This window comes from Paenibacillus jepli, assembly GCF_047238105.1.
Lineage (GTDB): Bacteria > Bacillota > Bacilli > Paenibacillales > Paenibacillaceae > Paenibacillus_D.
In genome coordinates this window covers 2,758,104-2,815,774 of the sequence record NZ_JBDFMD010000001.1, presented here as the reverse complement: position 1 = coordinate 2,815,774, position 57,671 = coordinate 2,758,104, and the positions used below count along the sequence as shown (strand labels likewise).

General features: G+C 56.7%; 53 protein-coding genes and 2 pseudogenes (2 of these 55 cut by a window edge). 36 read left to right on the top strand and 19 right to left on the bottom strand.

Going from position 1 to position 57,671, the window contains the following annotated elements:
- On the top strand, positions 1-669 hold the 3' portion of the coding sequence (locus ABC336_RS12505; RefSeq protein ID WP_413238962.1) for an FAD-binding protein. It extends 600 nt beyond the left edge of the window; only the last 669 of its 1,269 coding nucleotides appear in the window; the start codon falls outside the window, past its left edge; the stop codon is at positions 667-669.
- Between the two features lie 129 nt (positions 670-798).
- On the opposite strand, the gene ABC336_RS12500 is transcribed toward ABC336_RS12505, so the two are convergent.
- Entirely contained in the window at positions 799-1,815 is a 1,017-nt protein-coding gene (locus tag ABC336_RS12500; RefSeq protein ID WP_413238961.1) for an NAD(P)H-dependent amine dehydrogenase family protein, read from the bottom strand.
- A gap of 93 nt (positions 1,816-1,908) precedes the next feature.
- Positions 1,909-2,826, bottom strand: coding sequence for a LysR family transcriptional regulator (locus ABC336_RS12495; protein ID WP_413238960.1), 918 nt, complete (start codon positions 2,824-2,826; stop codon positions 1,909-1,911).
- Between the two features lie 174 nt (positions 2,827-3,000).
- Here ABC336_RS12495 and ABC336_RS12490 point away from each other — a divergent pair, with 174 nt between their 5' ends.
- The 7 genes from ABC336_RS12490 to ABC336_RS12460 all read left to right on the top strand — a co-directional run bounded on the left by ABC336_RS12490 (position 3,001) and on the right by ABC336_RS12460 (position 10,801).
- Positions 3,001-4,359, top strand: coding sequence for an ATP-binding protein (locus ABC336_RS12490; RefSeq protein WP_413238959.1), 1,359 nt, complete (start codon positions 3,001-3,003; stop codon positions 4,357-4,359).
- Positions 4,360-4,570: 211 nt separating this feature from the next.
- A complete protein-coding gene (locus ABC336_RS12485; protein WP_413238958.1) occupies positions 4,571-5,473 on the top strand; it encodes a response regulator in 903 nt (300 codons plus the stop codon).
- A gap of 421 nt (positions 5,474-5,894) precedes the next feature.
- The gene (locus tag ABC336_RS12480) at positions 5,895-6,953 is read left to right on the top strand and encodes a TAXI family TRAP transporter solute-binding subunit (protein WP_413238957.1); all 1,059 of its coding nucleotides are present in this window, start codon (positions 5,895-5,897) and stop codon (positions 6,951-6,953) included.
- On the top strand, positions 6,937-7,491 hold the full coding sequence (locus ABC336_RS12475) for a DUF1850 domain-containing protein (RefSeq protein ID WP_413238956.1): 555 nt from the start codon (positions 6,937-6,939) through the stop codon (positions 7,489-7,491). Before ABC336_RS12480 ends, ABC336_RS12475 begins: the two co-directional genes overlap by 17 nt.
- Positions 7,492-7,494: 3 nt before the next feature.
- Positions 7,495-8,223: a TRAP transporter large permease subunit gene (locus ABC336_RS12470; protein ID WP_413238955.1), complete on the top strand. Its 729-nt coding sequence runs from the start codon at positions 7,495-7,497 to the stop codon at positions 8,221-8,223.
- Positions 8,220-9,755, top strand: coding sequence for a TRAP transporter permease (locus tag ABC336_RS12465; RefSeq protein WP_413238954.1), 1,536 nt, complete (start codon positions 8,220-8,222; stop codon positions 9,753-9,755). The genes ABC336_RS12470 and ABC336_RS12465 overlap by 4 nt, the downstream gene beginning before the upstream one ends.
- A 185-nt stretch (positions 9,756-9,940) precedes the next feature.
- Positions 9,941-10,801: a hypothetical protein gene (locus ABC336_RS12460; protein WP_413238953.1), complete on the top strand. Its 861-nt coding sequence runs from the start codon at positions 9,941-9,943 to the stop codon at positions 10,799-10,801.
- Positions 10,802-10,842: 41 nt separating this feature from the next.
- On the opposite strand, the gene ABC336_RS12455 is transcribed toward ABC336_RS12460, so the two are convergent.
- From ABC336_RS12455 to ABC336_RS12425, 7 genes are all read right to left on the bottom strand, one after another.
- Positions 10,843-11,256 (bottom strand): type II toxin-antitoxin system death-on-curing family toxin, encoded by a 414-nt coding sequence (locus ABC336_RS12455; RefSeq protein ID WP_413238952.1) that lies wholly within the window; start codon positions 11,254-11,256, stop codon positions 10,843-10,845.
- Positions 11,253-11,516 carry an AbrB/MazE/SpoVT family DNA-binding domain-containing protein gene (locus ABC336_RS12450; RefSeq protein WP_413238951.1) on the bottom strand — a complete coding sequence of 88 codons (264 nt, stop codon included), beginning with the start codon at positions 11,514-11,516 and terminating at the stop codon, positions 11,253-11,255. The genes ABC336_RS12455 and ABC336_RS12450 overlap by 4 nt, the downstream gene beginning before the upstream one ends.
- 99 nt (positions 11,517-11,615) lie before the next feature.
- Positions 11,616-12,407, bottom strand: a complete 792-nt coding sequence (locus tag ABC336_RS12445) for a response regulator transcription factor (RefSeq protein WP_413238950.1) — start codon at positions 12,405-12,407, stop codon at positions 11,616-11,618.
- Positions 12,388-14,229: a sensor histidine kinase gene (locus tag ABC336_RS12440; RefSeq protein ID WP_413238949.1), complete on the bottom strand. Its 1,842-nt coding sequence runs from the start codon at positions 14,227-14,229 to the stop codon at positions 12,388-12,390. Before ABC336_RS12440 ends, ABC336_RS12445 begins: the two co-directional genes overlap by 20 nt.
- 86 nt (positions 14,230-14,315) lie before the next feature.
- Entirely contained in the window at positions 14,316-15,143 is an 828-nt protein-coding gene (locus tag ABC336_RS12435; protein ID WP_413238948.1) for a carbohydrate ABC transporter permease, read from the bottom strand.
- Complete coding sequence (locus ABC336_RS12430; RefSeq protein ID WP_413238947.1) at positions 15,143-16,027, bottom strand: carbohydrate ABC transporter permease; 885 nt, start codon at positions 16,025-16,027, stop codon at positions 15,143-15,145. Before ABC336_RS12430 ends, ABC336_RS12435 begins: the two co-directional genes overlap by 1 nt.
- A 91-nt stretch (positions 16,028-16,118) precedes the next feature.
- Positions 16,119-17,522: an ABC transporter substrate-binding protein gene (locus ABC336_RS12425; protein WP_413238946.1), complete on the bottom strand. Its 1,404-nt coding sequence runs from the start codon at positions 17,520-17,522 to the stop codon at positions 16,119-16,121.
- Positions 17,523-17,926: 404 nt separating this feature from the next.
- Between ABC336_RS12425 and ABC336_RS12420 the strand changes: the two genes are divergently transcribed.
- Entirely contained in the window at positions 17,927-18,460 is a 534-nt protein-coding gene (locus tag ABC336_RS12420) for a hypothetical protein (protein ID WP_413238945.1), read from the top strand.
- 6 nt (positions 18,461-18,466) lie between these two features.
- Here the strand turns inward: ABC336_RS12420 and ABC336_RS12415 are convergent, their stop codons facing one another.
- Positions 18,467-18,880, bottom strand: a complete 414-nt coding sequence (locus tag ABC336_RS12415) for a hypothetical protein (protein ID WP_413242500.1) — start codon at positions 18,878-18,880, stop codon at positions 18,467-18,469.
- The gene (locus ABC336_RS12410; RefSeq protein WP_413238944.1) at positions 18,861-19,331 is read right to left on the bottom strand and encodes a MerR family transcriptional regulator; all 471 of its coding nucleotides are present in this window, start codon (positions 19,329-19,331) and stop codon (positions 18,861-18,863) included. Before ABC336_RS12410 ends, ABC336_RS12415 begins: the two co-directional genes overlap by 20 nt.
- A gap of 170 nt (positions 19,332-19,501) precedes the next feature.
- Here ABC336_RS12410 and ABC336_RS12405 point away from each other — a divergent pair, with 170 nt between their 5' ends.
- From ABC336_RS12405 to ABC336_RS12395, 3 genes are all read left to right on the top strand, one after another.
- On the top strand, positions 19,502-19,732 hold the full coding sequence (locus ABC336_RS12405; RefSeq protein WP_413238943.1) for a DNA-binding protein: 231 nt from the start codon (positions 19,502-19,504) through the stop codon (positions 19,730-19,732).
- A gap of 178 nt (positions 19,733-19,910) precedes the next feature.
- The gene (locus tag ABC336_RS12400; protein ID WP_413238942.1) at positions 19,911-20,111 is read left to right on the top strand and encodes a cold-shock protein; all 201 of its coding nucleotides are present in this window, start codon (positions 19,911-19,913) and stop codon (positions 20,109-20,111) included.
- A gap of 68 nt (positions 20,112-20,179) precedes the next feature.
- A complete protein-coding gene (locus ABC336_RS12395) occupies positions 20,180-20,389 on the top strand; it encodes a cold-shock protein (protein WP_413238941.1) in 210 nt (69 codons plus the stop codon).
- A gap of 113 nt (positions 20,390-20,502) precedes the next feature.
- On the opposite strand, the gene ABC336_RS12390 is transcribed toward ABC336_RS12395, so the two are convergent.
- Complete coding sequence (locus ABC336_RS12390) at positions 20,503-22,392, bottom strand: PAS domain S-box protein (RefSeq protein ID WP_413238940.1); 1,890 nt, start codon at positions 22,390-22,392, stop codon at positions 20,503-20,505.
- Positions 22,393-22,624: 232 nt separating this feature from the next.
- Between ABC336_RS12390 and ABC336_RS12385 the strand changes: the two genes are divergently transcribed.
- The 10 genes from ABC336_RS12385 (at position 22,625) to ABC336_RS12340 (ending at position 38,347) form a co-directional block, all read left to right on the top strand.
- Positions 22,625-24,226 carry a response regulator transcription factor gene (locus ABC336_RS12385; RefSeq protein ID WP_413238939.1) on the top strand — a complete coding sequence of 534 codons (1,602 nt, stop codon included), beginning with the start codon at positions 22,625-22,627 and terminating at the stop codon, positions 24,224-24,226.
- Complete coding sequence (locus ABC336_RS12380; RefSeq protein ID WP_413238938.1) at positions 24,226-25,992, top strand: cache domain-containing sensor histidine kinase; 1,767 nt, start codon at positions 24,226-24,228, stop codon at positions 25,990-25,992. Before ABC336_RS12385 ends, ABC336_RS12380 begins: the two co-directional genes overlap by 1 nt.
- Positions 25,993-26,181: 189 nt before the next feature.
- Positions 26,182-27,576, top strand: coding sequence for an ABC transporter substrate-binding protein (locus ABC336_RS12375; RefSeq protein WP_413238937.1), 1,395 nt, complete (start codon positions 26,182-26,184; stop codon positions 27,574-27,576).
- Positions 27,577-27,607: 31 nt separating this feature from the next.
- Positions 27,608-28,495: a carbohydrate ABC transporter permease gene (locus tag ABC336_RS12370; RefSeq protein WP_413238936.1), complete on the top strand. Its 888-nt coding sequence runs from the start codon at positions 27,608-27,610 to the stop codon at positions 28,493-28,495.
- Between the two features lie 2 nt (positions 28,496-28,497).
- On the top strand, positions 28,498-29,322 hold the full coding sequence (locus ABC336_RS12365) for a carbohydrate ABC transporter permease (RefSeq protein ID WP_413242499.1): 825 nt from the start codon (positions 28,498-28,500) through the stop codon (positions 29,320-29,322).
- A 31-nt stretch (positions 29,323-29,353) separates the two neighbouring features.
- Positions 29,354-31,198 carry a glycoside hydrolase family 127 protein gene (locus ABC336_RS12360; RefSeq protein ID WP_413238935.1) on the top strand — a complete coding sequence of 615 codons (1,845 nt, stop codon included), beginning with the start codon at positions 29,354-29,356 and terminating at the stop codon, positions 31,196-31,198.
- 57 nt (positions 31,199-31,255) lie between these two features.
- The gene (locus tag ABC336_RS12355; protein WP_413238934.1) at positions 31,256-32,185 is read left to right on the top strand and encodes a glycoside hydrolase family 43 protein; all 930 of its coding nucleotides are present in this window, start codon (positions 31,256-31,258) and stop codon (positions 32,183-32,185) included.
- A 195-nt stretch (positions 32,186-32,380) separates the two neighbouring features.
- Entirely contained in the window at positions 32,381-34,393 is a 2,013-nt protein-coding gene (locus tag ABC336_RS12350; RefSeq protein ID WP_413238933.1) for a sensor histidine kinase, read from the top strand.
- A gap of 105 nt (positions 34,394-34,498) precedes the next feature.
- Positions 34,499-35,197 carry a response regulator transcription factor gene (locus tag ABC336_RS12345; protein ID WP_413238932.1) on the top strand — a complete coding sequence of 233 codons (699 nt, stop codon included), beginning with the start codon at positions 34,499-34,501 and terminating at the stop codon, positions 35,195-35,197.
- Positions 35,198-35,215: 18 nt separating this feature from the next.
- Entirely contained in the window at positions 35,216-38,347 is a 3,132-nt protein-coding gene (locus ABC336_RS12340; protein ID WP_413238931.1) for an RCC1 domain-containing protein, read from the top strand.
- Between the two features lie 313 nt (positions 38,348-38,660).
- On the opposite strand, the gene ABC336_RS12335 is transcribed toward ABC336_RS12340, so the two are convergent.
- Together ABC336_RS12335 and ABC336_RS12330 are read right to left on the bottom strand one after the other, a co-directional pair.
- Positions 38,661-39,029: a PH domain-containing protein gene (locus tag ABC336_RS12335; RefSeq protein ID WP_413242498.1), complete on the bottom strand. Its 369-nt coding sequence runs from the start codon at positions 39,027-39,029 to the stop codon at positions 38,661-38,663.
- A 239-nt stretch (positions 39,030-39,268) separates the two neighbouring features.
- Positions 39,269-40,707, bottom strand: a pseudogene (locus tag ABC336_RS12330) (RNA-guided endonuclease InsQ/TnpB family protein).
- A 148-nt stretch (positions 40,708-40,855) separates the two neighbouring features.
- Here ABC336_RS12330 and ABC336_RS12325 point away from each other — a divergent pair.
- Positions 40,856-42,136: pseudogene (locus tag ABC336_RS12325) on the top strand (polyprenyl synthetase family protein); the annotation flags it as partial.
- 182 nt (positions 42,137-42,318) lie between these two features.
- Here ABC336_RS12325 and ABC336_RS12320 read toward each other — a convergent pair.
- Entirely contained in the window at positions 42,319-43,608 is a 1,290-nt protein-coding gene (locus ABC336_RS12320) for a class II aldolase/adducin family protein (RefSeq protein WP_413238930.1), read from the bottom strand.
- A gap of 182 nt (positions 43,609-43,790) precedes the next feature.
- On the bottom strand, positions 43,791-44,123 hold the full coding sequence (locus ABC336_RS12315; protein ID WP_413238929.1) for a winged helix-turn-helix transcriptional regulator: 333 nt from the start codon (positions 44,121-44,123) through the stop codon (positions 43,791-43,793).
- 187 nt (positions 44,124-44,310) lie between these two features.
- On the opposite strand from ABC336_RS12315, the gene ABC336_RS12310 reads away from it, so the two are divergent.
- The 3 genes from ABC336_RS12310 to ABC336_RS12300 are packed head-to-tail and all read left to right on the top strand — an operon-like array spanning position 44,311 to position 46,310.
- Positions 44,311-45,249: an aldo/keto reductase family protein gene (locus ABC336_RS12310; RefSeq protein WP_413238928.1), complete on the top strand. Its 939-nt coding sequence runs from the start codon at positions 44,311-44,313 to the stop codon at positions 45,247-45,249.
- Positions 45,250-45,277: 28 nt separating this feature from the next.
- On the top strand, positions 45,278-46,123 hold the full coding sequence (locus ABC336_RS12305; protein WP_413238927.1) for an NAD-dependent epimerase/dehydratase family protein: 846 nt from the start codon (positions 45,278-45,280) through the stop codon (positions 46,121-46,123).
- Positions 46,124-46,172: 49 nt separating this feature from the next.
- Positions 46,173-46,310, top strand: coding sequence for a hypothetical protein (locus ABC336_RS12300; RefSeq protein ID WP_413238926.1), 138 nt, complete (start codon positions 46,173-46,175; stop codon positions 46,308-46,310).
- 86 nt (positions 46,311-46,396) lie between these two features.
- Here ABC336_RS12300 and ABC336_RS12295 read toward each other — a convergent pair whose 3' ends face one another.
- On the bottom strand, positions 46,397-47,059 hold the full coding sequence (locus ABC336_RS12295) for a copper amine oxidase N-terminal domain-containing protein (protein ID WP_413238925.1): 663 nt from the start codon (positions 47,057-47,059) through the stop codon (positions 46,397-46,399).
- A 156-nt stretch (positions 47,060-47,215) separates the two neighbouring features.
- On the opposite strand from ABC336_RS12295, the gene ABC336_RS12290 reads away from it, so the two are divergent.
- The gene (locus tag ABC336_RS12290) at positions 47,216-47,614 is read left to right on the top strand and encodes a (deoxy)nucleoside triphosphate pyrophosphohydrolase (RefSeq protein WP_413238924.1); all 399 of its coding nucleotides are present in this window, start codon (positions 47,216-47,218) and stop codon (positions 47,612-47,614) included.
- Positions 47,611-48,150, top strand: a complete 540-nt coding sequence (locus ABC336_RS12285; protein ID WP_413238923.1) for a GNAT family N-acetyltransferase — start codon at positions 47,611-47,613, stop codon at positions 48,148-48,150. Before ABC336_RS12290 ends, ABC336_RS12285 begins: the two co-directional genes overlap by 4 nt.
- 242 nt (positions 48,151-48,392) lie before the next feature.
- On the opposite strand, the gene ABC336_RS12280 is transcribed toward ABC336_RS12285, so the two are convergent.
- Both ABC336_RS12280 and ABC336_RS12275 read right to left on the bottom strand, forming a co-directional pair.
- Positions 48,393-48,794 (bottom strand): CHRD domain-containing protein, encoded by a 402-nt coding sequence (locus ABC336_RS12280; RefSeq protein ID WP_413242497.1) that lies wholly within the window; start codon positions 48,792-48,794, stop codon positions 48,393-48,395.
- A gap of 68 nt (positions 48,795-48,862) precedes the next feature.
- Positions 48,863-50,461 (bottom strand): PucR family transcriptional regulator, encoded by a 1,599-nt coding sequence (locus ABC336_RS12275; protein WP_413238922.1) that lies wholly within the window; start codon positions 50,459-50,461, stop codon positions 48,863-48,865.
- A 268-nt stretch (positions 50,462-50,729) separates the two neighbouring features.
- Here ABC336_RS12275 and ABC336_RS12270 point away from each other — a divergent pair, with 268 nt between their 5' ends.
- From ABC336_RS12270 to ABC336_RS12235, 8 genes are all read left to right on the top strand, one after another.
- The gene (locus ABC336_RS12270; RefSeq protein ID WP_413238921.1) at positions 50,730-51,503 is read left to right on the top strand and encodes an ABC transporter ATP-binding protein; all 774 of its coding nucleotides are present in this window, start codon (positions 50,730-50,732) and stop codon (positions 51,501-51,503) included.
- Between the two features lie 2 nt (positions 51,504-51,505).
- On the top strand, positions 51,506-52,348 hold the full coding sequence (locus ABC336_RS12265) for an ABC transporter permease (protein ID WP_413238920.1): 843 nt from the start codon (positions 51,506-51,508) through the stop codon (positions 52,346-52,348).
- A gap of 55 nt (positions 52,349-52,403) precedes the next feature.
- On the top strand, positions 52,404-53,549 hold the full coding sequence (locus ABC336_RS12260; protein WP_413238919.1) for an ABC transporter substrate-binding protein: 1,146 nt from the start codon (positions 52,404-52,406) through the stop codon (positions 53,547-53,549).
- A 45-nt stretch (positions 53,550-53,594) separates the two neighbouring features.
- Positions 53,595-54,608, top strand: coding sequence for an aromatic ring-hydroxylating dioxygenase subunit alpha (locus ABC336_RS12255; protein ID WP_413238918.1), 1,014 nt, complete (start codon positions 53,595-53,597; stop codon positions 54,606-54,608).
- Positions 54,609-54,800: 192 nt separating this feature from the next.
- The gene (locus tag ABC336_RS12250; RefSeq protein WP_413238917.1) at positions 54,801-55,223 is read left to right on the top strand and encodes a cupin domain-containing protein; all 423 of its coding nucleotides are present in this window, start codon (positions 54,801-54,803) and stop codon (positions 55,221-55,223) included.
- Between the two features lie 6 nt (positions 55,224-55,229).
- Entirely contained in the window at positions 55,230-56,039 is an 810-nt protein-coding gene (locus tag ABC336_RS12245) for a creatininase family protein (protein ID WP_413238916.1), read from the top strand.
- Positions 56,040-56,253: 214 nt separating this feature from the next.
- On the top strand, positions 56,254-57,021 hold the full coding sequence (locus ABC336_RS12240) for a cysteine hydrolase family protein (RefSeq protein ID WP_413242496.1): 768 nt from the start codon (positions 56,254-56,256) through the stop codon (positions 57,019-57,021).
- A gap of 18 nt (positions 57,022-57,039) precedes the next feature.
- Positions 57,040-57,671 carry the start of an NtaA/DmoA family FMN-dependent monooxygenase gene (locus ABC336_RS12235; RefSeq protein ID WP_413238915.1) on the top strand. It continues 679 nt past the right edge of the window, so the window shows 632 of its 1,311 coding nt (coding positions 1-632); the start codon lies at positions 57,040-57,042; its stop codon lies off the right edge, out of view.

Genomic DNA, 57,671 nt, shown 5'->3' with positions numbered 1-57,671 from the left:
GTAGCTTCAGGATATAGTGTCAGCCTGTTCTCGGACTGGACGGATACGACGTTCAATCAAGTCTGGTTGAAGCAAACGGTGCCAGCAGGTTCAACGTCCGTGCCTGGGGTCGGACAGTTCCACGGGGCCAAGCTCTCGGAGGTCAACCTGCATCCCGTTCCCGGCCAGGAGGCCGAGCATTGCAGCGAGCAGTGCGGGATAGCGGGACCGTGGCACGAGCGGATGCCGCATTTCAAGATGGCCTTCACGCCGAGTGCGGGTGAGGAGCTGCAGAGCGAATATATCGTGCCTCGGGAGCATGCGCTGTCCGCTCTCGAGGCGATCGCGAGCCTTCGCGAGAACATCGCGCCGCTGCTATTTACCTCGGAGCTGCGGACCATTGCGGCCGACCGGCTGTGGTTGAGCCCGTGCTATGAACAGGACGCCGTTGGTTTCCACTTTACCTGGAAGCCGGATTGGGAGTCCGTACGCCAGCTGCTGCCGGAGATGGAGGCCCGTCTGGAGCCGTTCCGCGCCCGCCCGCACTGGGGCAAGCTGTTCACGATGAGCCCGGAGAAGCTGCAGCTGTACTACCCCAGACTTCCGGAATTTAGAGATCTGGCCCGCCGCTGCGATCAAGCGGGCAAGTTTCGCAATGCGTATCTGGACACGTACATATTCAATGTATAGCTGCTCACGTTGACCGCCACCGTCTCCAGCGGCTAGGGATGGCGACGGGGAGCGTCGAGCTCAGAAGACCGCCCAAGCCGGATGTCCCAGACGTCCTGGCTTGGGCGGTTTTGCGATTCCGCGCAGCGGTTATTTGCTATTCCGTATGATAGGAAGATCGGCCATCGTCAGGAGACCGTCGGCAGCGAACGAATGCACGGTCTTCACCGTATTGACGGCAATATTGGCGGTTGCCGTGTCGCCGAAGATGCCGTTCGGAATGACGAGCGAGAGCGGCGGCATCTCATCCGAGCGTACGGTAATGCGGTCCTCCTGCGCAGCGCCGACAGCCATGGTGAGGTCGAGCTCGACGGACACGCCTTCTGCTGTGGTGCCGCGCGATACTTGATGCATGCCGCTCACTTCCCCTGCTCTCAACGGCCCGACCGCCAGCGTCATATCCTTCTCGGCGAGCGTCGGTTCGATGCGGTTCTGCACGTCCTCCAAAGTCAGCTCCAGACCATACGCGATCAAGCGCAGCGACTCCTCCAATCCCACATGTCCGATCCTCTCCTCCCGCGCCAGTGCCTGGAACTGCTCGGCTGTCATGCCGATGCCAACCTTCTTTTGCAGCGGGACGCGCCGCCGGGCCACATCCACCTTCCTGGAGACGGCGATGCTGTGAATACCGTTAGTTACGGAGGTGAGATACAGGGCCAGCGAATCCATGACGAATCCCGGATTGACGCCGGTTCCGACGACAATGTGACGTGTCTGGCGCGCATAGCGGTCGATCTCGGCGCTCAGCCGGGGATAGCGATGCCACGGGTAGGACAGCTGCTCACAGGTAGATACGACGGAGAACCCGGCATCCAGCAGCTGCCGGATCTGCGGCCATACCTGCTCCAGATTCGAGCCCGTCGCCTGGATCGCCACCTTTCTTCCATCCGATACCGGGACGGCGATCTCCTCCACTGAGGATACCGCGCGGAGGCCGATCGGCTTGCCGCCTGCCAACTCGCCGATATCCTGGCCGATTTTGCCCGGGTCGATATCGACCGCACCGATCAGCGCCAACCGTTCTGAACGCAGGCATTGCTGAAGGATCTGTATCCCGATCGGGCCCAGCCCATAGATCAGGACGTGTATTTTTGCTGCTTGATTCATCGTGCTCATCTCCTTTTCTCCTCATGGAGAAAAATGTAACACGAAAGATTAAATAGAAAAAATACGATGTTGTTATATATCTATAAGTTCTGGTTATGAATCCTGCGGCTCATCCTCCCGAATCTGCCGGAGGGTGCGGAGCGCCTGCTCCATAAAGAGGGTCGCAACCGGTTCATTCCAGAGTACCGAGATGGAACTGTACAGGGAAGCATTCTTTAAGCGAAGTCCGGTAATCGGGTAGGCGGCCAGCAGATCAAGCATGTCTTCCGGCATCAACGCGATACCGGTCCCATTGGAGATCAGATTGGCCAGGGTAAGAATCTCCGGTCCGGCGCCGATGGTCTTCGGCATGAAGCCGGCGTTCAAGCAGGCCAGCTCCACCAGGTAATAGAGCGCCGGAGAGTGCTTCGGATCATAATGGAGGAAGTTGTCGTGCTTGAATGCCGACAGCTCGACCTCCTCCTGCGACGCCGCCGGATGAGACGCGCTGACCACGAGGCGCAGCGGATGCTTCGGGAACTCCATCCAGGCGAGCGTCGAGGGGATCGACTGCTTCAGATCGATCGGCGTACGAATGAATGCGAGATGGAACTCGCCGCGCTGCAACAATTCGACTGCGTGGGTGGACGTCGTCTCCTTGATGAAAAATTCAAGGCCTGAACGGTATGCTTTCAATTGTCGAATGAGGATAGGAACCAGGCGGCTGGCGGCAGACGGAACTGTGGCGATCCGGAGGACGGGCTGGGGGATCGTACCGGCCTGCTTCATCTCCAGGATCGTTCTCTCGAGGTTGTCGAAGACAGTCAACAACGTATGGTAGAGGTATTGCCCTTCTTCCGTAAAAGCGACCTTGCGCGTGGAGCGCTGCAGCAGCTTGAAGCCGAGCTCCTTTTCCAATGCGGAGATTTGCTGGCTTAAGCCGGGCTGGGAAATATGCAGATTCTCTGCGGCTCTGCTGAAATTAAGCGTATGGCCGATCTCGACAAAATAACGCAATGCCAAATAGTTCATCTCTACACGATCCTTCCTGGATTCTTAAACCGATTCTAATACGGGCGAGTGTTGCCGCGCAATCCGTGATGATGGCAAGCTCGGATGTTCTGACGACCATCTGCCACCAACGATCCATTTTACGGTATACTTATGAGAGATTACCCAATATGTCTTGGCCGAGGGGCTGAATAGATGAACGATTTGTTTTACAGCTTCGATCAGGGCGGGAAGGACAGCGGGCGACGGCTTTCCAGACTCAAGTCTGGTTTCCTGCCCATGCTCGGCATCGGTATGGCAACAGCCATTGCCGGTCAAGTCATGATATACCCGTTCAGCGGCGATATGTTCCGGATTGGTCTGGGAGCGAGCACCTTTCTGCTGTTCCTGATGCTGATGAACCATTTGTCATTTATCAAGCTGGGGGTTGTCACGGGAATAACCGTACTGCTCTACCGGACGCTGCTCGATTCGCTGAACGGAGCCTTTGAGCTGGCTGCGAGCCTGCAGACGCATGTCGGTGCGACGGTGTTTTATATTTTGTTTGCCATAGGCATGGGTGCGATCAAGCATCGCATTCAGACCCTTCATCCGCTCATTCTCGGCGGGGGGGTTGCTGTGGTGGATATTGTATCCAACGTGTGCGAGCTGGTCGTTCGCCGGTTCATACACAGTCCCTATTTTTTTCAACTCGATGACATGTACCTCATTTCATCGATTGCCGTGCTCCGGAGTTATTTTGTGGTTGGGATCTACAGCGGGATCCTCATTAGCCAGATGCGATTGGTCCAGGCCGAGCAGAACAAGCGGATGGAACAAATGATCAAGGTGAGCTCCAGCTTGTTCTCCGAGGCATTTTATCTGAAGAAGTCGATGAATACGATCGAGAACATCACAGTATACGGGTATGATTTGTACCGCAGATTGAAGCAAGTGAAAGGAATGGAAGCGTACAGCCGCCAGGCGCTGGACCTTAGCCAGCAGATTCATGAGGTAAAAAAAGACTCGCAGCGCATATTGGCCGGCCTGGTCAAATTGTTCGATCGCCAGACTGTGGCGGTGATGAACCCCGAAGAAGTGCTAAGCTATGTCGTCAAGGCCAATCAAGAGTACAGCAAGCTGCTGGGCAAACAGATCCGGATCGACCAAAGCGTGCAGACCGACATGGCAATTGCCCGCTACAATCCGTTGATAACCGTGCTTAACAATCTGGTGGCCAATGCAGTGGAAGCCATCGAGGAGGACGGTACCGTCAGGATCCGAATTACGCGCGAGGGGGACGAGGCAGTGTTTGTGGTGACGGATAACGGGATCGGCATCTCCGAGAAAGACCGCAGCCTTATATTCGAGCCGGGATTCACGACCAAATACAATCATGAAGGAGTAGGTGCGACAGGTATTGGGCTATCCCATGTCAGAGATATCGTAGCTTCCTTCGAAGGTCGAATCCAGGTCGAAACGGGTGGTTCTGGTCAAGGCTGCGCCTTCACGGTTTCGATTCCTGTACGCAATCTGATCAAGGAAAATCCGGATCTCTTGCATGTATCCGATTAGCTGAAGGGGAGACTCTTCCAGTGAACCGGTATGGCGGTTTACAGATAGGAAAACCTAAGCTATGATAATGGCATGGTCATCTGGTTTGACCTGCCGAGTTAGTTTACCTCACAGTGATTCGCGATTCGCCCCATCTCATAGGGACAAATATCCAATGATCTCACATGTGCTTCACTCCCACCTCTATGTACTAAAGAAAGGGGAAGTGTCGATGGCGTTTTCGGTTTGCATTGTGGATGATGACCCCGCCTGCCGGAGGTCGCTGGAACGAATTATTGAAGACAGCGGGATCGGCAAGGTAGTGGGGTTGGCCGAGGGAGGCGCGGAAGGCGTACCTGTCGTCCTCGCGACCCAGCCGGATATTGTGCTCATCGACTTCATGATGCCGGATCAGGATGGCATCGAGACGATGATGCAGTTGAAGACCAAGGGATATGACGGGAAATACGTCATGATCTCGCAGATCGTCAGCAAAGAAATGGTAGGACAAGCGTATCAGAGCGGCATCGAGTTCTTCATCCAGAAGCCGATCAACCGACTGGAAGTAGAAGCGGTCCTGACCCGTTTGCGGGACCAATGGAGTCTGTACCGCTCTCTGGAAGCCATACAGAAGTCCATCGCGGGACTTCAACACCCGAACAAGCCGGATGCAGCTACGCCGCTGTCGATTCGCGATGTCGCCGGACAGATCCTGATGGATCTGGGCATCAGTGGCGAGGCCGGCGGCAAAGATCTGATAGCGATTGCGGAGCATATCATGAACCAGGGGCAGTCGCATGAGATCCCGCTGCTTAAGGAGGTCTATCAATCGAGGGCAAGAGCCTACAAAGAAACTGAAGCGGAGGTGGCCAAAGAAACGAAAGCAATCGAGCAGCGGATCAGGAGAACGGTGTTCACGGCCCTGACGAATCTGGCCTCCATCGGCCTCACGGATTACAGCAATCCAAAATTCGAGCATTACGCACCCTTGTTCTTCAATTTCCAGGATGTGAGGCTGCGCATGAGAGAGCTTGAGGGTGAGCCGCGAACGATCAGCGGCAAAGTCAATGCTAAGAAATTCATTCAGATTTTCATCTATGAAATTGGAGGGAAATTAAATAAAATGAATAAGTAAATGCCATTCATCAGCTTGCCCTCAAAAGTGCCGATGGGTGCGGAATCGATTCTGGTCAACGCTTTCTGGAAGAAAGCGGCTTCGAGAGCTTATGCTGCGTAGCGTTCGCCCGAGAGCTTTTCGCAGAAAAGCTAGCTTCGGAAGCATATGCTGTCCCGGATTTCCCCCTTATAAGGGGTCCAAAATCAAGAAATCTGGGAACAACAGCGATCGGAAGAACGATCCGTTACCTTGAGGCTTTATTTTGAGGGCAGTCTGAATGCTTACCTCAGATACGAACATTCCCGAGAATAATCGACCCAACGGTCGGAAGGGAATGTTTTTTTTGTAGGTCCCGGTAGGTTTCTGTAGGTTGTGGTTTAAGATGGTTGCAATCGTTCGCGATTAAAACATCCATTAAACCACTGGGAGGTCTGCAAAGATGAAAAGATTACTTGGGGTATGGACATTGGTGCTGGCATTCTGCTTGATCCTGGCGGCATGTGGGGGCAACAACGCCAACACGGGCAACACTGGGAACGCTGGAAACACCGGAAATGCCGGGAATTCGGAGAACGGTCAGGGCAACGAGCCCGAGGTGCAGGGGTCGGAGGCGACAGTCGGGGATGATTGGGTAACCGACATCACGATTCTTACTGGCGGAGAGGCGGGCGTATATTTTCCGCTCGGCGTAGCTATAGGCAATATTATCGACGGAGCCTTCGACACGGTGTCCGCTACGGGTCTCGTCAGCGGCGCATCCGTGGTCAATATCAACGAGATCAGCGAGGGACAAGCAGAGATGGCGCTCGTCCAAAATGATCTCTCGCAGTACGCGCTGGAAGGCATCCACATGTTTGAGTCCGTGCTTGACGGCTTCAGCGGGATGATGACGCTGTACCCGGAGGTCATCCAGATCGTCACGGTGGAGGGCAGCGGCATCGAGAGTGTAGCGGATCTGATCGGCAAGCGGGTGGCCGTCGGCGACGCCGGGTCCGGCACGGAAGTGAATGCCAGTCAGATTCTGGAGATCCATGACATCAGCTACGATGACATCAGCGTCGAGTACATGAGCTTTGCCGATGCGTCCACTGCGCTCCAGGACGGCAACGTCGACGCGGCCTTCGTAACCGCCGGCACGCCGACAGGAGCGATTCAGCAGCTGGCGACGATGAGAGATGTGCGGATCTTGCCCATCGAAGCGGATAAGATCAGTGATCTCATCAGCGCTTATCCGTACTATACGCAATTCGACCTGGCGGCGGACGCGTACGACTTGCCGGAGGATGTCATTACCGTTGCCGTCCAATCCATGCTTGTCGTCAGAGACGATCTTCCGGAGGACCAGGTCTATGAGATGACCAAGGCGATCTTCGACAACCTCCAGGTGCTCCAGGATACGCATGCACGCGGTCACGACGTGACGATCGACTCCGCCCTGGACGGCATGTCGATTCCAGTTCATCCGGGAGCTCAGCGCTTCTATGACGAGCAAGGATAATCAGACGTCGTCCATTGCACGAAAAGCAGCACGATACGCGTTTGCGATCTCGCTAGTGGGACTGGCGGCCATCGTGTTCCTGCGTCTGGAGAGCCCGTACAACTGGCTGATGATCGAGGACTACAAGAGCGGGACGGTCTTGTGGAAGCATGAGATTGAGGCGGGCGAATGGTTCTCCCATCGATACATCCACTCTGTCGAACGGTCGCCGGTCATTGAGAAATTTCAGTTTGACGATCGCGGCCGCTTGTGTACCATGGAGAGCTGGACACGCTCATTCGGGGCCGGGCTGCCTTATGAACTGCAAGGTGAGACAGAACGTATCGACGGTTATTACGTCAGCAGGGAGCTTAATCGATTGGTTGGGAGTGGCGGCATTCGCATGCTGCCCTCCAGCCTCTTCCCTCACGCTTTCTACTTCAGAGAAGAAGAAATCCTACTTTCTGAAGCGCCATATGCCGGGAATCGAATAACCATTTTCGTCAAACCGATGACATGGCTGGAATCGATTTCTTATTCCAATTGGAAAGGAAAGTAGAGCATGGATGAAGCGCAGCAGAAAAAAATTCATGAGCTCGAGGGAGGCGACCGGGAGCTTCGCGGGAGCTGGGGCTTGATTGTCATGGCTTTGTGCATCGTCATGTCGCTGTTTCATTTCTACAGTGCGGGCTTCGGCATCCCGGTTCGGTCGACGACCTATTTGATCTTTCATTTAACCATTGCTCTGGTGCTCGTCTTTCTGATCTATCCGGTGAAGAAGGGGCTGGGCCAGACAAGCGTTCCTTGGTATGATATGCTCCTGGCGCTGGGAGCCGCATTTGTCGGCTTCCATATCATCCAAAACCAGGCGGAAATGCGCATCCTCAGCGGCAAGCTGACGGGCTTCGACCTGGCGGTCGGCGTGTTGCTAGTTGTCCTAGTACTAGAGGCGGCCAGGCGCGTGGTCGGGAAACCGCTGGTCATTATTGCAGGTATCTTCATCGGCTATTTCTTCCTCGGCGAGTTCTTGCCCGGTCAATTCCACCATAGCCGGGGAGGGTTGACAATGACTGGGCTGAACCGCTTCATCTCGGAGGTTTCCTTCCTCAAGACGGGCATCTTCGGCACGCCCATCTACGCTTCGGCATATTACGTGTTCATCTTCATCCTGTTCGGGGCCATTCTCGAGACGACCGGGGCGGGCAAGATGTTTATCGACCTGGCGCTGCGGGCATGCGGCCGCTATAAGGGCGGGCCTGCCAAAGCGGCGGTCGTGGCGAGCGCGGGATGATGGGCAGCATCTCCGGCAGCTCCACAGCCAATGCTGTCACTACGGGGACCTTCACGATCCCGCTCATGAAGCGGGTTGGCTTCAAACCGCATGTGGCAGGGGGCGTGGAGGTAGCTGCTTCTTCGAGCGGGCAGTTTCTGCCGCCGATCATGGGCGCGGCAGCGTTCATTATGGCGGAGATGACGAACATTCCTTATCTTGAGATTATCAAGAGTGCACTGATTCCTGCTATCCTGAGCTACGTGGCCATCCTGTTCATGGTGCATTTCGAGGCTTCCAAGAACGGGATCACCGGGATGGCCAAGAGCGAGCTCGTCTCGGGAAGGAAGCTGCTGGTCCAGCAGGGTTATCTCATTATCCCGATCCTGGTGCTGATGTATTTTCTCGTCATTGAGCGGCGCTCGATTTTCAATGCCGCCTTTTTCGCCATTATCGCGGTGCTGGTCATTGCCTTTTTTGCCCACCGCTTCAGAGAGCGCATCGGCAGAAGCCTGCTGTATGCCGGCGGGCTTTGTCTGCTCACCTTCGGACTGCAATTCAGCATCGATAGCATCAACGGACTGCTGAACCAGGTGAACCGCAGTTTTTTCGGGGGCCAATTCATCCGTTGGCATTCGGATATCTCGCTGATGGTGGTGCTCGGCATTGTGGTCGCCGTATCGTTTGCGCTGCTGCACAAGAAGTTCAAAACGGAAGGGACGCCTCTGCGGTATGGCTTGAAGCAGCTGCTGGCCGGTCTTGAACTGGCGGCGCGCAATTCGCTCTCGGTGGCTGTCGCCTGCGCCACGGCAGGCATCTTGATCGGCGTGCTGCAGCTGTCGGGGCTCAATACGAAGTTCACCCGCATCGTCATGAGTTATTCGGAAGGGATTGTCGACTTCTTGCCCGCGTTCCTGGTCTTCGAGCATACGCAGCTGTACGTTGCCCTTGTCTTGACGGTGTTCGCCTGCTTGATCCTGGGGCTCGGACTGCCGACAACAGCAACGTATATCGTATTGGCGGCGACCGTTGCGCCTGCCCTGGTAGGTCTTGGCCTGCCTGTGTTGACCGCGCATTTGTTCGTGTTGTATTACGGCGTGTTGGCCGACGATACGCCGCCGATCAATCTGCCGGCGTACGCCGCGGCGGGGATTGCCAATGCAGGGCCGCTGAAGACCGGCGTCCAGGGGTTCAAGTTTGACTCCGGCGCGCTGCTGCTGCCGTTTGCTTTTGTGGCCAATCCCAACTTGTTGCTGCTGGAGACAAGCACGCCATGGTACACCGTGTTATGGAGTATCGTGACAGCTACGGTCGGGATCGTCCTCTTCGCCTCCTTTATCCAGAATTGGCTGATTGCCCGCTACAACGGGTTGGAACGCACGATGGCGCTGATCTCCGCGCTGACGCTGATCCACAGCAGCTGGGTGACCGATGTGGTCGGGATCGGCGTACTCGCGACGCTCGCGGGAACGCAATTCTATCGAACGAGAGGGCCGAAGCTGCCGCTCACCGGGGTGGCGCAGCCTGTGGAAGGACACGAAGTGAGCAAGTAGCAAGAAGTACCAACGGTATGAGCCTGGTTCAAAGGCCTTCAGAAAAATGTATTGCCAGCAACCTGTAAATTAATGTATGCTATAAGCAATAGCACTGAGGTGAAGCACACCCAAGCAGGACGTCCTGGACGTTTTGGTTTGGGTGTTTTTTTGTGCCTTGGCGCCCCACAAGAGGAGGAATACGAATGAGTACGGTCAGAATCTATGAGACGCCGGAGCAATTTGCAATGATGATGCAGGGGAAGCTGAGCGAAGCGACGGGGATGAAGGTGAGCAGGAAGGCCGGGGAGCCGCTGCTGCTCCTGGTCGAGGTCAGTCCGGGCCGGCAGGAGGAGCGGGCGGAGATCAGTCTGCATGAGACCTATCAGATCTACCGCAGCACCGGTGATCTGAATCTGGCCGTCGACTATCTGAACGGCATGGTGCGGTCGACTCTGTATATGCAGCAGAATGAGGCCAAGCTGATGAAGCTGGACGCGCGCTACCTCTATCCGGCGATCCGGGACGAGCGACTCGTAGTTGACCAGGCCGAGATGGAGCTGCTGTCCGAGCCGTTCCTGCCAGGCTTGCGGATGGTGTTCCTGGAGATCAAGGACGATGTGGTGAAGATGGTGAATCGGAACATGCTTGAGCTGAACCCTAGGTTCACGGAGGAGAGGGTCAAGCGGATCGCCAAGCGCAATCTGCGGGCCGAGGGCTGGCAGGAGCCGGGACTGGAACTGGTCAGCCCGCAGCGCAAGTCCTGTACGGTAGAGGTGTATCAGGACTTTCCATTTCCGTTCGAATGCCAGTTCCTGATGGAGGAGCTCGGCGGCACCCGGATGCCGGAATCCTATGTGATCGCGTACACGAACCGCAGGATCGTCCTGACGATGCGCTCCACCGAGCCGATGGATACGCCTGAGCGGGCGCGTGAGCTCGTCCGGAGCTCCATGTTCCGCGCAGTGGCGCAGCGGAGCTGTCGGCTGATGCCTGGCCCGGTATCGGATCGGGTGTACTGGGTGCACCGGGGAAGGGCGGTGCTGTTGGAGGAGGGTAAGCAGTGAACACTCATCAAAAACCACCATCCGCGTGAGGATGATGGTTTTTACATTTTATGGTCTTTGATCGCGATGCAGTGGGCTTCAATAATTGCAGCAGCTTGTTGACGGTCGAATCGATGATTCACCATATCTACCGTAAAATCCTCGGCTTTTTTTGCTTCCATCTTAAAGGACAGGCCGTTATAGCGCAGGAATACAACAAGTGCTGTAAAAGCGGTTCGTTTATTTGCATTGTGGAAAGGATAATTTTGGCCAAGTGATTCGAACAAAGCCGAAGCTTTCTCGAACAGAGTAGGATAAGCATCTTCACCAAAGACAGCAGATTGAGGCCGATGGACAGCTGATTCGAGTAAACCAGGTTCCTTGACCCCTATATGTTCACCTGGGCTGTATCGTTGAATCATGGCTACGTTAATGGCTATCACTTCCTGAACGGTCAAATAACGAGTAGAGTTCATCTGTCCTTGAGCCCTTTAAGCGTTTGATCGTATTCCTCAATGACATCTGTCAACGTATCCATGAAGTCAGCGCTTATTCCTTCCGGTAAAGAGACTTTTGTCGACTTCTTAATAGTGATCTCTCCTGTGGATGAATTAACATCGATGCTGACTAGATCGCCTTGCTCCAATCCGATTTGCTTCAAAGCGTCAGTCATGGTTATGCCAAGACTGTTGCCAAATTTGGTCACTTTCCGTTCCATCTCAACCATCCCATCCATTGGTGTTCCTCTCCTTATCAATATATTCAACTGTTATAACAATTATACAATTAATCACTGGGATTTCAATCTAGTAGAAGCGAACCTGCCGTCATTGACTCATGAGGATGTGTGGTGGGTACGGAACTCCGATGGCGTCATGCCGGTATATTTCTGGAACACCTTGGTGAAATACCGGCGCTCCTGATACCCGACATGGGCGCCGATGCGGGCGATAGACACCTCGCTTGCGAGCAGCAGGGATTTGGCCGCATCCATCCGCTGACGGGTGAGATACTCCACGAAGGTCTCGTGAAAGTGATTCTTGAACAAGAGACAAAAATAACTGGCGCTGATGCCGAGGTGGGCCGCGGTCTCCTCGATGCCGAAGTCGCTGCCCAACTGGCGCCGGATATAAGTCTCGGCGGCCTGCATGAGCCGCTCGGGCGACCGTTTGGCCGGGCCAAGCGACTCTTCCGGCGTCTGCGGCAGTACCTGCGGGGGCGGCTCTTCGGCGCATTGGCGCTTGCGGATCTCCCCGGCCAGACGGCCGACGATCTGCGCCAGCTCCTCATAGTCGATCGGCTTGCTGATATAGTCCTTCACCCCGTAACGCAAGGCGCTTCGGGCGTATTCGAACTCATTGAACCCCGTCAGCAGCAACACTTCGCAGTCATAGTCCCGCTCCCGGATCTGCCGGAGCATCTCCAGGCCGTCCATCCGGGGCATCCGGATATCGCTGAGGATCAGGTGCGGCCGGGTCGCCTCGACGGCGGCAAGCGCTTCGGCGCCGTTGCGCGCCAACTTGACGATCTCGATGTTCATCGCTTCCCACGGCAGCACCTGGAACAGGTTGTTTAATATCGGCTGTTCGTCATCAACGAGCAGACCTCTAAGTTTGGGCTGATCCAATCTCCTCACCCGCCTCATGTTTTGGGATGACACACCGGATCATCGTTCCTTGTCCCGGCGCTGAACAGACGAACAGGCCATAGCGGCTGCCGTAGTGGTAGCGGAGTCTGTCCGCGACACTCCGCAGTCCAAGCCCGCGGCGCTCGGGATGGGCGGGAGACGCCGCACCCGGAGCTTCGTCGCCGGACGGGGCATAATGCAGCGCCTGCAGTTGCTGAGCCGTCATGCCGTTCCCGTCGTCGGTCACGGTCAGGATAAGGCGCGGCCCATCAGCCTGGGCAGTAACCGTCAGCTTGCCCTGATAAGCGATGCCGTCGAAGCCGTGCTGCAGGCTGTTCTCCACGAGCGGCTGCAGCGTCAGCTTCAACACGTTGCAGGGCAGCAGATCGTCCGGAACATCGATCGTGTACTCGAACAGATCTCCGAACCTGAACTTCTGGATAACGAGGTAGCTCCGCAGATGCTCGATTTCCAGCTGCAGCGGGATCTCGTCGGCGTCCTGGATGCTGATCCGCAGGATGCTGGCAAGCCGCAGCACCATCTGGCTTACCTTCCGGCCTTCATTTTGCACGGCCAGCACATTGATCGATTCCAGCGTGTTGAACAGGAAGTGCGGCTTGATCTGCGCCTGCAGCAGCCGCAGCTCCGCGGCGGCCTTCTGCCGCTGTTCGCGCTTCACCTGATCGAACAGCGCGTGGATCTTGTTCATCTGGTTATTGAACCCTTCCTCAAGCAGCAGCAGCTCGCCGCTGCCACTTTCCTCGACCCGGACCCCGAGCTCGCCGTCCTCGACTTTGCGCATGAACCGGACGATCTTGCCGATCGTTCCCGTGATCCTATTCATGAAGACGAGGCTGAACACCATCGCCGCGAGCAGACAGAGGAAGATGATGGCGACGAACCACCGGGCAAAGGTGACGATCTCGCTCGACAGATAGCTCCAGGAGATAACGGATACGAGTCGCCAGGGGGCGTCCGGCATCGGGTAGATCGAGATCAGGCTCTCCTCGCCGTCGAACGTTTCTTTGAAGCTCTGATAGGTCGGCGCCCACGCCATGGGAGGATCGATGAAGTGCTGGATATCCCGTCCGTTCAGCCGCCCTTCGTCATCATAGAGGATCATGCCCTTGTCGTTGACTAGCATATACCGCGTGGTCGGCAAGCTGCTGCCGAGCTTCAGATTTTTGAAGATGTCTTCGAATTCCCAGTTCTTGATCTGCACGAACAGGATGCCGATCCGCTGCAGCTTGCTGAGCTCCTTGACCAGTCGGATCTGCGTGAAGACATGGCCCGAACCGGTCAGCTCCGGGTATTCGTACGGGGCGATCCAGATCGGCATGCCGTTGCGGTTCATCACTTCCTGGTACAGCGGGTGCGCCATGAACTGCTCGTATGGCAGCGTCTCGAAGTTCTCCTTGTTGAAGATCGTGATGACCCGCGAGTGCGTCGGCTGCTCCCCGGTGAACTGATAGAGGAAGGCAAAGTCGATCGAAGGGTGGCTGTACAGCAGCGAGCGAAAATGGCGCTGATTGGCATTGAGTGTCAACTGGTCGGCGTCGGTCAGGTTATGGGCATCCGGCTCGCCAGCGGACAGAGATCCCTGGAATACGCCCCGGGCGATGCCGGTGTCCGTCACGCTGTCGATGTTGTCGAACACATTGGCAATGCTGTAGCTGATCGCCTTCAGCGCATACTCGGCCTGCTGGCTATGCTTCGTCTCGATGGTGCGGAAGGTAACCAGGAAGATGATGACGCCCAGGATGCACAATGGGACAATGACAAGTGCCATAAATGCCGTTAACAGCCTCAGACGCAGGTTCATCGCATTCGCTCCCGGAGTTGCATCATGACAGTTTAGCCGTTTCATGCTGCAAGAGTTGAGGTGTTTATATGTTTTCGGGGTTACATTTAACCTTTTACACTGCCAGCGGTTACCCCTTCGATAATCTTCTCCTGCAGGATCGCGTAGATGATCATAACGGGCAGCACGCTGAACACGATGCCGGCGGACATCTGCGCATAATTGGTGTTGTACGCATCCCGGAAGCCGACCATGCCTACAGGCAGCGTCTTCAGTGCATCGTCGGATAGAAAATAGTTGGCCAGCAGGAACTCATTCCAGTTGCCTAGGAAATTGATAATAAATATGGTTACGATGGCTGGTATAGTCAGCGGTAAGATTATCTTAGCAAATAACCCGGCAGGTCTCAATCCATCCATTACGGCGGCTTCCTCGATCTCGCCGGGCAGGGACCGCATGAAGGCGGTCAGGATGATGACGGTAAACGGAATCGCATTGGCCGTATACGGCACAATAAGCGCCAGATGGGTATCAAGAATATCCAGCTGGCGCATCATGCCGTAGATCGGCAGGAGCAGCGCGTTGTTGGGGATCAGCATCCCCAGCAGCACCAGTTGGAACAGCAGGGCGCTCGTGCGGTGATAGCGCATCCTCGAGATGGCAAAGGCCAGCATCGCCGCGAACAGGATCGACAGACAGGCGGAGAGCACGCCGATATACAGACTGTTGAAGAAATACGTGCTGATCTTGGCATTCACCCAAGCGTTGACGTAGTTATCCCACTGGATCGCGCTTGGCCAGCCGAACGGGTTGGCGGCGATCTCCTGATTGCTCGTCTTGACGGAGGAGAACAGCACGAACAGGAAGGGATACAGGATGACGAGCAGGTAGCCCATCAGGAACACATGGGGAACCGTGTGCTTGAGCGTTCTCATCAGGCGTCCATCCTTTCGATCCGCCGGGCAACGACCAGCTGGTACGCAGCCGTGATCAGCATGGTGAAGACGAAGATCAGCACGGCAATCGAGTTGCCGAAGCCATGCTTGAAGCTCGTGATGGCGTAGCGGATCATATAAGTGGCCATCACGTCCGTGGACCCGGCCGGTCCGCCCTTGGTCATGACCAGGACGATATCCGCCGCCTTCATCGCGCCTGCGACCGACAACATGATGACGACGGAGATGATCGGCAGGATGAGCGGCAGGGTGATCCGGAGCGCCCGCTGCACGCCGGTGGCACCGTCGATGACAGCAGCTTCCTCCAGCTCGGAGGGGATGGCCAGGATGGCGGCCAGCACCATGATGATGTAGAATCCCGTCCACTGCCAGGCATTGGTGATCAGGATCGCCAGCATCGCCCACTTGCGGTCCGACAGCCAATAGACGGGCTCGATGCCGAGCAGGCCCAGCGCTTCGTTCATCAGGCCGAAGTCCGGATGGTAGATGAAGCCCCACAAAATGCCGATCACAGCGGTAGACATAATGGATGGGAGGAAGACGGCCGTCTTATATAGCCCCTTCAGCTTCTTCACCTGCGCGATCAGCAGGGAGAAGATAACGATCACTGGCACCTGGACGAAGCAGGAGAACAGGATGAAATACCCGTTGTTCTTCACCGACTGCCAGAACGCGGCGTCGTCCAGTGCGGTCGTATAGTTGCCGAGTCCGATCCAGGCTTTGTCCTGGGAGATGCCGTTCCAGCTCGTGAAGCTGTTATAGACCGCCGTAAATACCGGATAGATGAAAAAGGCCAGAAACAAGAGGAGTGCCGGCAGCACAAACAGCAGATAGGTCAGGGGATTGCGCAGCGCTTTGTTCATGTTTACCTCCGTGAAGAAAAAGGGCGCCCCGTGCAGCGCACGGCTTGCGCCCTCTTTTTTATATAAGTATTGAATCTAGATGTGTGTGGGGTTATTGCTCCGCAGCGTTGGCCGCGTCCTGTGCAGACTGCACCGTCTCCAGCATCGACTCGGGCGTGCCCTCGCCGCCGATGATCTGCTGGATGCCTATGCTGAGGGCGGTGTTGACGTCGGCTTGCACGAGCGCGTCGAAGGCCGGGAAGGAGATGTCGATCTCGCTCACTGCGGCGAAGATATCCTGCATGAGCGGATCCTCGGAAGCGGTCTTCATCTTCTCCAGATCGATCTTCATCGCCGGCAGCACGCCATCCTCTTCGAGGCCGCGCAGCTGCATCTCTTCGGTCCACATATTCCGGATGAAGGCCGTCACGGCGGCGAGCTTCTGCGGATCGTCCGCTACTGCGGCGGAGAACCCGTAGCCGTTGTTGGCATCCTGCATGACGACGACCGGGTCGCCCTCGTTCACTGGCGGCATGTTAAAGTAGCCGATCTTGCCCACCATATCGCCGGCCTGTTCCGGATCCCGGAACACCGAGTTCGCCCACGAGCCGTCCATCATCATGATCGCTTCGCCGGTGATGATCTGATTCCGCATATCTGCATATTCGAAGCCGAGCTCGCCTTTTTTGAAATAGCCCTTCTGCACCCATTCCTGGTGCTTGGCGACGCCCTCTACCACACTGGGATCGGTCCACTTCGTCTCGCCGGTCTTGAACCCATAGGTGATCTCCGGCCCGCCGTAGTAGGACCATAGATTGTTGGTTGTCATGAGCGGAATCCAGGCATCTTTGGACGACTGGGCAAATGGGATCTTCCCGTCGGTCTTGATCGCCTCGGCGATCTGCTCCAGCTCGGCCAGCGTTTTGGGGATGGTCAGGCCTTTATCCTCGAAATATTGCTTGTTGTAGAAATAGCCTTCCACCGAGCCCCCGATGGGCAGTCCGTAGACTTTGCCTTCATACGTAAAGGGGTCAAGGGTAGTGAATTGATCCTGGATGCCCAGCTCGGCGATGATCGGCGTCAGATCCAGCATCAGCCCTTCCTTGGCGAACAGCGCGGCATCCGGGCTGCCGAAGACGTCGAACACTTCCGGCGGCTTGCCTGCGGCCATCTCGCCTCTGAGCTTCTCCTTGCGGTTCACCTCGGAATCGACACCGTCCAGCTTGATTGTCAGACCCGGGATGTCCGCTTCCGTCTGCTTGACGACATCCTCCAGCATGGCCAGCCTGAACTTCTTGGATTCGCCCACCTGCGTGTGACGGATCGTAATCTCGAACGGTTCATCCTCCGGCTGGGCGTTGTTTTGACCGTTGGTTTGGCCATTGCTCTCCGTCCCGGTACCGCCGCTGTTTCCGTTGTTTCCGCCATTGGCCGGCGCATTCGAGCCCGCACACCCTGCTGTGATCACCGATGCAGCGAGCAGCAGGAGCGTCAGCTTCACGATATCCTTCCTCATCCTCATGTCCCCCTTAATGATTTGGTTGGCGCCATACCTTCATTATAGAAAGGCCGGGTGGGGTTGATAAGTGCGACATCTCTCTAATCGAGGGATAATATCGTCTAAAATCGGGTCGACAAACGCTTACATCTATCTCGCTATGTCAGGAAGTAGTCAGTCAGGTGTTAATTTTGTCGGGGAACACGTGGCAATAGCGACCGGCCGTGACCTTTCGTCGCGCACATTTCTTCCCTTAGGGCAACAGGATTACAATGGATACGAATACTGGCGAAGATGAGAAGGGGAATCCATGCACTGGTGAGGTTGATGGTTTTTTATCCAACATCTGGTACAATGAGAGATGACTAACAGAGGGCAGTTGCCTGTTGAGCGTATCAGGCATGGACTAGGAGGAGGGCAGTATGATCAGAGACGGCTTCAGCAAGTTTTTCTGGGGATTCTTATTCATCATGTTCAATTTTCGGATTCAGGGCTTTGATATCCTGCCGGATGTGATCGGGTTCATCCTGTTTGCGGTAGGCTTCCGGACGCTGGCCCGGGAGAGCGATTCCTTTGAGCGGGCTAAGCTTTTTAATTTTGGGCTGATCTTCCTGTCGCTCTTCTCCCTGTATCAATCGCCCAACAGGGAGGGAGAATTCAACCCCCTGGGCTTCTTTGTAGGGATCGCCACACTCGTCCTGCTGCTCATCGTCGTGCATCATCTGCTTGCGGGCATCAAGGACATGGCGTCCCGACAGGAGCGGCCGGACCTGGTGGCGGAGGCGGGTCAGAAGTGGACTTACTTCCTGGTGTTCCAGATCGCTACCCTGCTTTTATTTGTCATGATCCTCATTCCGCCGCTGTTTGTTGTTATGGGGCTGGCATTGTTTGTCGTAGCGATTGTGCTGATGATCATCCTGATGCGGTTCATGAGCAGATGCGGCGAGCAGTTGTGATGCGGGTTACTGCGCCGTCTTGTTCCGGGCGCCTAGTAAGATAAGAATCGCATAAATGATAATCGCTGCCGAATCCACCAAAGTATCAGTGAATGCTGCTGCGTCGAACCATACGGTAACGCCAAGGATCACTAGCAGCCGGGCTATCAGAAGGATCACAATCAACCAGGCGACGAATCGTACTTTTGAAGGGTCGCGATAGAGAGACATGAGGATGAAGGCAATGCCGAAGACCAGATTCTCCACTGTGATGATATGCCACACATATGTAAATATCGTCCGGGTATCAATAGTGAGCTCCCCGATGTGAAGCGAAGTCAGTACTGTGGCGTGTCCGTTCCAGGCGTGCGTGAAGGCAAACAGCAATGCAAGCATGCCGGCGGCGAGATAGTAGCCATTCCTAATATTGTGCATCACAATCCACCTCATTCATTCCTTGTTCACTGGTCCGGATCTCCTTGTACATCTCACGGACGTGACCGGCTAGCCTGTGGTCGGTCTCGGGAGTCAAGTTGCGGAGCGTTCCGGCGGCCAGGCTGAGCAACTGACTAACCTTCTCCAGATGAGCGATCTTCTGGCGCGTGGCGGCATACTTGGCATCGAGAAACGTTGCCGCCTCTTCCTTGCTGGAGGGATCAGGTTGTTCCAGTTTGCGGATGCCCAGTACCCTTCGGATCTCCTCCAAAGAGAAGTCTGCATACTGCATGATCTGAATATTCATCAGATCGATGAGATCGTCCTTTGCGTACCGGCGGTATCTGTTTTCTTCCCGTGAGGGCGAGACGAGCGCGATCCGGTCGTAATATCGAAGCGTATCCTTCGAGAGCCCCAACAGCTGTGCAACCTCTTGCATGGAGTAATATGTTTTCATGTGCTAAGCGTAACATTGGAGTGAACTCCGAGGTCAAGAGATTTTTTTAGATTTTATTTCTCCGGCATGAAACGCACTGCGCCGCCAAAGAATGGCGTCAGCCGTTTCACCTTGTGCTATAATAGTAATAACGAGAGTGTGGAACTTAAAACAAGAAAGGTCGCAGAAGCATGCCAACGTTCGAAGACTGGAATCAAAAAGTGAAAAAAACGTTTAATGCCACGAGCAATGAGATGGTATACACCGTTACAGAGGCAGGGAAGTTGATGGGGCTGTCCAAAGATCAAATGAAAGAATACGTGGAGAAGAGCAAGTTAACCAAAGTGCCGATCATGAGAAGTGTGCATAGGTATCTTTTGTTGAAGAGCGAAATAGATGAGATCGTTAAAAATAAGCAATAATGGATGAATGGCACAGCAGTGTTCGGTTTTTGCTATTTAGGCGCAGTTGTGATATACTGAAGTTATCGTATATGAGACTTTGAGTCACATATTGGAAAGGGTTGCGATGCTGCCTTTTTCGGTAGGTGACTTTTTTTAAACATCGTCCATGTAACATTTAGTAAGAGGAGGAAATACAATGCAAACAGGTACAGTAAAATGGTTCAACGCAGAGAAGGGCTTTGGTTTTATCGAGGTTGAAGGCGGCGAAGACGTATTCGTACACTTCAGCGCGATTACGGGCGAAGGCTTCAAATCGCTGGACGAGGGCCAACGTGTTGAGTTCAACATCGTACAAGGCAATCGCGGACAACAAGCTGAAAACGTAGTGAAGTTGTAATCGCCAGCTACCCTGCTTCAAAACAGGGTAGCTTTTTTTGCAAGCAAGAGAAGGGGGAGAGAGGTTCAATGTATATTTCTCGCAAGAAATCTACAGAAGAAATCCCGAACGAATTGACAACCATTTGGTCATGCACAAAGGATGACTGCAACGGATGGATGAGGGACGGTTTTTCGTTCGAAGAGTTCCCTATCTGTCCCCAGTGTCACTCTTCGATGATCCGCAGTGAGAAAAGCCTCCCGGTTCTGTTGGATTCGGGTTATGGCCTCAAACGATAACTGCGGGAGCATAGCCATCTAAGCACACACAAAAAACCACATCCCCATCGGATGTGGTTTTTTGTGTGCTTAGCAGCGCAAGTGCCTGACCAGGGAGAGTAGGATGCCTCCTCCTACGAGTTTTGCAATTGACCCCTCAATACGCGGGTGAGCACCTCCAGCTTTACGGGCTTGCTGATGTAATCATCCATCCCCGCTTCGAGACATCGTTCACGGTCGCCCTTCAGGGCATTGGCGGTTACAGCGATGATGCGCGGCGTCCGGTCTGGCGGGAGGCTCCCCCGGATGACGCGCGACGCTTCGATGCCATTGACCGAGGGCATGAGGATATCCATGAAGATGATATCGTAATTATTGTGGAGCGCCTGATGGATCGCCGCCTCGCCGTTCACGGCCACCGACACGTGATGCCCCATGCGCTCGAGCATCTTCTTGAGCACCAGCGTATTGATGGCATTATCCTCGGCGACCAGGATATTGGCGGCTTTCATCGATTCTGGGCCGCATTGCGTCTCGTCAAGATCGGCCGCTGTTTTCTCGTTCAAGGCAATCGTGAAGTGAAATGCCGAACCGTGTTTTCCGTCGCTCTCCGCATAGATTCTGCCGCCCATCAGACCGACGATCCTCCGGCTGATGGCCAGGCCCAGACCTGTCCCGTCGTATCTTCTGGTCATGAAGCTGTCGATCTGGGAGAACGGCTCGAAGATATCCTCCAGCCGGTCGGGTGGAACCCCCATGCCTGTATCCTTCACGGTAAACTCCAATTCTTGCGCTTCTTTCCCTTTCCTGATCTCTACAGAGATCTGTCCGTTCGAAGTGAATTTGACCGCATTGCCGAGCAGGTTGAGCAGGACCTGCTTCAGCCGGTCGGGATCGCCGTAGATGTAGTCAGGCACATCGTGACTGATCGTATAGGACAAGTCCAGTTCTTTCTCCTCGGCTCGGGAAGACACGAGGAACAGGCTGTCCTTGACGCAGTTGCGCAGATCAAAGGTTGTCTCCTGCAGCTCGCTCTTCCCGGCTTCAATCTTGGAGATGTCGAGGATATCGTTGATAATAGCGAGCAGCGATTCTCCGCTTTTGCGGATGATCTCTATGTACTCTCTATGTTCATCATCCAGCTCGGCATCGAGCAGGAGGTCTGTCATGCCGATGACCCCGTTCATGGGTGTCCTGATTTCGTGACTCATCATGGCCAGGAATTCGCTTTTGGATTGATTGGTCGCTTCGGCGGTTTCTTTGGCCAATATCAGTTTCTTGTGCTCGGACATATCCTTGCAGATCAGGTAGAAGCCGATATTTTGACGGTTAACAAAAATCGGCGCAATACTCGTCAGGACTTCCACGGTCTGAGCATCCTTCCTGACGATCGTATCGATCAACTGCTCCACAGTGTTGTCATGAAGCGCATCCGCCAGCACCCGGTCGACATTGGGCTGTCCGATCAGATTGGCCAGGTCCATGCCGATGAGCTCTGACTCGATGCAATATCCCGTCAGCTGCTCGGCCATGGCATTGCCATTGATGATCCTGCCCTGCAGATCAAAGGACAGGACGGCATCGTGATTATATTTCTTCAGGGAGGTATACCGTTCTACGGATTCCTGCAGCCGCAGCTCGGATTCCTTCTCTTTGGAGATATCGATGACTTGGGCGATATAATAAAGCGGTCTGCTGTCCTCGTCCCGGAACAAGCGCATCGTCAGCTGCGTCCAAATGAGGGAGCCATCCCTCCGGATAAATCGTTGGCTGAGCTGAATCTCCAGCTCGGATGGGCCCATTATCGACTTGAGGTCGTCTATGTTCTGGACCGGTTCGTCCGGGTGCGCAAAGCAGCCAAAGTGTCTGCCGTCGAACTCTTCTTTGGTGTAGCCGAAGATTCGCTCCATAGCCGGATTAACGGTAAGGATCAAGCCGTCGGGAGCGACAAGCGCGATACCGAAGGATGCGAATTCGAATACCTGTCCATTAAAGGAGTCGGGGTCCAAGTTTACTCGATGCATAGGAAACCTCCGTATCAAATGCCCAAAAGTAGTAATCGCTATTAGATCATCTCCTGATTGCGTCGAAAAGGAGCGCTTGAGCAAAAGTCTAGCTGTCTTATCCACTGTTTGTCAACCGTTGGGCCGCTGGGAAATTAAACTCTCATCCCCAATCAAAATCCACTTTTCCAACAATAATTACCGATACCCAATTGCATTATCTAATATAATGGGAGTGTGAGGAGGGGGAAGGATGAAAATATTGATTGTCGACGACGAGGCACGGCACCGCAGAGGCATGAGGAGCCTCATCCGGTCCCTGCGGCCGGGCGGTCAGGTCATGGAAGCTGGCGATGGCCAGTCGGCGCTTCAGCTCATCCGGGAAGAGCGGCCGGATGTCGTGCTAACCGACATCCGGATGCCCACTATGGACGGACTGGAGTTCCTTCGCATACTGGAGCATGAAAGCGCTAAACCAAAGGTGGTCATGATCTCGGCCTATGACCGTTTCGAATATGCACAAACCGCGATTCGCCATGGCGCGTATGATTATCTGCTCAAGCCGGTGGATGCTGATAAAGTGGAGCAGCTGTTGGGCCGTATCGAGGGGGCAATTCGGGAGGAAGTCCGGCAGCAGACTGAGTCCGATACGATGAGGCGTCAACTGAGCGAGACGTCGGAGGCCTACCGGCGCAGGCAGCTCCTCTCCTGGCTGCATGGCGTTCTGGGGGAAGACGAGCGGCAGGAGGTGGAGCAGCTGGGATGGCTCCACGGAGGGGGCGTCGTCGTAATAACAGAGCTGCAGCCCCGAACGGACCAGAGCCGCGACAGTGTGGCTGCTGAGCTGTTGGGGGAACTGCAGCGAATCGGAGGATCCTGCGGTACCGGGTGTGCACTGCTGCCGGACGGTCCGCCCGGTCGAGTGATTGAGCTCGTCTCGCTCGTCCGCTGGACCGGGTCTGCCTCAGAAGGTATGGCGAGGCTGCGACAGGAGCTGGAGCATCTTACGTGTACATGGCGGGCGGCGGCCGCACGAGTCCGGCACAGCGTCGGCTTAGCCCCCCGGTCATTGTGGGAGGAGGCGGCGCTGGCTTATCAGCAGGCGCGTGCGGTCAGCAGCTATCACTTCTACGATCGGGAGAGCAGCGTGCTGGTGGAGAACGAACACAGTCCCCAGCCTGACAAAGGGTCACAGATTGATAGCGATGCGCTGCTCGAGGCGCTGCAAGAAAGAACGCCCGATAAGGCGCTTCGTCTGTGCGCCGGCGCCTTTGAGCGGCTTGCTGATCAGAGCCGGAGATCCCCTGCCGACCTGAAGGAGCATGCCAGCCTGCTGCTGATGAAGATCAAGAGCCGCAGTCGCGCGCCTGTGGACCGTCAGATCGGCCATGCGCTATCACAAGCGGCGGTGGCGGAAGTGCCGGCGTGCCGCACCTTCAGGGAGCTGATGGAGGTGCTGGAGCTGCACCTGCTCGCCCTGCACCGGGTGCTGCATGCCGGACGAGGGGACCGCGATCAGGAATTGGCAGACCAATGCGTCAAGTGGATCGAGGATCATCTGCAGGAGCTGGTCACATTGGAGCAGGCGGCAGAGCGGTTCTTCTTCAATCCGTCCTACTTCAGCACCTGGATCAAGCACCATACCGGCAAGACGTTCACTGAGCATCTGCTGGAGGCGCGCATGACGCGGGCGGCCGGGCTGCTTGCCGACAACCGATTGAAGATCTATGAGGTAGCGGCGCAATGCGGGTACACGGACACCAAATATTTTTGCCGGGTGTTCAAGAGGCGGTTCGGCTTGTCGCCCGAGGCACATCGTCACGCCGCTCTGCTGCAAGGGAGAGAGGGGTCTTGATGAAACCGACCTTTCGCACCCGGCTGCTGGCCAGTTATGTGTTCCTTGTCGTCGTGCCGCTCGTGACGGCAGGAATCATCTTCTATACGAAGAGCCTCCAAGTCGTTACCGGCCAGGCCCGGCAAAATGTCCAGAGTATCCTCATCCAGAACAACGAGGTTATCGATACGAAGCTGGGATTCGTCGAGCGTAACAGCCAGTCGCTGTTCGTCGACAGGGAGTTATTCGAAATCTTCAATACGCTCGATCCGGCCGATGAATCCGAATTGCTGCAGGCCGACAGGCGGGTCAACAGCGTGCTCCGGTCGTATTTCTCGCTCATTGAAGACGTCTATGCCTATCAGCTGTGGACGTCTTATTTTACGTTCGGCCAGAGTCTGCCCCAAGGCCGCCCGCAGGAGTCGGACATCTACCGGGAAGCGGTGGAGGCGGGCGGCCGGATGATCTGGTATCCCACATACGACTTCGCCGACATGTTCGGTCAGGACTATCTGGGTCAAGGCAGACTGGACTTTCGCTACTTATATTCGGCCACCCGGGTCGTGGATTTCACTTATCAGAACGATTTGTCCCTGGAGCGGATGAAGCCGGAGGTGGAGCGGCCGGTACTGGTGGTCAGCTTTAAGGCCGAATCGCTGATGGCACTGTTCGAGCAGAGCATCCCGCCGGGCTCCAGCTACCTGATCCTGGATCAGGACAATAGCGTCGTAGCAGGCAGCGATCGGGAACAGATCAGCCAGCGTTACGCCAGCGAGTGGGTAGACGAGCTGCAGCAATTGAACAGCGGCACCAAGCGGATGACGCTGGACGGCGAGACGGTTATCGTCTGCTATGATCGCTCCCGGGTGACGGGCTGGCTGTCGATCGTCATCACGCCGCAGTCCGCGCTGGTCGCCGAGCTGGTCCCCGCGGTTCGCAACTCGACACTGCTGCTGTCGCTGCTGATGATCGTAGTCGCACTGGCTTTCGCCTACGTCATCTCGGGCAAGATCACGAACCCCATCAAGCGGCTGGTCGGAGCGATGCGATCCGTGGGCGAAGGGGATTTCCATACTCGTCTGGCAGTCCGCGACCAGGACGAGTTCGGCTTGCTCATGCAGCGCTTCAACCGGATGAACGACCGCATCCGGCGGCTGGTCACGGAGAATTATGAGAGCCGGTTGAAGGAACAGGAAGCGGAGATCCGGGCGCTCAACATGCAGATGAACCCGCATTTTCTGTACAATACCTTGAATGTCATGAACTGGACCGCGATCGAGAACGGACAGCGGGAACTCAGCAAAATGCTCATCTGTCTCTCGCACATGCTGCAGTACACGGCTCGCAAAGAGTGGGACGCGGTGACACTCGCGGAGGAACTGGATTGGATGCGGAGCTACTTCTTCATCATGGCTGTGCGGTTCGAGGACAAGTTCGCCGTAGCTTACGATATCGACCCTGTACTGCAGGAGAGCAAGCTGCCGCGCCTGCTGTTCCAGCCGTTTGTGGAAAATGCGATCTTGCACGGCTTCGCACATCTCGAGACGGGCGGTGTCATCAGCATCCGCGGCTGGCGGGAGGGAGAGATGCGCCGCTTCGCTATCGAGGACAACGGCATCGGCATGGACAGCGGAACCGTGGAGCGCATCCTGTATGAACCTTCGGCATCCATCGGCATCCAGAACACTATCGCCCGTATCCGCCTCGCCTACGGCGAGCCTTACGGTATCGACATCGTCTCCTCCCCCGGCCAGGGGACGACGATCTTCCTTACCCTCCCTCTCTAAGCAGGGGGAGTGGACCCTGGTTTGATGAGAAGTGCCGCAGAGGGCAGAATCGTATCCCCAATAATAGTCCACCAAACCAAAAATATTAGGAATATGTAAGCGCTGTAATATACCCTATACTGAGGTCACATAGACTGCAGCTATGCGAAGTATCCGACAAATCGATGATCCAGAGAGGGGCAACTATCCATGAAGTTGCGTGTGAAACAAACCATGTCCATGCTGATGGCGGCATCACTGCTGGCAGCGGCATTAACCGGCTGTACACGACCGGCTGCCGACCCGACACCGCCTAGCGGCGGTGAGCCGGGAGGCCAGGATCCGATTACGCTGCGCATGACCGTCTGGGGGGCGCCGGATGAATTGGCAGCTTACAAGGTGGCGATCGACCGTTTCGAAGAGGAGTTCTCGCATATTACAGTGGACCTGCAGCATATCGCAGCAGACTATGATACTAAGCTGACGACGATGGTGGCCGGCAATGATGTGCCGGATATCGCCATGATGGAGTCCGGGACGATCGCCTTTCCCTTGGCTGAGGAAGGCAGGTTCCACAACCTTCAGGAGTTCCTGGACAACGATCCCGACCTGAGCCTTGATGATCTGGTGCCAAACCTGCTGTATTCGCTGGAGCCGGGCCACGTCATCGGTATCGCACCAGGACCGGAGTCGTTCGGTTTGTTCTACAATGAAGCCATGTTCGCAGACGCGGGTGTCGAGCCGCCGCCGTCCAAGGCGTCGGAGGCGTGGACGTGGGATGAGTTCGTCGAGGCGGCGAAGCTGATGACCCTGGATACACAAGGGCGCAACGCCAACGATCCCGGCTTTGATCCCAAGAACATCAAGCAGTACGGCATCAATTTTCCTACCTGGTGGGGCAGCTACAGTAACTTTATCTATTCCAACGGCGGCGACTTCGTCTCCGAGGACGGCCAGACCTTTGCGCTCAACCAGCCGGAGGCGGTGGAAGTGTTCCAGAACATCTCCGATCTGATCAATGTCCATCATGTCGCCCCGTCGCCGGTGCAGGCGAAGAACATCCCGGCGACCAACGTGGCGCTGCAGACGAAGAAGGTGGCGATGGCGATCGACGGCCAGTGGGCTTCGACAGCGCTGGCGCAGTCCAATTTTGACTACAACGTAGGTGTGTTGCCTGTCATGAAAGAACCGATGACGACGATTGTCTGCGGCATGTTCTCGATGTTCGAGTCAACCCGGTATCCGCAGGAATCGTGGGAGCTGATCAAGTATCTGATCGACCCCGAATCGTCTATTGATATGATCACGGCCGGCACCTGGATGCCGTCTTACAAGAGCTGGTATACCGAGCCGGAGCTGCTCGCTCGCTGGACGGAGGGGCTGCCGTCCCGCCCATCGGGCTACAAGGACGCGATCGTCGAGGTGCTGCTGGCGAGCAGCCATCAGACACCGACAGGCTACGTGAAGAACTTCAGCAAGATTATGGATGTCGTCACGCCGGCACTGGATAAGGTATGGCTCGGACAGCAGACGGCCCAGGAAGCGCTGGACGCGGTCGCGGACAAAGCCCAGGCGCAGGTGCAGGGACGCCGTGATATTGAGTGATAACGTCTGCTGATTCTACCGGGAGGTACACATGAGAAAAGGATTGTTCTACGGCTTGCTGTTCACCTCTCCCGCGATTCTGGGCTTCCTGCTGTTCACGCTCGGACCGATGATCGCGAGTCTGGCGCTCAGCCTCACCGACTACAATGTGTTCAAATCCCAGACCGCCTGGGTCGGTCTGGACAACTATATCCGGCTGTTCGGCGGCGAAGATGAGCTGTTCTACCAGTCGCTGGGCGTCACCTTCTATTTCGTGCTGCTGCGGGTGCCGGCAGTGATCATCATCTCCTTTGCGGTGGCGCTGCTGCTCAATATGAATCTGAAGGGCAAATCCGTCTTCCGCACGATCATCTACCTGCCCAGCATCGTCCCGGCCGTCGCGTCGGCGATGATCTGGATGTGGCTGCTTAATCCGGATCTCGGGCTGATCAACTCGGCGCTGTCCGCCGTCGGCCTGCCGACCAGCAACTGGCTGTATGCGGAGAACAGCGTCGTACCCTCGGTTGTATTGACTACCCTGTGGGGGATTGGCGGTACGGTTATTATCTTCCTGGCCGGACTGTCCGGTATTCCAAGGCAGTATTACGAGGCGATCGAGGTCGACGGCGGCGGCTGGTACAGCAAGCTGCGCCATATTACGATTCCGATGGTGACACCGACGATTTTTTTCAATACGATTATGACCATCATCGGCTCCTTCCAGGTGTTCAATGAGGCATATATCCTGACCGAAGGCGGACCGAACAACCGCAGCCTGTTCTATGTCTTCTACCTGTGGCGCACGGGCTTCCGGGATACGGAGATGGGCTATGCCTCGGCGCTGGCCTGGGTGCTGTTCGTCATCATCCTGTTCTTCACCTGGCTGGTCTTCCGCAGCTCGAAGTCCTGGGTTTACTATGAGGGAGGAGGACGCGCATGAACATGTCAAAGCCTGCGATGGTCATGGGTTACCTCGCGCTGCTGATCGTGTCGGTCCTGTTCATGACGCCGTTTGTCTGGCTGGTCCGCAGCTCGCTGATGGATTTGTCGCAGATCTTCACGATGCCGCCGGAGTGGATTCCAAGGCCGTTTCAATGGGATAACTTCCGCAAAGCGCTCACGTATCTGCCCTTCGGCACGTACTTTCTCAATACATCCATCATCGTCATCGGCACGCTCATCGGCACGGTGCTGACAAGCACGATCGCCGCGTTCGGGTTCTCCAGGATTCAGTGGAAGGGCCGCGATCTCATCTTCGCCATCCTGCTCTCGAGCATGATGCTGCCTGCGGCGGTGACGCTGATTCCGAGCTTTCTGGGATGGCAGCTGCTGGGCTTCTATGACACGTATTTTCCGCTCGTCGTGCCGGCATTTTTCGGCGGCGGCATGTTCAATATCTTTTTGCTGCGCCAGTTTTACCTGACGATCCCCCGGGACTTTGACGAAGCTGCGGTCGTGGACGGCGCAGGCTACTTTACGATCTACTTCCGGATCATCCTGCCGCTCAGCCGATCGGCGGTCATCGTCGTGGCGCTGTTCACCTTCCTGGCGACGTGGAATGACTTTATGGGGCCGCTGATTTATCTGAAGAGCGATCACTTGTTCACGCTGGCGCTCGGACTGCAGATGTTCCAGGGTACGTACACCGCGCAGTGGGATCTGCTGATGGCCGCCTCCGCTGCCGTGGTGCTGCCGTGCGTCATCGTATTTCTGATTGGGCAGCGATATTTCCTGGAAGGCATCACACTAACTGGACTTAAGGGATAACCGATATTAACGTTAGAAGGAGGCACAAGACATGCCGATTGCTGCAAGCCAGCTGAAGCGCTGGGGCAGTGTGCCATTTACGAAGGTGCGCATCGAGGATGGATTCTGGAGGCAACGGCTGGAGACGGTGCAGCAAGTGACGCTGCCGGTCTGTCTGGCGAAGTGCGAATCGACTGGGAGATTGGACAACTTCGCCAAGGCGGGCGGACTGAAGGAAGGGGAGTTCAAGGGTCTCTACTATGATGACTCCGACGTCTACAAGGTGCTCGAAGGCGCAGCCTACTCGCTGATGCTCCGGCGCGACGCTGCGCTGGAGGCCGAGATCGACCGGATCGTGCAGTGGATCGCGGCGGCGCAGGAGCCGGACGGCTATCTGACGACGTACTACACGCTGGAGGACCCGGAGGGCCGCTGGACCGACATGGAGAAGCATGAGATGTACAACGGCGGCCATCTGATCGAAGCGGCAGTAGCGTACTACGAGGCCACTGGCAAGCCAGTAATCCTCGGGGTGGCCCGTCGTCTGGCGGATCACTATGACAGTCTGTTCGGACCCGGCAAGCGTCATTGGGTAGAGGGCCATCAGGAGATCGAGCTGGCGCTGGTCAAGCTGTACCGGCTGACCGGCGAAGAGCGCTACTGGAAGCTGGCGCTGTGGCTGCTGGAGGAGCGGGGCCGCGGCCATGGCGTCGGCCGCATCTGGGACATCCCGGAGTGGGGCCCCGCCTACTGCCAGGACGATGTGCCAGCCGCAGAGATCGAGCGGGTGACGGGACATGCGGTGCGTGCGATGTACCAGTATACGGCGATGGCCGATGTCGTGCACGTCTCGGGCGATCTGCATTACGTGGAGGCGCTCGGGCGGGTGTGGGCGCATACGGTGGAGCGCAACATGTACATTACTGGCGGGATCGGTCCGTCGCGGCATAATGAAGGCTTTACCTGCGATTATGATCTGCCCAACGAAACAGCCTACTGCGAGACGTGCGCGGCGATCGCCATGGCGTTCTGGAACCACCGGATGAATCTGTTGTTCGGAGACGGCGCCTATGCTGACATCGTGGAGCGCGAGATGTACAATGGGGCGCTGGCAGGCATCTCACTCTCGGGCGACCGCTTCTTCTATGTGAATCCGCTGGCTTCGCAGGGGGAGCATCACCGGGTGGAGTGGTTCGATACTTCCTGCTGCCCGACTAATCTCGTGCGTTACCTGCCTTCCATCGGCCAGTATGTATATGCGACCAGCGAGGACGGCGTGTCGGTCAATCAATATATGAACGGCGAGACGGAGTTGGATCTGCCGGGCAGCGCCTCCGTGCGCCTGAGACAGACGACGCAGTATCCGTGGGAGGGAGTGATCGCGCTCGATGTGGAGCCGTCTGCAGGGGCTGGCGCCTTTACGGTCCGCATGCGGGTGCCCGGCTGGTGCGGCAGCTACCGGATCACGCTGAACGGAGTGACACTGGACGGGGAAGAGGCGTTGACAGTGGACGGTTACCTTGCGGTGCGGCGCGAGTGGACTGCCGGTGATCGGCTGATGCTGGAGCTGGATATGCCGGCGGTACAGGTGCGCGCCCGCGAAGAGGTCGAGGCGAATCAGGGGCGGGTAGCGCTGCAGCGCGGTCCGGTTGTATACTGTCTGGAGCAGGCTGACAATGCCGGGCTGCCCTATGACAGCTGTGTCATCGCGCCCGGAGCAGCCTTCACCGCCGAGCACCGGCCGGAGCTGCTGGGCGGCGTAACGGTCCTGCGGGGCCGCACGGCAGGCGGCGCGCCATGCACGTTGGTGCCGTATTATGCGTGGGACAACCGCGGGGCCGGTTATATGCAAGTGTGGCTTCGTGCGGCAGAGGACCGCAGGCTGTACTCGGTCTAGCTGGGCCGGTGAAAATGACGAGAAGACGATGGTAACAGGAAAGGAGAGGAGCAGCACATGAATGGGAACAAGACCATGTCAGGCAACCCGCTGATGCCGGGCTGGTACGCCGATCCGGAGGCGCGTATCTTCGAGGGAAAATACTGGATCTATCCGACGTGGTCGGCACCGTACGAGGAACAGACCCACTTCGACGCCTTCTACTCCGACGATCTGGTGCATTGGACCAAGGTGGAGCGAATCCTGACGATGTCCGACATCTCGTGGGCGCATCAGGCGTTGTGGGCGCCGTCGCCGGTGGAGCAGGGCGGCAGATACTATTATTACTTTGCAGCCAACGATATCCAGAGCAACGAGGAGCTCGGCGGGATCGGCGTCGCGGTCGCGGACCGGCCGGAAGGGCCTTACCGCGACGCGCTCGGCAAGCCGCTGATCGGCCGGTTTGTCCATGGCGCGCAGCCGATCGACCCGCACGCGTTCATCGACGACGACGGGACAGCTTATCTGTATTATGGCGGCTGGGACCATTGCAACGTCGTCCGGCTGGGTGAGGACATGACGAGCCTCGTGCCCTTCGAGGACGGCGAGATCTACAAGGAAGTGACGCCGGAGCTGTTCGTAGAAGGGCCATGCATGTTCAAGCGTAACGGCCGTTACTACTTCATGTGGTCCGAAGGCGGCTGGGGCGGCCCGGACTACTCGGTTGCCTACGCGATCGCGGATGCGCCGACCGGTCCGTTCCGCCGCGAGGCCAAGATCCTGCAGCAGGATCCGGCCGTTGCTACCGGTGCCGGGCATCACGGCATCCTTCAGGTCCCGGGCACCGACGAGTGGTACATCGTCTACCACCGCCGCCCCTTGGAGGAGACGGACCGCAACCACCGCGTCGTCTGCATCGACCGGATGACGTTTGCGGAGGACGGCCGGATCGAGCCGGTTCGTCTCACCTTCGAGGGGGTTGCGGCAAGGCTGCTGCCGGAGGAGTAAGCTTCCGCTTTTCAGTAACGCGTCGTAAATTGCGAACCACCCTGCGGGGCAATGTCTTTAAGGTGACTTATACTTAATGGCATTGTCCTTTGGGGTGGTTATTTGTGCGACTCGCGCTGCATCTATACGGATAGGAAGAAGCGCGATACACTGATAACATCAGCCTGGAGGCAACCAAGAAGGAGAGCGAAGAGCATGAATCGGCGTCAAGCCTGGGTGAAGTGGGCTCTGGTTCTAGTTATCGGAGTTGCGGCGTGTTTGTTGTTGGCCGGTGCGGCGGAGGCAGACCCGGACGAGGAAGAGCGGAGCCGGGCCGTGCGGATAGAATGGGAGGCGTACTACTATGGTGACCTGCCTGAAGAGCAGATGCCCGATCAGTGGCGGTCCATTGCGGGGGAGGAACTGGATGAGGACAGCTCCATGGCAGGGAGCGCATTATGGTTAAGGGCGCCTGTGCCGCCTGAGCTGCACAGCTCCGGCAACTTGTTGATCTATGATTACAAGGTGCGCGATTACGAGATTGCGTTGTTCGTGGAGGGGGAGGAGGTCTTTGCGTCCCTCAAACGACTGCCCTCAGGATTTATTACCTCGCGAATCGTTACCTACCAGCCCGAAGAGGAGAGCCAATTCCTCATTGTCCGCTTTTCACCGCATCAGCATGTGGAGAAAGGCTTTGAGGTATGGGCCGGCTCTTCCGCTGCCCTCTCCCTCATCCAGCTGCAGCGGGAAGGACTCGCATGGGCGGGAACCGCCATTCTGTTGATGTTGAGCATACTTTCATTCGTTGGTTACGGGTTTCAGCGCTCACAGCCGCTTTTTTTATATTTTGCCTGTTTCTTTTGCAGTCTGGCCGTCAGTCTGGCGGTGCTGTGGGGAGGCTGGCAGCATGCCGTCTCCGGCGAATCGTTATGGGCCTGGGGGACTGCTATTCATTTTAATTGGTACATCGGCCACGCCAGCGGGATTTTGATTACCCATGCGATTGTTGCGACAGAGCGGGAAAGATGGCTTCGCCTCACAGGGTACGGCATAGGCGCATATGCGGTAGCGGCGACGATCGGCTCACTCCTGTTTGGCGAACGTGTGCAATTGTTTTTTTACATTCTCTTCTACGACTACTTGTCGACGGCCATCTTGGTCATCATGACCCTTGTGCTCTTCCGTGCGCTCAAGCGGAGTCGTGACCGGGAGGTGCGTCTTTTTGCCTTCGGCAATGTATTATTTTTGATCGGAGTGGTGATGGGGCGCGTCGCCAACGGACAAACGGCGTGGACGCCATCGCCGGTAACGATCCTGACGGCCAAACATGCCCTGATCCAGATCGGCTGGACTTTTATAGGGTTTGCCGTAGCGGTCAGCTGTTTCGCCATCATCATCGGGATGCGCTTCTTGCGCATGGCCCAGCTGCGGTTGACCAATCATGCGCTGAATGAAGCCAATGCCAAGCTGCGCGCAGCGAACGAAAAGCTGGAGCGGATGGATCAGATTCGCAGCAACATGTATTCGGAAGTCAGTCATGAGCTGAACACCCCGATTACATCAATCAAGGGGTATGTCCAGTTAATGTTGAAAGGGACGATTGAAGCTGGCGATCCTCGTTATCTGAAGGTCATTTACGAGAAATCGCAAGCTATGGAACGGACCGTAGACGACATGCTGGAGATGGCCAGGCTGGAGAACAAACATATCCACTTTGACAATGAACGGTTTGCATTATCTGAGTTTCTGAGCGAGCTTTGCGGCAAATGGGAGCTCGCGATGACGGAGAGCGGGCTTGAATTCGGATGGTCGATGCAGCGGCATCCCATGAGTCCCGAGTATACACCGGCGCTGTATGCAGATCCGGTCCGCCTGGAGCAAGTGCTCGTCAATCTGCTGTCCAACGCCAAAAAGTTCAGCCGGACGGGAGGCGCCATCCGGGTTGAGGCCACGTTCGAGGGTCAGGGCCCATTGCCTGGCGTACTGATTCGTGTGATAGACAGCGGTTGCGGCATTTCGGCGGAAGATCAGCCCCATATTTTTGAACGGTATTACCGGGGGAAGGCCGCCAAAGCCAATGCCATATCCGGCATTGGACTCGGGCTGTCGATCTGCCGTGAGATTATGGAGGCCCAGCAGGGCGAGATCGGTCTGGAGTGTTCCTCGCCGCAGGGCAGTACCTTTTACCTCCGCTTTCCGCTTTACTGGATGGAGGAGGAGGCTGGATGAGCGCATATTTTCAGGTTCTTAATCTACTCTTAAACTCAGACAGGTACGATATATGGAGTTGGCGTTGGTCAATCATCCATGTCATACAGGAAGGAAGGTGCCGCTATGCCCGCCGGGCACATATTGATTGTCGAGGATGAAAGGGATATTCAGGAACTGCTCCGGCTCTGTGTAGAAAGCGGGGGCTTCCGTGTATCTACCGCTGGTGGAGCCGCAGAAGCCCGCCGGCTCTTGCAGGCAGAGCTGCCTGACTTGGCGTTGCTTGATGTCAATCTGCCGGATGGGGACGGGATGGACTTGTGCAAGGAAATACGTGAGCGGTCTGACATGCCGATCATCCTGGTAACGGCTCGCAAGGGCGGTGAAGATATTGTGGCCGGGCTGGAAGGCGGGGCCAATGATTACATTGTCAAACCGTTTGATGTGGACGTCGTGATGGCTCGCATAAGGGCACAGCTGCGCAGCTACGCCTATTGGAAGCAGACCTATGACAGGAACCGGCTCAGCAGCGGCCATCTGCACATTGATTTTCACAGCTTCAGCGTGAAGGTAGATGGCGATGAGGTGAATCTGTCCGCCAAAGAACGCCAGTTGTTCTTTTTCTTGGCGGGTCATCCCAATCAAGTGTTCAGCGCAAGTATGCTGTATGACCGCATCTGGGGGATCGAGGGAACGGGGGAGGAGAATACGGTAAGTGTACATATCCGTTACCTGCGCAAAAAATTAGAGCGTGATCCTTCCCAGCCCAAGTACATCCAAACCGTACGCGGCTTCGGCTACAAGCTTTGCTGGAGCGATGAGTAAAAAAGAGGAGATAAGAACTTGAAAAAGTGGATCTTTTATGTACTGGTGCTGGCACTCGGGCTCAATGCGTTCATCCCGGGATCCGTTCATTATGCGGACGAGCCTTCGCCGGAGGTGCGGCTTGAAGTGAGCGAAATCGTATCCGGACCATACTCTATGCTGGCCTTGATGAACGATGGAACCGTTCGGTCATGGGGCCGCAATACGGCAGGGCAGCTTGGCGTCGGGACGACGGGGAACAGGGCATACGCCTCGGTCGTCAAGAACGGCAACGGGGAGACATTGAGGGGGATCGCTGCTGTGTCTGTAGGGGCCCAGCACGCCCTTGCGCTGAGCAGTGAAGGTGCGGTGTATTCCTGGGGAACGAACAATATGGGGCAGCTGGGACGCAGCGGTACAGCCAACCTGGCGATGGAGATCGGCGGTTTTGATCAACGGAAGATTACGCAGATCTCTGCTGGCGATTCCCATACCCTGGTGCTTGATGAGGAAGGACAAGTGTGGAGCTGGGGCTTGAACATGTATGGGGAGCTTGGCAGCGGCAGCGGCGATTTCACGGTGAATACGCCCCGCAAAGTGATGGCGGCGCCCGGAGTGGAGCTGGAAGGCATCCGGGCGGTCGCCGCAGGTCAATATCATTCGCTCGCACTAACGGAAGACGGCAGGGTGCTGGCGTGGGGGATGAACACCAACGGCCAGTTAGGGGATGGCACGCAAACCTCCAGACCTTATCCGGTGCCTGTCTTAGACGAGCAGGAAGGTACGGCCTTGCATGAAGTCCAGTCCATCTCGGCCAGAGGCTACAACTCATTTGCCTTGCGAGCCGATGGCACCGTCCGGGGATGGGGGGACAATTCCACAGGACAGCTGGGTACGGGAGACTACTCATTCTCCAGAAGAGCGGTCGCGGTACTGCAGGCCGATGGCATGGCGCTGGACAATGTCACCAGCATCACTGCAAGCTTCCTGTTTACAGCGGCCTTGAAGAGTAATGGCACGTTGTGGACATGGGGAGATAATGAGTCTTACCAGCTGGGCAGAGCTACTGAGGGGGCGTCAGATCCGGTGCCGGGACAAGCGACGGCGTTCAGAGAGGGCTTGCTGCCTGAAGTGAAGGCCGTAGCCGGCGGCAATTACCATACAAGTATATTGCTCTCAGACAGGTCGATATGGAGTGTGGGGCGGAACGGCTTCAACGTGCTGGGAGGCAATCGGCCGGAAGGCGACGCCCAAAGCGTGCAGCAGTTTGTCCAGATCACCTTAAGTGCAAGAGGACAATCCGATTGGGCAGCAGTCTCGCCCCGTACCGCCAGGGCAGGCGAGACGGTAGATGTGTTGTTCCGGCTGGCAGATAACGAGGGCAATCCGCTGCGGGTCGCGACTGACGAAGTCGTGTTTGCGGCGGATAGCGGCATGTTGGGCGACGTCGAATACGGTGGAGACGGGATCTTCAAAGCGTCCTACCGTTCCGAGCAGGCAGGGACCGTGACCATTACGGCGACCGTCAATGGCTTGGAAGCGCGTTCCGCCTTGTCCGTGGACATTAATCCAGGTGCGCCCGACAGAGCGGGCTCCTCGTTGGAGGCAGCGCAAGAGCAGTTGACGGTACACGAAACGGACGGCACTCTTGTACAGCTCGAGCTTGGTGACGAATGGGGCAACCGTATCGATGCCGATGCGTCCAGTGTGTCATTCAGCACGACATTAGGGTCGGTGAGCCCGGTGACCAAGGTTGAGCCGGGGGTATATCAGACGCTGCTGCATTCGACCGCAACAGGCAGAGCCACGGTCGGTGTTGTTCTGGACGGCGAGCCGATGGATCTTGAGACGGAGGTTACGTTTACGTCGGCTGACCCGGATAGCCACAGCTCCGTACTCACTGCCACGCCGGAGCGGCTGCCTGCTGACGAAGGTTATGCGTCTGCCCTTACCTTGCGGCTTGTGGACAGACTGGGCAATGCGTTGACGCAAAGCGGGGGCGATGTATCGATCACGAGCAGTCTGGGTGAGATGGGCACCGTGACCGAATCGGACTTCGGCGTTTATAGCGCGTCTCTGACCGCGCTAACGCCAGGCTCAGCGACGGTCAGGGCATTCCTGGACGGTGAGCAGATGGGTGAAGCGGTGGAGGTGGAGTTCGTTCCGCTGATCGAAGCGATTGCATTTACAGAAGAGCAGTATTCAGTCCAGGCCGGCGCCAGCTTCACACCTCGTGTTCTTGCCCGTTATTGGGACGAGACCGAGCAAGCGATCACGGACCAGACGACATTTGAAGTGCTGCATCCAGAATTCGCTTCCGTCGGTCTGGACGGGACGATAACTGGCTTAGAAGAAGGCGAGACGGAGCTGATAGCCCAATTTGGTGCTTATCAGACCGCCGTTCCGCTAACCATCACGGCGCGGCCAGATCCCGGTACGGACCCAGGAACGGATCCCGGTACGGATCCGGGCCCTGGGAGTGGGCCAGTAACCGGTCCAATCCCTGGTCCAGCACAGGGGGCCGTTCCGCCAGTGAGTCCGGAGGAACAACAGTCTGAGCAGCCGACGATGGAAGAAGAAGGCGGCGTTGTTGGACCGCCTGAAGAAGAAGCTCTTGGCCTGGCGATTTCATTGACCGATGTTGCGGGGCACTGGGCGGAAGAGGCCATCACAAGAGCCGTCAAAATGGGGATGGTGTCCGGTTATCCCGATCGGACCTTCAAGCCTCAGGGTTATGTGACCAGGGCCGAGTTTGCGGTCATGTTGAGCCGTGCCCTGGGATTCCGGGATGAAGCGCAGACAGATCGCCACATGTCCCCAGGGGGGACTTGGCCAGACTGGGCGCGCGAGCCTATCAGCCATCTGATGGCACTAGGTATCGCCCAGGGGTACCCGGATGGCAGCTTTTATCCGCAACGTCGCATAAACCGCATAGAGATGACCGTCATGATCATTCGCGCGATGAATGGGACTCCGATGACAGGCCTGGTATCGACGACGTTTGCTGATGATGCGGACATCCCTGCTTGGGCGAAGCCGCTGATTGCAGTTGCTCAGCAGCAGGGCATGGCGCAAGGTAGGGGAGATCATTACTTTATTCCGGATGGAACGAGTACGCGTGCAGAAGCTATCGTCATGATTCTTAGAATGGTAGATGCTTTACAACGATAGGAGCTTAGTTGCTTTACAAGAGTCAACACCAGAAAAGGGCAGACCGCTAAGGGTCGGCCCTTTCTCGTTGTTTAGGAAATGATGCAACACTTTAACATGTGGATCAGTAGGTCGACGGAGTAGGGAAGAAGACCGCTGATAGTGCTCGCTCACGAACGGACACAGTAGCTCTTATTTCGAGCATGGGCGTGTTTTTAGAGCTGCCTGCGGACAGTGGATCCGTTATCGGTCTGTAAACGGGGGTGCTGCAACAAGGTTAGAGAGGCCAAAGCTGGTATGCGAGCGGCAGAAAGGGTCGTTGCAGGGGAACTCCTCACAGCAAGGCCTCAGCGATCAGGCGATCCAGTTTGCGGATATCGATGCCTTTTCGCAGGTTAATTTTGATTTTGCCGGCTTTGGTCCACAGTTCAACCTCCGCATTCACATCGAGGAAGCTGCCGGCATTTTCGGTCGACCACATATGGATCGATTCGTAAGGGAGCGAGTAGATCTCTACTTTTTTGCCCGTCAAGCCCTGCGCATCCCGGACGATCAGCCGCTTATTGGTAAATACCGCGCTGTCGCGGATTGTTTTGTAGGCCGCTACGGCAACTTCCCCTTGAACCAGCAGTTCGTTCACGTCCCCGGGAACGGGGCATTCGGACATAAATGTCCATTGAAGCATTTGTTGGATGCCAGACATCATGGATACCTCCTAAGATTGAATTTCATATAGTTTACCTTTTCTCCTCATTGCTGGTGAATCCTCTTTTTTCCTATACCCGGGAGGCTTGCTTTTCGTAACCTATTCTAAGCTGGTCCGTATGTATCATACTAATGGTCGTAGGTAAAAAGAACCCAATGAGGTAGACATCGATGAAAATGAATACTCCCGCCACTTGCCGATGCTGACGCACGGCTGAAGTGGGGGTTTCAGATGTCTCAACCTGACTTTCTCAGGATGCTTAACACCTGTGGAGTTGACACGTTGACGGACTGGTTACCATCCAACCCCTCTATCCCATCCATGCGTTTGGCACGTACGTTTGGGAATACTTTGCGCAGGATATTGGCCGCTCCGTTCACATCGGCATGAATCATGCCAAGTGGGCTCACATACAGCCCACGGTGGATCCGCTTGCCGGAGAAGGTACAGGTCACCGCCTCATCAAAGCGCGGTAACGGATCGTGATCCAGGAAGCTTGCTTTGGACGTATACGCTTCTTCGGTCACGATCACCGTGATGCCTTGCTCTGCTGCCTTATACTGGATCATCCCAATGAGCAGCCCGTGGGGAGGTGACAGAATGACTGATTGTTGCACCGTCCCATGCCGGTGCCTTGCTTCCATCCTGTGTTTTTGCCGATCACGATGGTGCCGATACGCGCCTCTACGGCCAGCCTGACCATGTGATGACTGACCTTGTGAAACAGGTCCTTGATTCGGCGATAGCGCTGCAGGTGCAAGCGTTCCAATCGTTTGGACGTATGCTGGCCTTCTCGCGGGTCACTGCCGTGGCGAAGAATACGTGAGTAGTGCGCTTTCATCTTGTTGTAGTATTGATTGATCGCTTTGACGATCCCGCCCTTCACGATCATCGGCTGCGCGCCGGTTGTCGTGACCATGGTTGCGAGATTGTCCACGCCGAGATCAATCGCCATGCAACATGCAGATGGAGCGGCGTCCGCTACCGGTTTCGCCACTTTCAGAGGGCAAGCGAAGATCAGTTCGACAACATAGTGCCCATGACGAGGGACGACACGCACCTGCATGAGCTTGCCGTTCTTACAGCCCAGCTTGCCGATGTTCAGTTGCCGTTTGATTCGAGGGAGTTTAAGATATTTCCCTTCTTTGATGACGCAGTCCTGATTCGAGAACACCACTTCCTTCACCTTGCTTCGAGCATAGCCCGGCATCTTCGGCTTGCCCGTAAATCGCTCCGGATGCTGGCGGTACGACTTCATACTGGCGAAAAAGGAAGCCCCGTTCTGAAAAGCCACCTTCAGGATGCCTTGGCTGCTTTGTGCAGGAAGCGAACGGTAATCCGGCTGGTTCATCACCTTAAACAAGGCATCCAGGAGGGCATACGAGAGGAAGGGCCGCTCCGGCGAGGGCAACACAAAGGGACGAGCATGATTTTTCGCACTTCTTCGCTCGTTCACCGCATCCAGATGCGCGGAGAGGGTATCCATCACATGCCGTTGCAACGGTTGGCAAGCAGCAGACTGCCCCCTGGCAGTAAACACTTGTCGGATATAAAAGGTAGCCGTATTATACAGATTCTTAGCATGTTGGCATGTTTCATCGAGGTAAGAAAATAACGGATGCCCTGGTTTGATCCACACTTGAAACGTTCGATATTCGGATTTTGGCACGGACATGAAGTCACTCCCTTTTTACCCGATAAGCGAATGTATGTTCCTATTCATTATACCGTCGCAAAGGAGAAAAGGAAAGAAGATTTTGTGGGCTAGACGAGAAGTCACTGGTTCACCTCACCACTTGAAGAAGTGGGAGTCCTCTCGGCGAAAGTTGGCCGACGACTTCGCGGATCTTACCGATGATTTAAAGGAAGGTGCAGTCACGCCCTACACGTACTATTTGACTTACCGGGACAGCCGCCAGGATCTGATCAATCCTTACGAATTGTATTGGGCTGTGATCAGCTATCTGACTCACCAGGTGTATGGCGGAGATCCCCAGGCCCGGGAGGTTATCCTGAACCGGGCGATCAATGGCTTGAAGCGCTGCAAGGCCAGGATCGGCGACGAGCGGTACGCCGAGCTGATGGCTGCTCTGACTCCTGAGGCGTCGGCATTCGACCGAATGATCCTGACGATGGTAGAGCGGGCGGACGATGTGGATTTTTTCGACAAGCTGCTGCGGGACCGGCTGGCGGCGCACCTGAAGGAGGAACGGGCGGCTAAGGCTCGCTTCGGAACGATCATCCAGACCGCAAAGGAACAGATCGATGGGGCGTTGCAGTTGAAACCGGCACCCTCGATCCCGGCGATGACAGAGCCGCTAACGGATGCGGCCAACTATATTCTCGCTGCCGGAGGTAAACGTCTTCGTCCTGTGCTCAGCTGGGTGATGGGGGTGGAGGTTTACGATCTGCCAGCCGCTTCCATCCTGCCTATGCTGCGGTCGCTCGAGTATATGCACACTGCTTCGCTGATCTTTGACGACTTGCCTTCCCAGGATGATGCCTCGCTGCGCCGGGGGCGTCCGACGCTGCATCGCGTCCATGACAGCGCCACGGCGGAGCTAACCGGGCTGCTGTTGATCCAGCGTGCTGTGCAGGAACAGGCCGCTTTGTCCGCTTTTGATCCGCATACAGTGCTTGCGCTGATCCGTTATTCTGCAGAGAAGGCTGAGGATCTGTGCCGGGGGCAGGCGCTGGATCTGCAGGCCAAGGGCACAACGCTGACGCTGGAACAATTGGAGACGCTCTGCTTCTATAAGACAGGCATCGGTTTCGAGGCGGCGCTGCTCATGCCTGCTATGCTGGCACAGGCAGATGCTGCGGAGCTTGAGGCGCTCAAGCGGTTTGCTTATCACGCAGGCATCGCCTTTCAGATTAAGGATGACCTGCTTGACGCAGAGGGTGATGACCGCCTGCTCGGCAAACCGGTCCGTCAGGACCAGGGGCACGGCCGTCCGACCTTCGTGACGATGCTCGGCGAAGATGGAGCGCGCCGGCAGATGTGGGAGCGATACTGCCTCGCGACAGAGGCAATGCGCGACTGCCCGCGGGGCGGCGAGGTGCTGGCACAGGCGCTGGACTACATGGTGCACCGGGAGCGCTAAATCCGGCTGGCGGATGGGATATCACCAACCCAGGGGTAAAAAAGTTACTATTTGGATCGGTGGTTGTTGGATCTATATCTGCAATGAGGCGGCCTTGGGCTGCAAGTATAGAAACTATATCTGGAATGTCGCACCTGGGCCGCATCGGAAATTTCTAGTCCGGAAGCTGTTCGTCATCCGCCTCACGGCAGCTTGAAAGCTGTCTTGAGCTCCTCGATCTCGGCATCGTCGATCGGGACGATCTCGCCCAGCTCGCGGGCGGCGATCATGGCCTTGGCGCTGTACTCGGCCACCTCCAGCCGGTCAAACGCCTGCAGCAGGCTCTGGCCGGTGACGATGACGCAGTTATTCTCTACCAGCGCAATCGGCGTGTCCGGAGCGAAGACGGCTGCCGTCGTCTCGGGCTGCGCGTAGACTGCGTCGAAGGGAAGCTTGGGACATCGCCGCAGCAGGATATAACTCTCGGGGATTGTCCGCGAGTCGAATGGCGTATCGGTCACCGCATAGGCCATGATCCCCGGCGGATGTGCGATGATAATCGACTGTACATGCGGGTGCTGCTCATAGATGAGCCGGTGGAGATGGACGGAACGGCTCGGTCGCTTGCCCTGCTCCCGGGCGCCGTCATGGATCGCGACCAGGTCTTCGGGCTCCAGATAGTGCCTGTCCATGTCGTACGGCGTGATGACGAACCGCTCGCCGTCGACCCGCTGGGAGAACGTGCCCTGTGTACTGGTGAACAAGCGCTGGGCGTAGGAACGCTTCACCAGTGTACAGATTTCACGGCGTGCTTCTCGTTCGGTCGTGGTGCAGCCCTTGGGGGCGAACTTTGGCATTGGCGGGACATCGGCAGCGTGAGCCAGGTCGAAGCTCCCGGGTCCGAGCAGCCGAGGCTCGCCCAGACGGCGGGCATTGATCTCCAGACGGGCACAGAAGTCCAGCGTCTCGAACCGCCGGAATGCCTCGAACAGATCGCTGCCTCCGACGACCACGCCATGATTCTCGAGCATCACCGCCTGACTGCCAGCGGCGAATCTGGCGGCAATGTTGGCCCCGAGCTCCTCGCTGCCCGGCAGCGCGTAATCTGCCATGCCGATCGTCCCGCAGATCTGGCCTTCATAAGGCAGCAGCCGGGTGTCGGGGATCCGCCGCGCCATGCTGAAGGAGACCAATGCCGGGGGATGGGCATGCACGACAGCCCGCAGATCGGGGCGGGCGCGGTAGATCATCTGGTGGAACGGCAGCTCGCTGGACGGCCGGTGCAGTCCGGTCACGGTCCCGTCCCGATGCACGCACACCATATCCTTGCGGGTCAGGGTGCCTTTGTCGACGCCCGCCGGCGTAATCCAGAGATCACCCGCGTCATCGATCAGCGACAGGTTGCCGCCGGACATCGTCGTCATACCGTATTGGTAGATCCGGTCCATCATCCAGATCAATTGGTCGGCTGGGGGAAGCAGGTCAAATCGCATCGTCATGCCCTCCTGGGATGGCCGCCTGCGGACATCCGTTGATAGCTTAAGCATATCATTTGGCGCCAGTGAAATGCTGTGAGATTGGTCACAAGCCAGTGGTGCAGGCCGCAGCTACCAACGCTCGGGCCAACCAGATTTTCGCAGTCCGCCTGCAATGCCGTTTCGATTCGCAGCTCCGCTTACGTCCACCTCGCCGCCCACAGCTTCATTTCCTTGATGATCTGGTGCAGATCCTCGCCCTTCGGCGTGAGCGTATATTCCACAGTGACCGGAACAGTCGGATGGACCTCGCGCTCAAGTACGCCCATCTCTTCCAGATGGCGCAGCGTCGTCGTCAGCGAACGCGGGCTGACGGAGGGGATGGCTCGCTGCAGTTCACCAAACCGTCTTGTTCCGCCGAACAGCTCCCGCAGCACGAGAAACGCCCATTTGCCGCCCAGCACCTCCAGTGTTTTTTCGATATTGCAGGCGATCGTGGCAGGTTCTTTGGGGATATAGTTGTTGACGCTCATCGTAGTCTCTCCTTTGGCAGAGTGGTTACTTATAGTATAGTAGCTATCCTTGTTATAATAAAGTGATTCTTTTTTCACTACTTTCCAAATGCGCCTTACTTCACTAGAATAAGATATGCGGGCTCCATATGAGAAAGAAGCAAACGAGGGCTCACTCTACTAATCACACATGAGGAGAGATGAGAACATGAATTATCGCAGATTGGGCAAAAGCGGACTGAAGGTCAGCGAGATCAGCCTTGGCAGCTGGTTGACATACGGTGGCTACGTCGAGCGTGACAACGCGGTGAAGGCCATGCAGAAGGCGTATGAACTTGGCGTGAATTTTTTTGATACTGCAAACGTTTACGAACGTGGCGAAGCGGAGAAGCTGATGGGCGAGACACTCCGGGAATTCCCGCGGGAGTCTTACGTGCTGGCGACGAAGGTATTCGGACAGATGGGCGACGGTCCCAACGATCGCGGCTTGTCCCGCAAGCATATTATGGAACAGGCGCATGCAAGCTTGAAGCGGCTGGGGGCCGATTATGTGGATCTGTACTACTGTCATCGTCCCGATCCCGGCGTGCCGCTCGAAGAGACGCTGCGTGCGCTGGATGATCTGGTGCGGCAGGGCAAGGTGCTGTACGTCGGCGTCAGTGAATGGTCGGCTTCGCTGATGGCTGAGGCACACGCGGTAGCGGACCGTTATCTGCTGGACCGCCTCATCGCCAACCAGCCGATCTACAATATGTTCAACCGCTACATTGAGAAAGAAGTGATCCCGTTCGGTGAACGGAGCGGCGTCGGGCAGGTCGTGTTCTCGCCGCTGGCGCAGGGACTGCTGACGGGCAAATACAGCAGCCTCGCCGACATCCCGGCTGACAGCCGGGCCGGCAAGCTGGAGGGGATGCGCAAGGGCGTCACCGAGGAGAAAATCAACAAGGTCATCGAGTTGAATCGCGTTGCCATCGAGCTGGACATGACGGTCGGTCAACTGGCGCTGGCCTGGATTCTGAGACAAGCCAACGTAGCCAGTGCCCTGATCGGCGCGAGCCGTCCAGAGCAGGTGGAGGAGAATGTCAAAGCGTCGGGCGTAAAGCTGGAAGAGGATGTGCTCGCGCGCATCGAGACGATTCTGGGCTAAACGGCTGTACGCGAGAGGAGCGTTGTACATGATGAAGGTTGTCATTACCGGCGGCAGCGGCATGCTGGGCCAGTGGGTCGTCCGGCATTTCGCCGAACAAGGGTATGAGGTAGTCAATGCCGATGTCAAAAGGCCGGAGCAGCCGCTCTGCCAGACGGTCATCGTCGATCTGAACGAGCTGGGCCAGGCGTATGGCGTACTGGCGGGAGCGGATGCGCTGGTCCACCTGGCGGCAATCCCTGTCGCCTACTCGCATCCAAATGAAGTGACGTTCCGCAACAACACGATGTCCACCTACAATGTCCTGGAGGCTGCGGCCGGGCTGGGCATCCGCAAGGCCATCATCGCCTCCAGCGAATCGTCGTACGGGATGGTGTTCGCCCAGGAGCGCTTCGCACCGCAGTATGTCCCTGTCGATGAGGCGCACCCGCAGCTGCCGCAGGACAGCTATGGCTTGTCCAAGGTTGTCAATGAGCAGACAGCGGACATGTTCTACCGGCGGACAGGTATGCAGGTAGTGTCGTTCCGGCTGGGAAATGTCATCGCCCCGGAGGCGTATGCGCGCTTCCCGGAGTTCATCTACGATCCGAGGCAGCGTGACCGCATTCTCTGGAGCTACATCGATGCCCGTGACGCGGCCGTGGCATGCCGACTGGCGATCGAGGCGGAGGGATTGGGCAGCGTAGCGCTCAACTTGGCAGCGGACGATACGAGCATGGCCGTGCCGAGCCGCGAGCTGATGGCCTCGCAGTATCCCGGGGTCGACGACTTCCGGGCACCGCTGGAGGGGCACGAGTCGCTGCTGAGCAATGCCAAGGCGAAGGAGCTGCTGGGCTGGCAGCCGGTCCATGCTTGGCGGAATTATGTTGAGTGATATTATCCAACATCTAATATTGCGGATAAGTAGGTCGAAAGAGTTAGAGGTGTCCTGGCGTATCGAGGACAAGGACAAGAATCGGACGATGGAGCTCAGCTATGCAGCACCGCAGGAGCACGAAGTGCGAGTGATTGCCCCTGAGGGCTATCGGCTCGACGTACACTTCACCGAGTTAATCATTTAGGTAGCAAATTAGCTGCTAAGAAGCAAACAAGGACAATTGACCGTTAATGGTTAATTGTCCTTTTGTCTGGTTAGTATAAGCGTCTTCTAGCACGGCACCCACTCCAGGCTGCCGCCATAGATGGGGTGGTAGCGCCAAACCGAGCACATGCGATCGTTGGCGTTGCCGCCATTCCCGCCACCTGAATTGCTTGCTTCGATTTCCTTTCGCTTCTCCTCCAGGTAGTGCTGGAAGCCTTGGCTCACCGCTTCCTTGGTACTGTTATTGCTCTGCAAAAAGCTCTCTTCGTACACAAGAACCTGGCGAGTATAAGGATCCCATAAGACCAGAGCATCGCTCGCTTCGCTTACGAACCGCAGCGGTACCAGGGTAGAGCCGCCACGGATAACGGCTGCCTCGTTCAAGGTAACCGCTGAGCCGTTGATCCGGGCCTGCTTGCTGCCGACCGTCAAGGATAGCTCGAGTCCCTCTCCGGTACCCCGCACAGTTTTTGTGGCAGGCACCCAGTCCAGCTTGATGCCGAGGGCCTCAAACAGCGGCCTCATCGGTACCAGTGTGGTGCCATTGTGCAGGTATGGCGCAGTATCGAGCACGATCGCCTCGTCATTTATTTTGACAGTAATCGCCGATTCTGCTGCGCGAGTCGACTGTAATCCGAAGGCGGCCAAGACAAGCGTCGCGGTAAGCAGGGCAATGAGCCCCCTTCGAAGCCAGCGCATGCGCGCGGTTTCCCATCCATGTAGATTCAAGGCTACACACTCCTCTCAATAATGCAAATTAAACCATTTCCTCAACTTTGAAACGATCATAGGGTCATCCCGCATCTGCCGACTGCAGTGCCGAGCTGTGAGCTGGCAGACGAAGCACGGAGTCGCTATAATGTAGAAAAGTAAAGGAGGTTGCCTATGCTCGAAGTAGGTGCTGCGATTGTGTCGGATGCATCCGGGCGTGTGCTGATCGCCAGACGCAAGCCGCACAAGGTGCAGGGCGGCTTGTGGGAATTCCCGGGCGGCAAGCTGGAGGCGGGGGAAACGGTGGAGGCCTGCCTGCGTCGGGAGCTGCTGGAGGAGATGAATCTTCGCATCGATATTCTGCAGCCGCTGGGGGCGCATGAGCATGATTACGGTACCTTCCAGATCCGGCTCATCGCGTGCCGCGCCGTCTGCTCGGGCGGCGAGATCCGGCTGACGGATCACGATGCCTGCCGTTGGGTGACGATCCAGGAGCTTAGCGGCTATACGCTGGCGCCGGCAGACTTGCCGTTCGTACGGATGCTGCAGGAAGAAGAGGGGGTGACGACATGATACGGATCGAGACGGATCGTCTGCTCCTAAGGGAATATACGCCTGAGGATGCCGCAGCTGTGCATAGGTATGCCTCTGATCCGGCCGTCGCCACCTATATGATCTGGGGTCCCAACAGCTGGGAGGAAACGGAGCAATTCGTTGAACGTGTAATCGGAATGCAGCAACAGCAGCCGCGACTGGACTATGAGCTGGCTGTTGTCCTCAAAGCGAGCGGTGAGCTGATCGGCGGCTGCGGTCTGCATCTCATGGAGCCGGCGCAGGGCGAGATCGGATACTGCCTGCATCCGGACCATTGGCAGAAAGGTTACGCCTCCGAATCCGCTGCAGCTCTGCTGCGTCTGGGGTTCGGTGAGTTCGGTCTGCACCGGATCTACGCGACTTGCCGTCCGGACAACCTGGGCTCGGCTCGCGTGATGGAGAAGGTCGGCATGACGTATGAGGGTCATCTGCGCGGGCATATGCGGCATAAGGGAGCCTGGCATGATTCCTACCAATATTCTATCCTCGAAGAGGAGTACGCCGCACGATTGTAATCCTGCAAGCGATGTTCGGAAGGTTCGAACAGGCGGCAGAGCTGATGGAGTACAGCACCATGAAGCAATTTGTCAGCTTGACACATGAGGATGCCATCCCCGGCCTGCAGGAAGCGGCAACGGAATTCCGCAACAGCATTGTTTTACTGGAGAGAGGTTAGACGCGCCTCCGGGCGTATAGACACAAAAGCCGCAGGCGAATAACGCCTGCGGCTTTTTGGTACGCAGTCACACGGTAAACCTTACCTTACAATCTGGCCTCGAACCTCTCCGTTTGGCCGCCCGATCGTATGAACGTTGATATAGGTATTGCCTCTTCTAATCTCCCGTACCAAATCGCTGATGCTCCGTCCGGCCAGAGGGCCGACCAGGTCGCTGCGGGTCAGCGTCCCCCGGACAACCCCGCGACGAACGGTGATCCCGAATCTGGAAGGTCCGAACAGAAAGGCGACGACCGGTCCATTGGCGTCTCTGCGGCCGAGGTGGATGTGGGCCTGGGTGACCGCACTGATATTGCGGACGACCAGCCGGAATGTGATCCGGTCCCCTGCCTGATTAACCTGCAGGACTGCATTGCCCGAGGCGTTGGTTCTTACTGGCGGCACTTCATTCCTGCCGCTCAAGAAAGCTCTGAATCTGCTAATCTCACTCACCCCTTCGTAAGAGATACGCTATTATATGGCGCGTGAGGGGGAGGGGGATGTTCGCTTACCTACGAGTGGGACCCATTTTGCTCTTGTGCCAGCAGCTGCCGGAACATGAACATCAGCTTCACCTTCAGCAGATCGCCGGTCAGCCTCAGGTCGAGACCGAGCACCTCGCTGAGCTTCTCCAGCCGGTACTGGACCGTGTTGCGATGGATAAACAGCTGCTTGGCGACATCGTTGACCTGGCCCTCGTTTGCGATGTAAGCTTTCAGCGTCCTCAGCATGTCTGTGGCGTAATCGGCATCCTTTTGCATCAGGGGCTGCAGCAGCGATTGGCAGTATTTCTCCATAACCGGCGCCGGGATGTGGGAGAACAGGTACGAGAATTCCAGATCGGCAAAGAAGACGACCGGGGAATCGTATGCGAGCTGACCGCTGATCCGATGCGCCTCCGTGCATTCCTCGTAGGCATCGCGGATCGCGCCGAGCTCCGGCTTGATGCGGCTGATGTAGCTTCTTGCAGATACACTTGGCATTGATTTGAGGATCTCCAGAAATGACTTGTAGATAATATCCGTGAACGGACTGTCGCTGGCCGACACCTTGAATACGTGGAGCAAGGTATCCTGGGTGACGAGATGCTGCGATTCGAGGCTGGATAGCCTTGGATGATAATTCACTTCCCGCAGCAGCTCGCGCAGCTTCTTGGGTACAGGGAGCGCAGAGCCTTTGAGCGGGTCGGGCACAGTCAGGACGCACAGGTGAGAGCCGCTGACCATCGGCGAGCCTAGCGATCGCGATTGCTCCAGGAACGTCTCCTGGGAGATCTGCCCATGCAGATAGCGCTCCATGACGGCACTCCACTGATAGCTGGCCACCGTCTGCTGATCATCGTAGAAGTGATCCATGTGGTAACACAGGATCTCTGCAGCCTGATGGAACAAGCCCTCCTCCTCCTGGATGATAGGGCCGCCGGCAGGGACGACCAGCAAAAATCCGTAACAGTCCGCATCCTTCATGAGCGGAATCCGGCAGAACCAGCCATGCTCGGCTCTCGCCTTGTGAAACTGGGCGCTCCAGGGCCAGCCCTTGAGCAGCTCGACCTCGGGCCAGTTGCAGGAATTGTACAGCAGCTGGCCGCGGGCGCTGATGACGACGATGTCATGAGCCAGGATATCGGCGATCATCGGGAAGAGATTGGCGAAATCTTCTTTTTGGAGGGCAAAACGGACGAGCTGCTTTTGTTTCTCCAGGTCGTCATGCAGCTGCTGTGTGCTCTTGACGAACTCCGCTTGGAACAACGCGGTCATCTGATCGGAGAAGGCGAACTCAAACGGCAGATCGAGCACCGGAAAGTTCAGCCGGTCGGCCTCTTCCAGGACAACCTGCGGGATCTCCGACCAGTAACGTCCGAGCTTGATGCCGATGCCTGCTGCGCCGCGCTTATCCAGCTTCTTCAACAATCGGAGGAAGGCGTCCGGGGTATCCTTGATGGCAAAAGCGGTCGTCAGCAGCAGCTCCCCGTCACTGATCCAATCGATCACATCAGGCGCGTCCATCGTATTGACAGATTTGATCAGGCGGCCGACCCCGCCGGCTCCGGCGACCAGCTTGGCCTTGGACAAGGGGTAGATAGACAAGGCTTCTTCGACGGTTAGATTCATAGCTGTTCCTCCCTGTATCCACGTAAGTTATACTTCCTCATTAGCTCCAGTATAGTCCTTAGGCCTGAAGCGGGTCAATAATAACTAACATTAATATGACGTAAAATAGAAGAATTTCACAGGAATTGAACTGAAATCTGTCATTTGACCAATGCTAACCGGTTTCAATTAGGTTTGAATACAAATTTGCGTCAACTAAATTGACCTATTTATAAATTAGGCTGTATATTGGTTGTATTCAGAGCTGTTCAGAGAGGATGGTGTCATATTGTCTTACATTACTATCAGGGATGTGCACAAACGGTTCGTTAGACGTGGGCAGTGGACCGAAGCTCTGAGCAATATCCAACTTGAGATCGAAAAAGGATCGTTCGTCAGCTTCATCGGTCCCAGCGGCTGCGGCAAATCGACGCTGCTGCGCATTGTCGGCGGACTGATGGGTGCCGAGGAGGGAGAGATCCGGATCGGCGGCAAGAGTCCGCAGGAGCTGCTCCAGGCCAAACAGTTCGGCTTTGTCCCGCAATCGCCGGCCCTCTTCCCGTGGCGGACGGTGCTGCAAAATATGAATATACCGTTTGAAGTCAATCGCCAAAAGCACTTCAACTCAGAGGAGCAGGGCGATCCGATCGAGCTGCTCCAGGCTGTGGGGCTGGGGGATTTCGTCCATGCTTATCCGAAGGAGCTCTCCGGCGGGATGAAGCAGCGTGTCGGCATTGCCCGCGCATTTGCTACCGGGGCGCCAATCCTGCTCATGGATGAGCCGTTCTCGGCACTCGATGAGATCACCAAGGAAGTGCTGATGCACCAGCTGAAGCAGATCTGGGAGGAGCACAAGAAGACCGTGCTCTTCGTCACTCACAACATCCAGGAGGCGGTCTACCTCTCGGATAAAGTGGTGGTCATGTCCTCCCGCCCGGGACGGGTGTCGCGGGTGATCGACATCACGCTGCCGAGACCGCGCGATGAGGCTGTCATCGGATCGCAGATCTTCAATGACTACATCACGGAGCTCCGGGAAGCATTACGCGAGAGGTGGGGATGAGGATGAGTCAAACGATAAGTTCCAGAGTGACGGCGAGAGGAGACCAAGCGATGAAGACTGCCGAGACCATCAGTTGGCCGGCTCGAGTCCGGGGTGCTGTCGGCTCGATCGGCTTGCCGATGATCACCTTTGTCATCTTGTTCGCAGGCTGGGAGCTGGCGGTGCGGTTCATGGATGTGCAGGCGGTCATCCTGCCGGCTCCCTCGGTGATCTTCGCCGAGCTGTTCACTTCATTTTCGTTCTATGTGCCGCATATTGGCATTACGTTCTACGAGGCGATGGTCGGTTTTGTAATCGGTACGGTGCTGGCGCTGATCGGCGGCGTCATCATGTCGCAGTCAAGGCTGCTGGAGCGCATGCTGCTGCCGGTGGCGGTACTGGCGCATGTCACCCCGATCGTCGTGATCGCGCCGCTGCTGATGATCTGGTTCGGCTTCGGCCCATTCCCCAAAATTCTGGTAGCAGCGATTATTTCGTTTTTCCCGATGCTCATCAATTCGACGACAGGCTTCCGCTCGGTGGATGAGAGCAACTATGAATATATGCGTTCCCTGCATGCGAGCCGGTGGGAGATCTTCTTCAAGCTCAGCCTGCCCGGCAGTCTGCCATTCCTCTTCTCCGCTGCTCGTACCAGCATCAGCATGAGCGTGGTCGGCGCGGTGGTCGGCGAGATGAGCGGGGCGAGCAAGGGACTGGGCAATGTCGTCATGGTATCGGCGAATTATCTGCAGATGGACCGGATGTTCGCGGCGATCTTCCTGCTGGCGCTGATGGGCATCCTGCTCACCAATGCCGTGCGGGTCGTCGAACGCAGGTTTCTAGCCTGGCACAGCTCCGGGCAATAGACCCGGACAGGCCGGCTTTTAATAATAGACTAGCATAAGGGGAGGCAACAAGAGGATGAAGACAAAATCTGCAATGTGGGTCGTTTGTTTGTTATGTGTGATGTTGGTAGTCGCGGGATGCGGCAGTCAAAATGCAAATGCGCCAGCGGCTCCGGAGCCGAATGAGCCTTCGGCAAATGCCGAAGCGGGCGCTGCGGGAGATAATGCAGAGGAAGCGGGCGATGGCAGTATCGACTGGGAAGCGCGGATCGAGGCCAACCGTTCGGTCGGCAAGATTACGTACGTCACCGGCTTCAACTATTCGGCTTCGTCTCCCAATATTAACGTCGCGGCAGCGATCGAGCTCGGCCTGTTCGAGGAGCTCGGCCTAACGGTCGAGATCCAGCCGGGTGTAGAGGCGGAGAGCATGAAGCTGCTGGCGGCGGGCAGAGCCCAATTCGCCGGCGCTGGCTCGGCGAGCAATGTCATCCAGGCGATCGCCAGCGGCGGCCGCATCGAGCCGATGTCGGTGATGAGTCCGGTCGGGCTGAATGCCCTGATGGTGCTGGCTGACTCGGGTATCGAGGAGCTGACGGATCTGGAAGGCAAGACGCTGGGCTACAAAGCGGCCTTCCCGCCCAACTTCCGCGCCATGCTCATCAACGCCGGCGTAGATCTGGATAAGATCGAACTGGTATCGGTCGGCTTCGATCCGACGATCCTTAACACGTCCAATGTCGATGCCATCACCGTCTTCAAATCCAATGAGCCTTACCAGATGGAACAGCAAGGCTTTGATGTCAAGCTGTTCGACCCTGCCGACTATGGCGTCAAAAACTCCTTCGGTCTGCTCAATGTCAACAAGGAGTTCGCCGAGAAGCATCCGACGGTAGCCGAGGATTTCCTGCGGGCGGTGCTCAAAGCGCACGAATATCTGATGGAAGATGCCGATCCGGTCATCGCGGAGCTGGAGAGAATGGCTGAGGGCAATTACAACCTGGCTGCCGAGACGAACCGCTGGGCTGTCGAGAGCCAGCTCATCACGGACTCGAAGCGCGAGGGGATGCCGCTGGGCTGGTCGACGCCTGAGCAGTGGCAGGCTGAAGTCGAGATCCTCGAGGGAGCAGAAGCGCTAAGCGGCGAGGTGTCGATCGATCAACTGCATATTACCAAGTATCTGGAAGCGATCTATGACGGCGAGGAATTAATCTGGATCGACTAGTCGAATAATGGTAAGCAATTCAAACCACCCAAGGAGGCGTCTGCTATGCTGCAAACTCAGCAAAAAATCTTCCGCAAATTCTACTATCCGGTTCTGCCGGTTGCGCATCTGCAGGATGGGCCCAAGGGCGTCAAGCTGATGAATGAGAACATCGTCTTGTGGCTGGATGAGAACGGCCAGCCGGCGGCGGCGATCGACCGCTGCTGCCACCGGACGGCGAAGCTCTCCAAGGGCACCGTCCGCGAGGGCAGCGTCGTCTGCCCTTACCACGGCTGGGCCTTTAACCGGACCGGGAAGTGCACCTACTTCCCGCAGTCCGAGCTGGAGGATCCGCCCAAGGTGTACAAAATTGCCGGGTATCATTGCGAGGAGCGCTACGGTTATGTGTGGGTGGCGCTGGAGGATCCGGTGACGGGCATCCCGGAATTCAAGTATGCGGATGACGCTTCGTTCCGCCAGGTTGATCAGTTCTATGAGGTGATTCATTGCGCGGCTTTCCGGCTCATGGAGAACTCCTTTGATGCGGCGCATGTCGCCTTCGTCCATCAGAATACGTTTGGCGATATCAACAATCCGATCCCGCCCAAGATGGACATCACGCCTGCCGAGTGGGGCTTCGAGACGTATCATGAGGCGCCGGTGACCAACAAGCTCAACCAGCAGGTCAAGACGATCAACGTCGAGGAAGATGAGACGGTACGCAAAGCTTATGGACGCTGGTATATGCCGTTTATCCGGCAGAACACGATACAATATCCGACCGGCCTGATCCACTCCATCATCACCTGCGCGACGCCGATCGACGACAAGACGTGCCAGCTCGTCCAGTTCGCGCTCCGCAACGACACCGAGGCCGATGTGCCGGCCGAGCGCGTCATCGCCTTCGACCGCGCCGTCGTCGACGAGGATATGGATGTGCTGGAGACGACGGAGTACAATGTCTCGCTCGATGTGCGCCGCAAGGTGGAGAACCATATGCTCTCCGACAAGCCCGGCATCGTCATGCGCCAGATGATGTTAGACTTGTTCGCTGAATATGGCGAGGAAGAAGTGATTTAAATGATTGGTGAATCAAGCCGGAAAGAGGCGGAATCATCCTGGAGAAATGAAATGTTCGCCTTTGTGCCCAGAATTCAACGATTCAATACCTAATTCAAAGAATTATGGGCACAACAGCGATCGGAAGGATGATCCGTCTAAAAGAGGCCGATTTTTCACCATACTGTTTTATACACTTAGGAGGAGCTGAGAATGATGGTGCCAGGACTAACAGCAGGCCACTACGAGGATTGCCCGGTTCACAAAATATCGGCGGCGGACAAGAACAAATTTGTCCTGCTGTGCGACGGCAAGACGCTGCCCTTCGTATCGGTCATCGAAATCTTCGACAAGGACGGCCGCACGCCGCCCAACACCCATGCCGCTGCCCATGAATATTTCTATGTGATCGCAGGCGAAGGGATCGCTGCCGTCGACGGCAACAGCATCCCGATCAAGCCGGGCTCGTTCTTCGTCGTCGACCCGGGTCACGTCCATGAGGTGCAGAACACCGGTGAAGGCAGGCTATACGTGCTGACCACGATGGTGCCGGACGAGAAATTCTCCGATCTCATCCTGTCCGGTCCCCCGGCTGCGCTGGACGAAGAAGATCTGCGCGTACTCAAGGGAGTGTGAAGCGCCATGTTCCGATATGAAGGAGCGGCGTGGGAGCGGCGCTTCCTGCCCCGGCTGACGTATGCCGAGGTCGAGGCGATGGATAAGGAGGATGCGCTTGTCATCCTGCCGGTAGGCGCCGTCGAGCAGCATGGACCGCATCTGCCGCTCATGACCGACGCGCTGATCGGCGAGTCGCTGATCACCCGGACGCTGGAGCAGCTGCCGGAGTCCGCCAGTGTCTGGCTGCTGCCGCCGGTCTCTTACGGCAAGAGCAACGAGCATCTGGACTTTGCGGGGACGATCTCGCTGTCGGCTGCGACACTGCAGAGCGTCATTACCGACATCGCGGTCAGTCTGCAGCGCAGCGGCTTCCGCCGGCTGATGCTGTTCAACACGCACGGCGGCAACGTCGATCTGCTCAATGTCGCCTCCCGGGAGATCCGGGTGCAGACGGGGATGATGGTATTCTACGTCAATCCGCACAGTCTGGATGCCGACGTGGATCTGGTCACGCCGGAGGAGCATGAGTACGGCATCCACGGCGGCGATATCGAGACCTCGCTCGTCATGGCGTTCAAGCCGGACTGGGTGAAGGCGGATCAGCTCGTCTGCGAGATGCCGCAAGTGACCGATCTCCAGTATCTGACGCTGGAGGGGCGGATCCGCTTCGCGTGGGTGATGAGCGACATCTCCCGCAGCGGCATCGCCGGCGATGCCACGCAGGCGACAGCGGACAAGGGGGAGACGATCGCGACGCGCATCGCATCCGGTCTGGCGCTGGCGCTGGAGGAGATCTGCCGCTTCGACATTGACCGTATCGTCCGTGACAGGTAGGAGCATTTTGAAAAATGCCAAGTGGACGAAATCGATTCTGTAGAAGTGAAGCGTTCGCCTTTGTCCCCGGATTTCCGCCCTGAAAGGGTTGAAAAATCATGAAATCTGGGGACAACAGCGATCGGAAGAATGATTCGGTCCATGCAGGTCTAACTTTCAATATGCGGTTCTACAGCAAACGGAACGTGCGGAAGACAAGGAGGAAAGGGTGGATATGAGAGAACTGGGCAATGAACGCAATAGCTGGAAAGTATCCAAAGATCATGTGGATCTGCGCAGGCCGCAGCTGCCTGAGCGATCGATTACCTTCGGCGCGGAGCCGCAGCAGCTTACGCTCAATCTGGCCAAGTCGGCCGTCATCGTCATTGATATGCAGAATGACTTCTGCTCCCCGGCCGGCTGGCTGGACTATATCGGAGCGGACTACACCCCGGCCCGAGCGCCGATCGAGCCGATCAACCGGCTGCTGCCGGAGCTGCGGGAGGAGAAGGTGCCGGTCATCTGGCTCAACTGGGGCAACCGCCCCGACAAGATGAATCTCAGTCCGTCCGTGCTCCACGTCTATAATCAAGCCGGAGATGACGTCGGCATCGGCGGGCCGCTGCCGAAGAACGGCTCGCATGTGCTCGAGAAGAGCAGCTGGAGTGCGGCCATCGTGCCGGAGATGGACGTGGCAGGCACGGATATTCAAGTGGACAAATACCGGATGAGCGGGTTCTGGGACACGCCTCTGGATAGCATATTGCGCAATTTGAACGTCGAGACGATCTTTTTTGCCGGCGTCAATGTCGACCAGTGCGTGATGGCCACCTTGCAGGATGCCGTCTGCCTCGGCTACGATGCGGTACTGCTGGCCGACTGCTGCGCCACAACCTCCCCGGATTTCTGTGCGGAGGCAACGCTATACAACGTAAAGCAATGTTACGGCTTTGTCGCCGATTCATCCGCAGTGCTCTCTGCGATGCACGTCGTGACATCCTGACAGAAGGTGGGATACAGCATGAGCAAAAAAATTCATTTTGGCTGGTTTACAGAATACGGTCCGATCGGCTGGAACGGCCCGGACGCAGCTGAGGGCTACGACTGGCGACAGCCGGAGGTGTACCAGAAGATGGCGGCGATCTGCGAGAGGGGGATGTTCGACTTTGCCCTGTTCGCCGACCATCTCGGCATCACCTCGACCTATCAGGACTCGCTGGACAATTATATCAAGTATGGCTTGAACGGCATCAATCACGATTCGACGATGCTGGCGGCGATGGTCGCTGCGGGGACCAAGCATCTGGGGGTCGGCACGACCATCTCGACCAGTCTGACTCCGCCCTATCAGCTGGCGCGGCAGACGGCTTCGCTTGATCATCTGACCAAGGGGCGCGTGGCCTGGAATATCGTCACAACAGCGAACATTGCCGGCTTCCGGAACTACGGCATCGAGGAGATGAAGGATCATGACGCGCGGTACGACCAAGCGGACGAATACATGGAGCTCTGCCAGCGGCTGTGGAGCAGCTGGGAGCCCGATGCGGTGGTTATGGACCGGCAGAGTGGTATCTTCGCCGATCCTGAGAAGGTACACCGGATCAACTTTGAAGGCACGTACTACAAAAGCCAGGGGCCGCTGAACGTATTGCC

What these genes read in the sequence shown, in the direction of transcription:
- ABC336_RS12500 (WP_413238961.1), bottom strand. Translation starts at nt 1,815, where the DNA reads ATGAATCAAGCAGCAAAAATACACGTCCTGATCTATGGGCTGGGCCCG.
- ABC336_RS12495 (WP_413238960.1), bottom strand. Translation starts at nt 2,826, where the DNA reads ATGAACTATTTGGCATTGCGTTATTTTGTCGAGATCGGCCATACGCTT.
- ABC336_RS12490 (WP_413238959.1), top strand. Translation starts at nt 3,001, where the DNA reads ATGAACGATTTGTTTTACAGCTTCGATCAGGGCGGGAAGGACAGCGGG.
- ABC336_RS12485 (WP_413238958.1), top strand. Translation starts at nt 4,571, where the DNA reads ATGGCGTTTTCGGTTTGCATTGTGGATGATGACCCCGCCTGCCGGAGG.
- ABC336_RS12480 (WP_413238957.1), top strand. Translation starts at nt 5,895, where the DNA reads ATGAAAAGATTACTTGGGGTATGGACATTGGTGCTGGCATTCTGCTTG.
- ABC336_RS12475 (WP_413238956.1), top strand. Translation starts at nt 6,937, where the DNA reads ATGACGAGCAAGGATAATCAGACGTCGTCCATTGCACGAAAAGCAGCA.
- ABC336_RS12470 (WP_413238955.1), top strand. Translation starts at nt 7,495, where the DNA reads ATGGATGAAGCGCAGCAGAAAAAAATTCATGAGCTCGAGGGAGGCGAC.
- ABC336_RS12465 (WP_413238954.1), top strand. Translation starts at nt 8,220, where the DNA reads ATGATGGGCAGCATCTCCGGCAGCTCCACAGCCAATGCTGTCACTACG.
- ABC336_RS12460 (WP_413238953.1), top strand. Translation starts at nt 9,941, where the DNA reads ATGAGTACGGTCAGAATCTATGAGACGCCGGAGCAATTTGCAATGATG.
- ABC336_RS12455 (WP_413238952.1), bottom strand. Translation starts at nt 11,256, where the DNA reads ATGAACTCTACTCGTTATTTGACCGTTCAGGAAGTGATAGCCATTAAC.
- ABC336_RS12450 (WP_413238951.1), bottom strand. Translation starts at nt 11,516, where the DNA reads ATGGATGGGATGGTTGAGATGGAACGGAAAGTGACCAAATTTGGCAAC.
- ABC336_RS12440 (WP_413238949.1), bottom strand. Translation starts at nt 14,229, where the DNA reads ATGAACCTGCGTCTGAGGCTGTTAACGGCATTTATGGCACTTGTCATT.
- ABC336_RS12435 (WP_413238948.1), bottom strand. Translation starts at nt 15,143, where the DNA reads ATGAGAACGCTCAAGCACACGGTTCCCCATGTGTTCCTGATGGGCTAC.
- ABC336_RS12430 (WP_413238947.1), bottom strand. Translation starts at nt 16,027, where the DNA reads ATGAACAAAGCGCTGCGCAATCCCCTGACCTATCTGCTGTTTGTGCTG.
- ABC336_RS12425 (WP_413238946.1), bottom strand. Translation starts at nt 17,522, where the DNA reads ATGAGGAAGGATATCGTGAAGCTGACGCTCCTGCTGCTCGCTGCATCG.
- ABC336_RS12420 (WP_413238945.1), top strand. Translation starts at nt 17,927, where the DNA reads ATGATCAGAGACGGCTTCAGCAAGTTTTTCTGGGGATTCTTATTCATC.
- ABC336_RS12410 (WP_413238944.1), bottom strand. Translation starts at nt 19,331, where the DNA reads ATGAAAACATATTACTCCATGCAAGAGGTTGCACAGCTGTTGGGGCTC.
- ABC336_RS12405 (WP_413238943.1), top strand. Translation starts at nt 19,502, where the DNA reads ATGCCAACGTTCGAAGACTGGAATCAAAAAGTGAAAAAAACGTTTAAT.
- ABC336_RS12400 (WP_413238942.1), top strand. Translation starts at nt 19,911, where the DNA reads ATGCAAACAGGTACAGTAAAATGGTTCAACGCAGAGAAGGGCTTTGGT.
- ABC336_RS12395 (WP_413238941.1), top strand. Translation starts at nt 20,180, where the DNA reads ATGTATATTTCTCGCAAGAAATCTACAGAAGAAATCCCGAACGAATTG.
- ABC336_RS12390 (WP_413238940.1), bottom strand. Translation starts at nt 22,392, where the DNA reads ATGCATCGAGTAAACTTGGACCCCGACTCCTTTAATGGACAGGTATTC.
- ABC336_RS12385 (WP_413238939.1), top strand. Translation starts at nt 22,625, where the DNA reads ATGAAAATATTGATTGTCGACGACGAGGCACGGCACCGCAGAGGCATG.
- ABC336_RS12380 (WP_413238938.1), top strand. Translation starts at nt 24,226, where the DNA reads ATGAAACCGACCTTTCGCACCCGGCTGCTGGCCAGTTATGTGTTCCTT.
- ABC336_RS12375 (WP_413238937.1), top strand. Translation starts at nt 26,182, where the DNA reads ATGAAGTTGCGTGTGAAACAAACCATGTCCATGCTGATGGCGGCATCA.
- ABC336_RS12370 (WP_413238936.1), top strand. Translation starts at nt 27,608, where the DNA reads ATGAGAAAAGGATTGTTCTACGGCTTGCTGTTCACCTCTCCCGCGATT.
- ABC336_RS12365 (WP_413242499.1), top strand. Translation starts at nt 28,498, where the DNA reads ATGTCAAAGCCTGCGATGGTCATGGGTTACCTCGCGCTGCTGATCGTG.
- ABC336_RS12360 (WP_413238935.1), top strand. Translation starts at nt 29,354, where the DNA reads ATGCCGATTGCTGCAAGCCAGCTGAAGCGCTGGGGCAGTGTGCCATTT.
- ABC336_RS12355 (WP_413238934.1), top strand. Translation starts at nt 31,256, where the DNA reads ATGAATGGGAACAAGACCATGTCAGGCAACCCGCTGATGCCGGGCTGG.
- ABC336_RS12350 (WP_413238933.1), top strand. Translation starts at nt 32,381, where the DNA reads ATGAATCGGCGTCAAGCCTGGGTGAAGTGGGCTCTGGTTCTAGTTATC.
- ABC336_RS12345 (WP_413238932.1), top strand. Translation starts at nt 34,499, where the DNA reads ATGCCCGCCGGGCACATATTGATTGTCGAGGATGAAAGGGATATTCAG.
- ABC336_RS12335 (WP_413242498.1), bottom strand. Translation starts at nt 39,029, where the DNA reads ATGTCTGGCATCCAACAAATGCTTCAATGGACATTTATGTCCGAATGC.
- ABC336_RS12320 (WP_413238930.1), bottom strand. Translation starts at nt 43,608, where the DNA reads ATGCGATTTGACCTGCTTCCCCCAGCCGACCAATTGATCTGGATGATG.
- ABC336_RS12315 (WP_413238929.1), bottom strand. Translation starts at nt 44,123, where the DNA reads ATGAGCGTCAACAACTATATCCCCAAAGAACCTGCCACGATCGCCTGC.
- ABC336_RS12310 (WP_413238928.1), top strand. Translation starts at nt 44,311, where the DNA reads ATGAATTATCGCAGATTGGGCAAAAGCGGACTGAAGGTCAGCGAGATC.
- ABC336_RS12305 (WP_413238927.1), top strand. Translation starts at nt 45,278, where the DNA reads ATGATGAAGGTTGTCATTACCGGCGGCAGCGGCATGCTGGGCCAGTGG.
- ABC336_RS12290 (WP_413238924.1), top strand. Translation starts at nt 47,216, where the DNA reads ATGCTCGAAGTAGGTGCTGCGATTGTGTCGGATGCATCCGGGCGTGTG.
- ABC336_RS12285 (WP_413238923.1), top strand. Translation starts at nt 47,611, where the DNA reads ATGATACGGATCGAGACGGATCGTCTGCTCCTAAGGGAATATACGCCT.
- ABC336_RS12275 (WP_413238922.1), bottom strand. Translation starts at nt 50,461, where the DNA reads ATGAATCTAACCGTCGAAGAAGCCTTGTCTATCTACCCCTTGTCCAAG.
- ABC336_RS12265 (WP_413238920.1), top strand. Translation starts at nt 51,506, where the DNA reads ATGAGTCAAACGATAAGTTCCAGAGTGACGGCGAGAGGAGACCAAGCG.
- ABC336_RS12260 (WP_413238919.1), top strand. Translation starts at nt 52,404, where the DNA reads ATGAAGACAAAATCTGCAATGTGGGTCGTTTGTTTGTTATGTGTGATG.
- ABC336_RS12255 (WP_413238918.1), top strand. Translation starts at nt 53,595, where the DNA reads ATGCTGCAAACTCAGCAAAAAATCTTCCGCAAATTCTACTATCCGGTT.
- ABC336_RS12250 (WP_413238917.1), top strand. Translation starts at nt 54,801, where the DNA reads ATGATGGTGCCAGGACTAACAGCAGGCCACTACGAGGATTGCCCGGTT.
- ABC336_RS12245 (WP_413238916.1), top strand. Translation starts at nt 55,230, where the DNA reads ATGTTCCGATATGAAGGAGCGGCGTGGGAGCGGCGCTTCCTGCCCCGG.
- ABC336_RS12240 (WP_413242496.1), top strand. Translation starts at nt 56,254, where the DNA reads ATGAGAGAACTGGGCAATGAACGCAATAGCTGGAAAGTATCCAAAGAT.